54 protein-coding genes (2 of these 54 only partly in view) are annotated in these 56,035 nt (G+C 70.5%); 27 read left to right on the forward strand and 27 right to left on the reverse strand.

All coding sequences use genetic code 11. The features are described from left to right. Together pyk and tesB are read left to right on the forward strand one after the other, a co-directional pair. Positions 1-194: the 3' end of a pyruvate kinase gene (gene pyk / locus MZC64_RS36175; RefSeq protein WP_247760298.1), read on the forward strand. It extends 1,237 nt beyond the left edge of the window; the window shows 194 of its 1,431 coding nt (coding positions 1,238-1,431); its start codon lies off the left edge, out of view; the stop codon is at positions 192-194. A 56-nt stretch (positions 195-250) separates the two neighbouring features. Continuing rightward, the gene (gene tesB, locus MZC64_RS36180; RefSeq protein WP_247760297.1) at positions 251-1,210 is read left to right on the forward strand and encodes an acyl-CoA thioesterase II; all 960 of its coding nucleotides are present in this window, start codon (positions 251-253) and stop codon (positions 1,208-1,210) included. Between the two features lie 71 nt (positions 1,211-1,281). On the opposite strand, the gene MZC64_RS36185 is transcribed toward tesB, so the two are convergent. Continuing rightward, positions 1,282-1,581: a DUF2218 domain-containing protein gene (locus MZC64_RS36185; RefSeq protein WP_247760296.1), complete on the reverse strand. Its 300-nt coding sequence runs from the start codon at positions 1,579-1,581 to the stop codon at positions 1,282-1,284. 108 nt (positions 1,582-1,689) lie between these two features. Here MZC64_RS36185 and MZC64_RS36190 point away from each other — a divergent pair, with 108 nt between their 5' ends. After that, entirely contained in the window at positions 1,690-1,992 is a 303-nt protein-coding gene (locus MZC64_RS36190) for a hypothetical protein (protein ID WP_247760295.1), read from the forward strand. 11 nt (positions 1,993-2,003) lie between these two features. Next, positions 2,004-2,255: a hypothetical protein gene (locus MZC64_RS36195; protein ID WP_247760294.1), complete on the forward strand. Its 252-nt coding sequence runs from the start codon at positions 2,004-2,006 to the stop codon at positions 2,253-2,255. Between the two features lie 168 nt (positions 2,256-2,423). On the opposite strand, the gene MZC64_RS36200 is transcribed toward MZC64_RS36195, so the two are convergent. Then, positions 2,424-3,770 carry an MFS transporter gene (locus MZC64_RS36200; protein WP_282106431.1) on the reverse strand — a complete coding sequence of 449 codons (1,347 nt, stop codon included), beginning with the start codon at positions 3,768-3,770 and terminating at the stop codon, positions 2,424-2,426. 3 nt (positions 3,771-3,773) lie between these two features. Further along, entirely contained in the window at positions 3,774-4,517 is a 744-nt protein-coding gene (locus MZC64_RS36205; RefSeq protein ID WP_247760856.1) for a zf-HC2 domain-containing protein, read from the reverse strand. Positions 4,518-4,587: 70 nt separating this feature from the next. Between MZC64_RS36205 and MZC64_RS36210 the strand changes: the two genes are divergently transcribed. The 3 genes from MZC64_RS36210 to MZC64_RS36220 all read left to right on the forward strand — a co-directional run bounded on the left by MZC64_RS36210 (position 4,588) and on the right by MZC64_RS36220 (position 8,169). Continuing rightward, positions 4,588-5,148: a sigma-70 family RNA polymerase sigma factor gene (locus MZC64_RS36210; RefSeq protein ID WP_247760292.1), complete on the forward strand. Its 561-nt coding sequence runs from the start codon at positions 4,588-4,590 to the stop codon at positions 5,146-5,148. Positions 5,149-5,827: 679 nt separating this feature from the next. After that, entirely contained in the window at positions 5,828-7,075 is a 1,248-nt protein-coding gene (locus MZC64_RS36215) for a cytochrome P450 (protein ID WP_247760291.1), read from the forward strand. A 122-nt stretch (positions 7,076-7,197) separates the two neighbouring features. Next, positions 7,198-8,169 (forward strand): L-tyrosine/L-tryptophan isonitrile synthase family protein, encoded by a 972-nt coding sequence (locus tag MZC64_RS36220; protein ID WP_247760290.1) that lies wholly within the window; start codon positions 7,198-7,200, stop codon positions 8,167-8,169. Here the strand turns inward: MZC64_RS36220 and MZC64_RS36225 are convergent. Genes MZC64_RS36225 through MZC64_RS36235 form a run of 3 tightly spaced genes read right to left on the reverse strand, consistent with a single transcriptional unit; the run spans position 8,129 to position 11,483 of the window. Next, positions 8,129-9,172: an ABC transporter ATP-binding protein gene (locus tag MZC64_RS36225; RefSeq protein ID WP_247760289.1), complete on the reverse strand. Its 1,044-nt coding sequence runs from the start codon at positions 9,170-9,172 to the stop codon at positions 8,129-8,131. The two genes, MZC64_RS36220 and MZC64_RS36225, sit on opposite strands and share 41 nt — an antisense overlap. Next, positions 9,172-10,284, reverse strand: coding sequence for an iron ABC transporter permease (locus MZC64_RS36230; protein ID WP_247760288.1), 1,113 nt, complete (start codon positions 10,282-10,284; stop codon positions 9,172-9,174). Before MZC64_RS36230 ends, MZC64_RS36225 begins: the two co-directional genes overlap by 1 nt. Continuing rightward, entirely contained in the window at positions 10,284-11,483 is a 1,200-nt protein-coding gene (locus MZC64_RS36235; RefSeq protein WP_247760287.1) for an ABC transporter substrate-binding protein, read from the reverse strand. Before MZC64_RS36235 ends, MZC64_RS36230 begins: the two co-directional genes overlap by 1 nt. 188 nt (positions 11,484-11,671) lie before the next feature. On the opposite strand from MZC64_RS36235, the gene hisC reads away from it, so the two are divergent. The 14 genes from hisC (at position 11,672) to MZC64_RS36315 (ending at position 25,660) form a co-directional block, all read left to right on the forward strand. Further along, the gene (gene hisC / locus MZC64_RS36240; protein ID WP_247760286.1) at positions 11,672-12,724 is read left to right on the forward strand and encodes a histidinol-phosphate transaminase; all 1,053 of its coding nucleotides are present in this window, start codon (positions 11,672-11,674) and stop codon (positions 12,722-12,724) included. Positions 12,725-12,729: 5 nt separating this feature from the next. Further along, positions 12,730-13,764 (forward strand): HAD-IIA family hydrolase, encoded by a 1,035-nt coding sequence (locus MZC64_RS36245; protein WP_247760285.1) that lies wholly within the window; start codon positions 12,730-12,732, stop codon positions 13,762-13,764. Between the two features lie 113 nt (positions 13,765-13,877). After that, on the forward strand, positions 13,878-14,441 hold the full coding sequence (locus MZC64_RS36250; RefSeq protein WP_247760284.1) for a YbaB/EbfC family nucleoid-associated protein: 564 nt from the start codon (positions 13,878-13,880) through the stop codon (positions 14,439-14,441). Then, positions 14,441-14,767 carry a hypothetical protein gene (locus MZC64_RS36255; RefSeq protein WP_247760283.1) on the forward strand — a complete coding sequence of 109 codons (327 nt, stop codon included), beginning with the start codon at positions 14,441-14,443 and terminating at the stop codon, positions 14,765-14,767. Before MZC64_RS36250 ends, MZC64_RS36255 begins: the two co-directional genes overlap by 1 nt. Next, on the forward strand, positions 14,764-15,969 hold the full coding sequence (locus tag MZC64_RS36260) for a WXG100 family type VII secretion target (protein WP_247760282.1): 1,206 nt from the start codon (positions 14,764-14,766) through the stop codon (positions 15,967-15,969). The genes MZC64_RS36255 and MZC64_RS36260 overlap by 4 nt, the downstream gene beginning before the upstream one ends. Beyond that, positions 15,969-16,544, forward strand: coding sequence for a hypothetical protein (locus MZC64_RS36265; protein WP_247760281.1), 576 nt, complete (start codon positions 15,969-15,971; stop codon positions 16,542-16,544). Before MZC64_RS36260 ends, MZC64_RS36265 begins: the two co-directional genes overlap by 1 nt. A 198-nt stretch (positions 16,545-16,742) precedes the next feature. After that, on the forward strand, positions 16,743-17,102 hold the full coding sequence (locus MZC64_RS36270; protein WP_247760280.1) for a hypothetical protein: 360 nt from the start codon (positions 16,743-16,745) through the stop codon (positions 17,100-17,102). Positions 17,103-17,127: 25 nt separating this feature from the next. Then, the gene (locus MZC64_RS36275; RefSeq protein ID WP_247760854.1) at positions 17,128-17,715 is read left to right on the forward strand and encodes a DUF3558 domain-containing protein; all 588 of its coding nucleotides are present in this window, start codon (positions 17,128-17,130) and stop codon (positions 17,713-17,715) included. Further along, a complete protein-coding gene (locus MZC64_RS48280) occupies positions 17,708-18,946 on the forward strand; it encodes a hypothetical protein (protein ID WP_282106433.1) in 1,239 nt (412 codons plus the stop codon). Before MZC64_RS36275 ends, MZC64_RS48280 begins: the two co-directional genes overlap by 8 nt. 27 nt (positions 18,947-18,973) lie before the next feature. After that, positions 18,974-19,762 (forward strand): ESX secretion-associated protein EspG, encoded by a 789-nt coding sequence (locus MZC64_RS36295; protein WP_247760278.1) that lies wholly within the window; start codon positions 18,974-18,976, stop codon positions 19,760-19,762. 264 nt (positions 19,763-20,026) lie between these two features. After that, positions 20,027-22,354 carry a chitinase C-terminal domain-containing protein gene (locus MZC64_RS36300; RefSeq protein ID WP_247760853.1) on the forward strand — a complete coding sequence of 776 codons (2,328 nt, stop codon included), beginning with the start codon at positions 20,027-20,029 and terminating at the stop codon, positions 22,352-22,354. A gap of 76 nt (positions 22,355-22,430) precedes the next feature. Further along, complete coding sequence (locus tag MZC64_RS36305) at positions 22,431-23,300, forward strand: DUF4429 domain-containing protein (RefSeq protein WP_247760277.1); 870 nt, start codon at positions 22,431-22,433, stop codon at positions 23,298-23,300. Between the two features lie 76 nt (positions 23,301-23,376). Continuing rightward, the gene (gene dacB, locus MZC64_RS36310) at positions 23,377-24,957 is read left to right on the forward strand and encodes a D-alanyl-D-alanine carboxypeptidase/D-alanyl-D-alanine-endopeptidase (RefSeq protein ID WP_247760276.1); all 1,581 of its coding nucleotides are present in this window, start codon (positions 23,377-23,379) and stop codon (positions 24,955-24,957) included. Positions 24,958-24,985: 28 nt separating this feature from the next. After that, positions 24,986-25,660, forward strand: a complete 675-nt coding sequence (locus MZC64_RS36315) for a class I SAM-dependent methyltransferase (RefSeq protein ID WP_247760275.1) — start codon at positions 24,986-24,988, stop codon at positions 25,658-25,660. Here MZC64_RS36315 and MZC64_RS36320 read toward each other — a convergent pair. After that, on the reverse strand, positions 25,657-26,463 hold the full coding sequence (locus MZC64_RS36320) for a SigB/SigF/SigG family RNA polymerase sigma factor (protein ID WP_308301107.1): 807 nt from the start codon (positions 26,461-26,463) through the stop codon (positions 25,657-25,659). The genes MZC64_RS36315 and MZC64_RS36320 overlap by 4 nt on opposite strands. Next, positions 26,460-26,891 carry an ATP-binding protein gene (locus MZC64_RS36325; protein WP_247760274.1) on the reverse strand — a complete coding sequence of 144 codons (432 nt, stop codon included), beginning with the start codon at positions 26,889-26,891 and terminating at the stop codon, positions 26,460-26,462. The genes MZC64_RS36320 and MZC64_RS36325 overlap by 4 nt, the downstream gene beginning before the upstream one ends. Before the next feature lie 188 nt (positions 26,892-27,079). Here MZC64_RS36325 and MZC64_RS36330 point away from each other — a divergent pair, with 188 nt between their 5' ends. Continuing rightward, positions 27,080-28,129 (forward strand): glycosyltransferase, encoded by a 1,050-nt coding sequence (locus MZC64_RS36330; protein ID WP_247760273.1) that lies wholly within the window; start codon positions 27,080-27,082, stop codon positions 28,127-28,129. A gap of 6 nt (positions 28,130-28,135) precedes the next feature. On the opposite strand, the gene MZC64_RS36335 is transcribed toward MZC64_RS36330, so the two are convergent. Together MZC64_RS36335 and MZC64_RS36340 are read right to left on the reverse strand one after the other, a co-directional pair. Beyond that, positions 28,136-28,519: an STAS domain-containing protein gene (locus MZC64_RS36335; protein WP_247760272.1), complete on the reverse strand. Its 384-nt coding sequence runs from the start codon at positions 28,517-28,519 to the stop codon at positions 28,136-28,138. A 271-nt stretch (positions 28,520-28,790) separates the two neighbouring features. After that, a complete protein-coding gene (locus MZC64_RS36340; protein WP_247760271.1) occupies positions 28,791-31,106 on the reverse strand; it encodes a SulP family inorganic anion transporter in 2,316 nt (771 codons plus the stop codon). Between the two features lie 478 nt (positions 31,107-31,584). On the opposite strand from MZC64_RS36340, the gene MZC64_RS36345 reads away from it, so the two are divergent. Further along, positions 31,585-32,241 (forward strand): DedA family protein, encoded by a 657-nt coding sequence (locus tag MZC64_RS36345; protein ID WP_247760270.1) that lies wholly within the window; start codon positions 31,585-31,587, stop codon positions 32,239-32,241. 1 nt (position 32,242) lies between these two features. Here the strand turns inward: MZC64_RS36345 and MZC64_RS36350 are convergent, their stop codons facing one another. From MZC64_RS36350 to MZC64_RS36360, 3 genes are all read right to left on the reverse strand, one after another. Next, on the reverse strand, positions 32,243-35,356 hold the full coding sequence (locus tag MZC64_RS36350) for a BTAD domain-containing putative transcriptional regulator (protein ID WP_247760269.1): 3,114 nt from the start codon (positions 35,354-35,356) through the stop codon (positions 32,243-32,245). Positions 35,357-35,411: 55 nt separating this feature from the next. After that, positions 35,412-36,614: a nitric oxide synthase oxygenase gene (locus MZC64_RS36355; RefSeq protein WP_247760268.1), complete on the reverse strand. Its 1,203-nt coding sequence runs from the start codon at positions 36,612-36,614 to the stop codon at positions 35,412-35,414. A 348-nt stretch (positions 36,615-36,962) separates the two neighbouring features. Then, entirely contained in the window at positions 36,963-37,271 is a 309-nt protein-coding gene (locus tag MZC64_RS36360) for a hypothetical protein (protein ID WP_247760267.1), read from the reverse strand. A gap of 27 nt (positions 37,272-37,298) precedes the next feature. On the opposite strand from MZC64_RS36360, the gene MZC64_RS36365 reads away from it, so the two are divergent. Together MZC64_RS36365 and MZC64_RS36370 are read left to right on the forward strand one after the other, a co-directional pair. Beyond that, positions 37,299-38,627, forward strand: coding sequence for a helix-turn-helix transcriptional regulator (locus MZC64_RS36365; RefSeq protein WP_282106434.1), 1,329 nt, complete (start codon positions 37,299-37,301; stop codon positions 38,625-38,627). 486 nt (positions 38,628-39,113) lie between these two features. Then, positions 39,114-39,905: a response regulator transcription factor gene (locus MZC64_RS36370; RefSeq protein WP_247760257.1), complete on the forward strand. Its 792-nt coding sequence runs from the start codon at positions 39,114-39,116 to the stop codon at positions 39,903-39,905. A 22-nt stretch (positions 39,906-39,927) separates the two neighbouring features. Here MZC64_RS36370 and MZC64_RS36375 read toward each other — a convergent pair whose 3' ends face one another. Beyond that, entirely contained in the window at positions 39,928-40,413 is a 486-nt protein-coding gene (locus MZC64_RS36375) for a GNAT family N-acetyltransferase (RefSeq protein WP_247760251.1), read from the reverse strand. A 151-nt stretch (positions 40,414-40,564) separates the two neighbouring features. Here MZC64_RS36375 and MZC64_RS36380 point away from each other — a divergent pair, with 151 nt between their 5' ends. Next, complete coding sequence (locus tag MZC64_RS36380; protein ID WP_185008359.1) at positions 40,565-41,185, forward strand: alpha/beta hydrolase; 621 nt, start codon at positions 40,565-40,567, stop codon at positions 41,183-41,185. On the opposite strand, the gene MZC64_RS36385 is transcribed toward MZC64_RS36380, so the two are convergent. Then, positions 41,182-41,565, reverse strand: a complete 384-nt coding sequence (locus MZC64_RS36385; RefSeq protein ID WP_247760248.1) for a hypothetical protein — start codon at positions 41,563-41,565, stop codon at positions 41,182-41,184. The two genes, MZC64_RS36380 and MZC64_RS36385, sit on opposite strands and share 4 nt — an antisense overlap. A 161-nt stretch (positions 41,566-41,726) precedes the next feature. On the opposite strand from MZC64_RS36385, the gene MZC64_RS36390 reads away from it, so the two are divergent. Next, a complete protein-coding gene (locus tag MZC64_RS36390) occupies positions 41,727-42,395 on the forward strand; it encodes an HNH endonuclease family protein (RefSeq protein ID WP_247760243.1) in 669 nt (222 codons plus the stop codon). An 81-nt stretch (positions 42,396-42,476) separates the two neighbouring features. Here the strand turns inward: MZC64_RS36390 and MZC64_RS36395 are convergent, their stop codons facing one another. The 12 genes from MZC64_RS36395 to pucL form a co-directional block, all read right to left on the reverse strand. Then, entirely contained in the window at positions 42,477-43,736 is a 1,260-nt protein-coding gene (locus tag MZC64_RS36395; RefSeq protein ID WP_247760241.1) for an MFS transporter, read from the reverse strand. Between the two features lie 12 nt (positions 43,737-43,748). Then, positions 43,749-45,746 (reverse strand): PEP/pyruvate-binding domain-containing protein, encoded by a 1,998-nt coding sequence (locus tag MZC64_RS36400; RefSeq protein ID WP_247760239.1) that lies wholly within the window; start codon positions 45,744-45,746, stop codon positions 43,749-43,751. Between the two features lie 304 nt (positions 45,747-46,050). Further along, the gene (locus MZC64_RS36405) at positions 46,051-46,614 is read right to left on the reverse strand and encodes a nucleotidyltransferase family protein (protein ID WP_247760237.1); all 564 of its coding nucleotides are present in this window, start codon (positions 46,612-46,614) and stop codon (positions 46,051-46,053) included. After that, positions 46,611-47,039, reverse strand: a complete 429-nt coding sequence (locus MZC64_RS36410; RefSeq protein ID WP_246492695.1) for a DUF3592 domain-containing protein — start codon at positions 47,037-47,039, stop codon at positions 46,611-46,613. Before MZC64_RS36410 ends, MZC64_RS36405 begins: the two co-directional genes overlap by 4 nt. Before the next feature lie 85 nt (positions 47,040-47,124). Continuing rightward, positions 47,125-48,255: an allantoicase gene (gene alc / locus MZC64_RS36415; protein ID WP_247760235.1), complete on the reverse strand. Its 1,131-nt coding sequence runs from the start codon at positions 48,253-48,255 to the stop codon at positions 47,125-47,127. Between the two features lie 3 nt (positions 48,256-48,258). Then, the gene (gene allB, locus MZC64_RS36420) at positions 48,259-49,584 is read right to left on the reverse strand and encodes an allantoinase AllB (RefSeq protein ID WP_247760233.1); all 1,326 of its coding nucleotides are present in this window, start codon (positions 49,582-49,584) and stop codon (positions 48,259-48,261) included. Between the two features lie 7 nt (positions 49,585-49,591). Next, positions 49,592-51,823, reverse strand: a complete 2,232-nt coding sequence (locus tag MZC64_RS36425) for a molybdopterin cofactor-binding domain-containing protein (protein WP_247760231.1) — start codon at positions 51,821-51,823, stop codon at positions 49,592-49,594. After that, complete coding sequence (locus tag MZC64_RS36430; protein WP_247760184.1) at positions 51,820-53,187, reverse strand: 8-oxoguanine deaminase; 1,368 nt, start codon at positions 53,185-53,187, stop codon at positions 51,820-51,822. Before MZC64_RS36430 ends, MZC64_RS36425 begins: the two co-directional genes overlap by 4 nt. Next, on the reverse strand, positions 53,184-53,657 hold the full coding sequence (locus MZC64_RS36435; protein ID WP_247760183.1) for a (2Fe-2S)-binding protein: 474 nt from the start codon (positions 53,655-53,657) through the stop codon (positions 53,184-53,186). The genes MZC64_RS36430 and MZC64_RS36435 overlap by 4 nt, the downstream gene beginning before the upstream one ends. After that, on the reverse strand, positions 53,648-54,520 hold the full coding sequence (locus MZC64_RS36440; protein WP_247760170.1) for a xanthine dehydrogenase family protein subunit M: 873 nt from the start codon (positions 54,518-54,520) through the stop codon (positions 53,648-53,650). Before MZC64_RS36440 ends, MZC64_RS36435 begins: the two co-directional genes overlap by 10 nt. After that, complete coding sequence (locus tag MZC64_RS36445; protein ID WP_247760164.1) at positions 54,498-55,865, reverse strand: nucleobase:cation symporter-2 family protein; 1,368 nt, start codon at positions 55,863-55,865, stop codon at positions 54,498-54,500. The genes MZC64_RS36440 and MZC64_RS36445 overlap by 23 nt, the downstream gene beginning before the upstream one ends. A gap of 3 nt (positions 55,866-55,868) precedes the next feature. Continuing rightward, on the reverse strand, positions 55,869-56,035 hold the 3' end of the coding sequence (gene pucL, locus MZC64_RS36450) for a factor-independent urate hydroxylase (RefSeq protein WP_247760162.1). The gene runs 706 nt beyond the window's last position; 167 of the gene's 873 nt are visible here — the last part of the coding sequence; its start codon lies beyond the right edge, outside the window — the gene reads right to left on this strand; the stop codon is at positions 55,869-55,871.

The raw sequence follows: 56,035 nt of genomic DNA on the forward strand, positions 1-56,035 counted from the left end.
GCGTGGAGACCTTCCTGGTGCCCGAGGTGGACTCCACCGACGCCATGGTCCGGCAGTGCGATCACGCGATGCTGTCCATCGGCCGGTACTCCCCCGGCGACCTTGTGGTCATCGTCGCAGGTTCCCCGCCCGGGACCGTGGGCTCGACTAACCTCATCCGCGTACACCGCCTGGGTGAAGAGGACCATGCCTAATTCGTCGGCCTGACGCCCTCCACCTGGGCCTAGCGCCCATTGGGGAGTGTCCTGACGTGACTGAGGCAGCCCGCGCCGCAGCCGCTGACCCGTCCGGGGTCCAGGGAGCGCATCCCGCGCCCCTGGCCCTGGACGGTGTCCCGCACGGCCAGCCGATCCTCGACCGCCTGGTCGCGCTGCTCGACCTGGAGAAGATCGAGGAGAACATCTTCCGCGGGGTCAGTCCCGCGGTCTCGCCGACCAGGGTGTTCGGCGGCCAGGTCGCCGGTCAGGCGCTGGTCGCGGCCGGCCGCACGGTGCCGCCGGAGCGCAAGGTGCACTCGCTGCACGCCTACTTCATCCGCGGCGGCGACCCGAGGGTCCCGATCGTGTACGAGGTGGACCGGATCCGGGACGGCCGTTCCTTCACCACCCGCCGCGTGGTGGCCATCCAGCACGGCAAGGCGATCTTCTCGCTGTCCGCCTCCTTCCAGGTGGTCGAGGAGGGGCTTGAACACGCCAACGAGATGCCGAAGGTGGCCGCGCCGGAGACCCTGCCAACGTATGCGGAGCGCACCGCGCCCTACCGCGAGCAGCTCAAGGCGTGGGCGACCATGCCGCGGCCGATCGACGTCCGCTACGTGACCGACCCGCCCTGGGTGTCCAAGGACTCCGGCCCGCGCCCCGAGGCCAACAACCAGGTCTGGATGCGCGCCGACGGCAAACTGCCCGACGACGACCTGCTGCACGTGTGCCTGCTGGCCTACTGCTCGGACATGACCCTGCTGGACGGGGTCCTGGCCAGGCACGGCCTGAACTGGGGTTCCGACGGCGTGATCGGCGCCAGCCTGGACCACGCGATGTGGTTCCACCGGCCGTTCCGCGCGGACGAGTGGCTGCTCTACGACTGCGTGTCGCCGAGCGCCTCAGGCGGCCGCGGACTCGCCACCGGCCGCTTCTTCTCCGCCGACGGCCAGCTGGTCGCCACGGTCGTGCAGGAGGGCCTGATGCGGCTCGCGACGGAATCCCCGCTCTAAACCGCCGAGTTGGCCAAACTCGTACGCCAAGTTGGCCGAAGTGGGCGTACGAGTTGGCCCAAGTGGGTGGGTCAGCGTCGGGTCCAGGTGACGACGAGCTCGTCGCGCTGGCCGAAGCGGACCAGGTGGCTGGCCACCACGTGCTCCATGCGGTCCAGGTTCTCCGTGGAGTCGGCGTGCACGCGCAGGCGCAGCACGCCGTCTTCCGCGGTCAGCTCGCAGCTGCCCGCGGCGAACTTCAGGTCGCCGCGTTCCTCGGTGAACTCGGCGGACTCGATCTTGTGCGCGAAGTGCTTGCAGAGCTGGGTGAGGTAGCGCCCCGGGCGGTCGGTGGTGACCGCGGCCTCGGCGCTGATCAGGTTGGTCGTCATGTCCTGAGCATAGCTAACGGCTTGTTAGGTTCGCCTTAGTTGAACCGCGCCCCGGTGTGCCCCGTGACCAAGGTGACGGCGACCGCACCACGATCGGGGTGAGCCTCCTTGACACAGTTCGACGGTTTCCTGCCCGCCGGTCCGCGCCTGTCCCGCCGCCTGCTGCTGCGTTCGACCGCGGTCGCGGCCGGTGCGCTGACCCTGGCCGGCACGGCGCCCGCGCCGCGGTCGAGCTGGCCCGAGGGTGACGGCGTGCGGATCGCCTTCCTCGGGTTCACCGGCATGACCGTGCTGGACCTGGTCGGCCCATGGCAGGTGCTGCGCATCGCCGACAGCAAGGCGCGGCTGCACGTGCTGGCCACCACGCACTGGGCGTTCCGGAGGAGCTGGCCGCCCGCGGCGCGCAGCTGAGCACGGAGCGGGTGGTCAAGCACGGCAACGTGATCACCGCCGCCGGGGTGTCCGCCGGGATGGACATGGCACTGCACCTGGCCGCCGCGCTGTGGGGGCGGGAGGCGGCGCAGCGGGCCCAGGCACTGATCGAGTACGCGCCCGAACCGCCGTTCACCGCGGGCAACCCGGACCAGCTGCCGCCCGCACTGGGCGCCGCGCTGCGCGAGTCAATGAAAACCCATGTGTCCCAAGCGAAACACGGCCGGCCGCACGCACTCTAACCAGCACCCACCCCCACTGTGTTGGCCGTTGTGGGCGGCGAGTTGGCCAAACTGGTACGCCAGTTTGGCCCAAGTGGGCGTACCAGTTGGGCCAAGTGGTACGAGTTCGGCCAAGACTGGGTACGACAACGGCCAACACGCCGGTGCGGTAGGGGTGGGACTGGTTGTTTAGGCGGTGGCCAGAGACCGGGGGCGGGAGAGCGCCAGCGCGGGCAGCGCCGCCGCGGCGGCCAGCGCGGCCAGGCCGAGGGCCAGGCGCATGCCGGGCAGCGTGTACCCGCTCATCGCCCACAGGGTGGTGGCCAGTGCTGGGCCCAGGGCGAAGCCGATGCTGCGGGCCAGTTGGACGGTCGCGGCCGTGGTGGCGATCTGGCCGCGCGGCGCGGCGCCCATGGCCAGGGACTGCACCGGGCCGCCGTAGAGCCCCATGCCCAGCCCGGCCGCGAACAGCCGCCACCCCAGGTCGAACGGCTGCCAGGACTCGGCCAGCGGCAGCACCAGCAGCAGTCCGGCAGCCACCACCGCCACGCCGAGCAGGCCGGTGCGGCGGGCGCCCCAGCGGTCGCCGAGCAGGCCGCCGAGCGGTCCGGCCAGGGCCATGCCCACCGGGAAGGCCAGGATGGTCAGGCCGGTGGTGGACGGATCGGCGTGCAGCACGCGTTGCAGGTAGAACGGCAGGATCAGGTTCATCGCGGCGAAAGCCAGGCCCACGGCCAGCAACGTCAGGTGCGGACCGGCCATTCCAGGGCGGCGCACCAACTCCAGCACCGCGACGCTGGTGGAACGCCTGTGCCACACCAGGAACAGCGGCACCGCGAGCAGGGACAGGGCGAGCCAGGGCAGGCCATCGCGGGCGGCGAAGGTGACCCCGAGTAGCACCGCGGACACCGCGCCGGCCACCAGCGCGGCCTCGGCCAGCCAGCTCCGGTCCGGCCACCGCAGCGGGCGGTCCGCCGGGATGGCGCGCAGCCCGATGCCCAGTACCAGCAGGCAGATCGGCGTGTTCAGCAGGAACACCGCGGGCCAGCCGGAGACCTCCAGCAGCAGCCCGCCCAGCGCCGGACCGGTGAGCGCGCCCAGCGGGGCGAGCGTGGCCAGCACGCTCATCGCCCGCGCCCTGGCCTCCGGCCGCACCGCCCTGGTGGCCAGCGCCGGGGTCAGCGCGAGCATCAGCGCGCCGAAACAGCCCTGCGCGATCCGCACCGCCAGCAGCAGGGCGAAGTCACCGCTGGCCGCCCCGGCCAGACTCGTCAGCGCGAAGCCGCCGACCGCCAGCGCCAGCGCGGGCCGGGCGCCGACCCGGTCCAGCCAGCGGCCGCTGGGCAGCACCAGCGCGATCAACGGCAGCTGGTAGGCCAGCACAATCCATTGAGCCGCGCCCGGGTCGACACCGAATTCGTGTTGCATCGTCGGTAACGCGATGTTCACACTGTTCATCGTCAACAAGGATGTGAACGCGACCATTCCGGCGGCGAACACCAGCGACCATTGATTGCGCTGGTTAATTTCCGGCATCAATCAGGCCACATGCTGCCGGTCGCGCGCGCTAGCCGCGCCCGGCCGGCCGGGATTGAGCCGGGGAATATCGGACACCGGGAACAACGGTCCGTGCGGATTGTCGTACTCCTCGTAGTCGGCCCGGTCCGCGGGAGCGGGCCGGTGCCGGGAGTCGCCGAAGCGGGCCAGCAGCACGATCAGCACCAGCCCGGCCAGCGCCACCAGGTGCGCGGCCACCCTGGTCGGCGCGACCCCGCCGCGCACCAGGTCGAGCAGGCTCACCCCGAACAGCACCACCACGAACGTGCCCAGCACTGGCACCAGGCCGGCCACCTGCCGGGTGCGCAGCGCGGCCCAGCCGAAGGCCACCCCGAGCGCCAGGTTCCAGGCCGCGCTCTCGTGCGAGAGGTGGGTGGCGCCCGCGGCCAGCAGCCCGCCGCCGTGGTGGTCGCCGCCGCCGGGACTGAGGAAGACCGACATGGCCAGGGTGACCTGGGCGATGCCGAGCAGGCCCAGTGCCCAGCGCAACACGGCGAGCAGGCTCACCCCGCGCCGCGGCGGCAGCTCGGCCAGCACGGCCGCGACCAGGTCCGGCCCGGCCTCGGCCACCCCGGTCCGAGCCAGCCGAGTGATCCGCGCTGCCCGGTCGTACCAGGCAGAACAGTCCGCGCAGGCGTCCAGGTGCGCGTCCAGCCGGGCGGCATCGGGCGGCTCCTCGCCGTCCAGCCGAGCGGAGAGCAGCTCCTGGTAGTTCGAGCAGTCCACGTGTCTCAAGGTCGGACTGAACCCTCGTCCAGTTCCCTCCGTTCCCACTTTCGTGGTTAAAGTTCCGGCCATGGCCGATGACACCCAGATCACCGAGTGGGCGCTGGCCGCCGGCCGGGGCGACCAGGTCGCGGCCGCCGCCTTCATCCGGGCCACCCAGCGCGAGGTCTGGCGCTTCCTGGTGCACCTGGCCGGCCGGGACGAGGCCGAGGACCTCACCCAGGAGACCTTCGTCCGGGCGCTGCGCAGCGTGCACCGCTTCGCCGGCCGCAGCCACGCCCGCACCTGGCTGCTCTCCATCGCCCGCCGGGTCGCGGTGGACCAGGTCCGCTCGGCGATGGCCCGGCCGCGGATCTCCGGCGGGGTCGACTGGCAGGACACCGCCGAGCGCGCCACCCCGCTCACCCCGGGCGTGGACGAGGCCGTCGCGCTCCAGCTGGCCGTGCGCGAACTGGGCGAGGACCAGCGCGCCGCGTTCGTGTTGACGCAGGTCATCGGCCTGGGCTACGCCGAGGCCGCCGAGGTCTGCGGCTGCCCCGTGGGCACCATCCGGTCCCGGGTGGCCCGCGCCCGGCAGGAGCTGGTGCTGGCCCTGGGCGAGGGGACCCGGCGCTCCGCCGCCAGCGAGTGACCACTCAGCCTGTCGACCGGCTGTCCGGTCCGGCGTCCGGGATGCTCCGATTGCCCTATCGGGTCCGTTTCCCGATGTCGACTTTCCAAAGGCGAGAGCGCTCTCGTGTTCAGTTGGTTGACAGCTCCTGACCGCGGTCGCTCCCGGCGCTCGGTCGTATCCGGCTGACTGACCTGCCGGGATGTCCGAAGGTATGGCGTCCCAACGGCTCAGTGTGCATCGTTTGTCGGGACATCCAACCTTTGTCGTAGACGTTTTCAAGGAGCGTTCCAAGAATCTGAACCAGCGGCCCGGCAGTTCTGGCCGCTGCTAAGTTCCCTCCTCGGATTCACTTACCGGGTTTTCGTGCTACCAAAGAGCAAAGCCGGTCGTTCAGCAAGTACGTGGTATGCGTCCTCCTCCTCCAAGGACGCCTGCCGCCGAACGGCGCAGGCAGGACCGTGAGTACCGGCACAACAACGCCGGGGAACTCGCCATGGGCTTTTACCGACCCATGGTTGTGGACTAAAGGAGGAGCCTTGCTGCATTCGGATCACTCGCTGTGCCCCGTTCGCCCGCCAACGTGCGAGCCGCCAGTGGTCAGCTCACCCACACCCCGAATCGGGTCGCGCCCTCCGCACGTCGCGCCCTGCGCCGGGTTCAGCCGCCGATGACCCACGGACACCGAGGACGGACCAAGATGGAACCGGTCTTCTTACACACGAGAGAGTTCAAACGCGACCCGTACCCGACCTACGCGCGGCTACGGGAGCAGGGCCCGGTGCACCGGGTCGCCTTCCCCAGCGGGGTGGTGGGCTGGCTGGTCACCGGCTACGACGCCGCTGTGTCCACACTGGCCGATCCGCGCCTGTCCAAGGACCACCGCCACGGCGGTGAGCAGTGGCGACGGCTTTCCGCGAGCATGCCGGAGCCCTACCACGGCAGGCTGCAGGCGCATCTGCTGCACCAGGATCCGCCCACGCACACCCGGATGCGCAAGCACGTCACCGATTCCTTCTCCCCGCGCCGGATGGCCGCGCTGCGGGCCGAGGTGGAGCGGATCGCCGAGTCCCTGCTCGACGATGTGGTGGCCGAGGTCGCCAGGGGTGGCAGCGCGGACCTGGTCGAGCACTTCGCCGCGGAGTTCCCGTTCCTGGCGCTGAGCGAGGTGCTGGGCATCAACGCCGACTTCCGGGCCCGGTTCCAGCCGGAGTGGCGCAAGGTGGTGGCCCCGGTGGGGCCCACCGAGCCGGGCAGGCCCGCGTACCTGGCACTGCTGGAGGGGTGCCAGGACTACATCGCGGAACTGGTGGCGCACAAGCGGGAACACCCCGCCGACGACCTGCTCTCCGCACTGGTGCGGGCCAACGACGCGGGCGATCTGGCCGATCACGAACTGAGTTCGATGATCTTCCAGCTCTTCGCCGCCGGGCAGGAGCCGGTGACCAACCAGATCACCACCATGACCGTGGCGCTGCTGGCGCACCCGGCCGAGTTCGCCGAGCTGGCCGCGCGGCCGGAACTGCTGCCCGGCGCGGTGGAGGAGCTGTACCGCTACGACGGCTCGTTCGAGATCACCACCTGGCGCTTCTTCCGTGAGGACAGCGAGTTGCACGGGGTGCGGATCCCGGCGGGCGAGTCGGTCATCGTCTCCCTGGGCGCGGCCAACCGGGACGGGCGGCGGTTCGCCGATCCCGACCGGCTGGACTTCACCCGCTCCCCGAACCCGCATGTCGCCTTCGGGCACGGCATCCACTTCTGTCCCGGCGCCGCGCTGGCCCGGATCCAGGCCCAGACCGCGGTGTCCGCGCTGATCCGCCGCCTGCCGGGGCTGCGGCTGGCGGTGGCCGCCGAGGACCTGGAGTGGATCCAGGCCGTGCTGGGCCGAGGGGTGGCCCGGCTGCCGGTGACCTTCGAACCGGCGCTGGCCCAGCCCGCGTTCGCCTGAAACCGACGATCTTCACCGGGCCGTGACGCCCGGTGGCCTTGTCCGACAACCACATTCCCCCGTCTCGCCGGGCGCGCACCCGGTGCGATGGGCGCTGTACGCAGCCTGCCTGGAGGCACGCCATGAGTCCCACCACGACCATTTCCGCCGCCGCCGACCACATCGTGGACGTCGCCGGCACCTGCGAGTCGATCCTGCGGATCCTGTTGCCGTACCGGCGCGCGGAGTCCGAGGACACCTATACCGACAGCGAGGTCGGCACCGCCTTCGCCGAGCAGCTCTCCCAGCTCCGCGAGTTCGTCGCCGCCGGGGAGCCGATCGTGTTCACGCTGCCGGCCTTCCCGTGCAAATCACCCAACACCGACAAGGTGTTCGGCCACCTGCCCGACCTCGGCGAGCTGCTCTCGCTGCGCTTCCTGCACGGGCTGACCGAGCGGGTCCGGGAGGTCTACCCGCCCGGCGCGCGGATGCTGATCTGCTCCGACGGGCACGTCTTCGGCGACCTGATCAAGGTGCCGGACCAGCACATCGACGAGTACGCCGAGACCCTGCGCCAGATGATCACCTGGGGCGGCTTCGACTCGATTGACACCTTCAGCCTGGAGAACGTCTACGGGGACGCGGGATTCGAGGAGAAGCGGCGCATCCTCACCGCGGAGTTCGCCGAGTCGGAGGAGTCGCTGCGGGAGGAGGTCCGCGCGGGCGGCAAGGCGTTGCGGCTCTACCGCGGCATCACCCGGTTCCTGGTCGAGGACGCCGGTGACTTCGACGGCACCAAGTCGGCGTTGCAGCGGGAATGCCGCCAGCGCGCCTACGGGGTGATCCAGCGCAGCCGGGCCTGGGGCGACCTGATCGCCAAGTACCACGCCAAGCAGGTCCGACTCTCCATCCACCCGCAGCCGGTGGGCGGGCCCAAGTTCGGCATCATGCTGCTCGGTTCGCCGGACTGCTGGCTGACCCCGTGGCACTCGGTGGCCGTGCAGCAGCGCGGGGAGCGCAACTACACCCTGATGAAGCGGATCGACGCGGCCAAGGTGGGCGAGCCGGTGCACCTCAACGGCCGTCCGTCGCACTACGTGGCGGTGTCCGCCTGACCGTGTCCACGACCCCGGCGAGGCAGTCGTGCTCGCTGTTCCCGGCGGTCGTGGACACCTTCCAGCGGTGGCCGTCGGCGGTGCGGTGCCAGCCCACCTCCACCTCGGCCACCGCGGCCGTGTCGTCGATCCGGTAGCCGCAGCGTTGCAGCGCCCGCCGGGTCCACACCTCGGTCAGCTCGTCGCCCGCGCCGGTGACCCGTGCCGTGCCGTGGGTGTGCGTGCGCACCTGAAATCCACCGGCGAGGGGGTCGAAGGTGTGGTCGCGGCCGCCGAAGGCCCGTTCCAGGACACCGTCCAGGACCAGGTCCTCCGGCGCGCCCGCGACCACCCGCCCGCCGGGCAGCACCAGCCACACCACGTCGGCGTTGCGCAGCGCCAGTTCCACGTCGTGGGTGGACAACAGGACCGCCAGCCGGGTGGCCGTACCCAGGCCGCGCAGCATCGCGGTCAGCTCGGCTCGCCGTGGCGCGTCGAGGAACGCGGTGGGCTCGTCCAGCAGCAGCACGTCCGGCTGCTGGGCGAGCGCCCGCGCGACCATCAGCCGCTGCCGTTCGCCGTCGCTCAGCTCATCCAGCATCCGCTCGGCCAGCGACTCGGCCCCGGCCAGCGCAAGTGCTTCCCGCACAATGACTTTGTCCGCCGCGCCGAGCGTGCCGGACCAGCCGGTGTAGGGCGCGCGGCCGAGTTCGACCAGGTCGATCCCGCGCAGGTTGCCGACCTGGATCCGGGTGGTGAGCACCACGGCCAGCCGCCGCGCTCGCTCCACTCTGGACAGTCCGGTCAGTGGAACCCCGGTGAGGTCGACGGATCCGGCCAGCGGCGGCTGCATCCCGGCCAGGGTGCGCATCAGGGTGGACTTGCCGGTGCCGTTCACCCCGAGCAGGCAGACGAGTTGTCCGGCGCGCAGGCCGAGGTCCACTTCGGACAGTACGGTCCTGTTCCGGCGGCGGACCCGGTAGCCGACGCTGAGTCCGTTGGCACGCAACACTTCTGGCTGCATCACACCTCCAGTCCGCGGCCGCCGCGGCCCAGTCGCACCAGCACCCAGGTGACCACCGGTGCGCCCAGCAGGGCGAGGGTGGTGTTCAGCGGCAGCACCGCCTCGCTGCCCGGCAGCTGGCTGAGGATGCTGGCGGCCACCGCGATGGTGGCGCCCAGCACGGCCGCGCCGGGGATCAGGTAGCGGTGGTCGGCGGTGCGCAGCAGGCCGCGGGCCAGGTGCGGGGCGGCGATGCCGAGGAAGGCGATCGGCCCGGCGTGCGCGGTGACCGCCCCGGCCAGCAGCGCGGCCCCGGCCATCAGCGTCCAGCGGAAGGCCCGCACGGACACCCCGAGCGATTCGGCGTAGCCCTCGCCGAGCAGGAACAGGTTGAGCCGTTTGACCGAGAGCACCGCGAGCACCAGTCCGGCCAGCACCATGCCGGCCAGCACCGGCAGGGCCTGCCAGGTGACGCTCTGGAAACTGCCGGCGCTCCAGTCGGTGAAGGTCTTCACCGCCTCGGGCTGGGCGTAGTAGACCAGCATGTCGACCATGGCCAGCACGAAGGCGTTGACCATCACGCCGATCACGATGACGATCACGGTGCTCCGGATCAGCGCGGCCACCAGCAGCATCACCGCCATCACCGCGGCGGCGCCGAGCGCGGCCGCGGTGACCGTGCCCAGTCCCTCCATTGTGGACAGTGCGACGCCGCCGGTGAGCGCACTGCCCCCGCCGAGCAGCACCAGGCTGACACCGAAACTGGCCCCCGCGTTGACGCCCAGCAGGTGCGGGTCGGCCAGGGGGTTGCGGAACAGGGTCTGCATCTTCAGCCCGGCCACGCCCAGCGCGGCGCCGGCGAGCAGTCCGGTGAGCGCGCGCGGGATGCGGATCTCGGTGACGATGAACGCCCAGGACGCGGTTTCCGTTGGCTCGCCGAGGATCGCGCGCACCACGTCGGGCACCGGGATGCGCACCGAGCCGAGGCTGACCGCGAGCACGGCGAGCAGGACGGCGACGCCGCCGAGCCCGACCAGCAGCGCGACCCGCCACCCAGCCCGAACGGGAACCCGGGCTGGCTGGGGGGTGGCTGTGGGTGGGATCTCGGTGCCCGGCAGCGTCGCCTGGCTCATCAGCCGGCCTCGATCCGGCGGAGGAAGGCCAGTTGGTGACCGGGCTGGACCTCCGGGTGCAGCACGCTGACCAGGTCGGCCAGCAGCTTGTCCGGGTTGACCAGCCCGGCGGCCGCGTACACCCGCGGGTCGGCCCGGTCGATGCCCTTGCCGCTGGTCAGCGCGGTGATCCGGCTCAGCCGCGGTTCGGCTTCGAGGATTTTCTTGACGGTCATGCCCTTGCCGACGAAGTCCGGCCGGAACCAGAACTCCGCGCTCGCGCCCTGCTCGATCATGGTTTCCATCGGCAGCCGCTGCAAGGCCTTGCCGGGCAGGTCGAACACGGTGCGCCCGCCGGCGTCGCGCACCAGGGTCGGCTCCAGGTAGTCGTGCTGCGGGGTCAGGAAGTCCCGGCCGTGCCCGTTGATGCCCACCAGCACCGAGGGTTTCCCTTGCGCGGCGGTGGCTTTCGCGCTCAGCTCGCGGTAGCGGGTGTGCACCCCGGTGTAGTGCGCGTTCGCCTTGGCCTCGGAGTTGGTGAACAGCGACAGGAACTTCACCGCTTCCGCACTGCCCAGCGGTGGCTCGTTGAACGGGTCGTAGAAGACCACGCCGACCCCGCCCTGGCCGAGTTTGTCGAAGCGCGCCTTGTCCCCGCTGGCGGCGAACATGACCTCGGGCCCGAGGTTGAGCACCCGCTCGGTGTCCAGCTTGTCGCCGTGCCCGACCCCGATCGCGGTCTTGTCCACGATCCGCTTGCTGACCCGCGGCAGGTGGATCGGCGCGGTGTCGGTGCCGGGGAATTCGCCGTACCCGGCCAGCACCTCCGGCGCGAGCACCTCGAACGCGCCGAGCAGGGTGGCCGGATTGTCGATGGCCTTGCGCACCGGCACCCGGATCGCGGTGGCCCCGGCGAGGTCCCCGGTCAGCTCGGGTTTCGGGGTGCCGCACTGGTAGAGCACGTAGTTGCGGGGCGCGGTGTCGTTCTGCTCCAGGCTGGTCTTCGGCCCGGCGTTGACCTTGAGCAGCTTGTAGTGCTGCCGGTACTCCACCTGCCACTGCGTCGAGACCTGCGCACTCACCTTGTCCGGGAAGTAGTCCCGCCCGGCCTCGTAGTTCCGCGCACACCCCGCGTCCCCTGGTTCGGCCGCCGGAGCGCCCGCGCAGGCGCCCAGGAGCAACAGGCTGGTGGCGGCCAGCGCGAGGGACAAGCGGGGCATGCGTGACTCCTGGAGGTGCGGCATCGGCTCTCGATGGTGATAGTCGGACCGGGACCGGATTCAGTTCCCCGGAGTTCACCGCGAAGTGTTCGTTTATCGACGCACTGTGACGCGGAACGCAGCCGGCACTGCTTCGGGCGACCTACGCGCTATTCCTTCTGCCTGGTCAGCGATGTAAGGATGCGGATATGCCCGTGCGAGTCAGAGCCGACCTTGCCGCCATGCCCGACTACGTACCCGGCCGGAAGATCGCCGGGGCGATCAACCTGGCCAGCAACGAGGTCTCCTATCCGCCGCCGGCCGCGATCGTGAACGCGGTCGCCGAAGCCGCCGCCTCGGTGCACCGGTACCCGGCGATGGGCAGTGACGACCTGGCGCAGCGGGTGGCCGCGATCCACGGCGTCGACCCCTCGCAGGTCGCGATCGGCTGCGGTTCGGTGGCGCTGTGCCAGCAGCTGGTGCAGGCGCTGTGCACCGCCGAGGACGAGGTGCTCTTCGCCTGGCGCTCCTTCGAGGCGTACCCGATCGTCACCCAGGTGGTCGGCGCGGTCCGGCACACCGTGCCGCTGGCCGCCGGGCACCGGCACGACCTGGCCGCCAGCCTGGCCGCGATCAACGAGCGGACCAGGCTGATCTTCGTGAGCAACCCGCTCAACCCGACCGGCACCGCGCTGCGCCGGGCCGAGCTGGTGGACTTCCTGGACCGGGTGCCCGAGGACGTGCTGGTGGTGCTGGACGAGGCCTACCGCGAGTTCGTCACCGACCCCGACGTGCCGGACGGCCTGGAACTGGCCCGCGGCAGGCAGAACGTGGCCGTGCTGCGCACCTTCTCCAAGGCCTACGGGCTGGCCGGGTCCCGGGTCGGGTTCTGTGTGGCCTCGCCGGAGGTCGCCGGTGGCGTGCGCAAGGTGGCCATTCCCTTCTCCGTCAACCGGTTCGCGCACGCCGCCGCACTCGCCTCGCTGGATGTGGAGGACGAGCTGATGGCGCGCTGCCGCCTCATCTCGGCCGAACGCGACCGGGTCCGGGACGAGCTGATCAAGAGCGGTTTCGAGGTGCCGGAGTCGCAGGCCAACTTCGTCTGGCTGCCGCTGGGCGAGCGCGCGGCCGCGTTCAACGAGCACTGCATCGAGCAGAAGGTGGTGCTGCGCTGCTTCGCCGGGGACGGCGTGCGGGTCACCATCGGCACGCCCGAGGAGAACGAGGCGATGCTCGCCGCGGCCCGCACCTTCCCGGGCTGACGTCGATGCGGGTCCTGCGAGGCAGCGCGACGCCCCTGGCCGAGCGCTACCGCACCGCACTGCTGGACCTGGACGGCGTGGTCTACCGCGGCTCGGTCGCGGTCGACCACGCCGCGCAGGCCCTCACCGAGGCGCGCCGCCACGCCCTGCGGACCCTGTTCGTCACCAACAACGCCTCCCGCACCCCGGCCGAGGTGGCCACCCTGATCAGCGGTTTCGGCCTGCCGGTCGAACCGGACGAGGTGGTCACCTCCGCCCAGGCCGCCGCCAGGCTGGCCGCCGGCCAGGTCCCACCCGGCTCGGCGGTGCTGATCGTGGGCGGCCCCTCGCTGGAGCTGGCGGTCACCGAGGTGGGCCTGCGTCCGGTCCGCTCGGCCACCGACAACCCGGCCGCGGTGGTCCAGGGCTTCGCCCCGGACGTGGACTGGCGCCAGCTCGCCGAAGCCTCCTACGCGGTGGCCACCGGCATCCCGTGGATCGTGTCCAACATGGACCTCGCGGTGCCCAGGGAGGGCGGCATCGCCCCCGGCAACGGCGCCCTGGCCACCGCGGTCCGGCTGGCCACCGGCAAGGATCCGCTGGTCGCGGGCAAACCGCAGCAGGCCATCTTCGCCGAGTCCATCCGCCGCAGCGCGGGCCCGCACCTGGTCGTCGGCGACGGCCTGATCACCGACATCGAGGGCGCCAACGCCAGCGGCCTGGACAGCCTGCTGGTCCTCACCGGCGTCACCACCGTCCGCGCCCTGGCCACCGCCCCGTCGCAACATCGCCCCACCTACCTCGCCGCCGACCTCCGCGGCCTGCTGCACCCCCACGCGGAACTGCTCACCGACGGCACCACCGTCCACTGTGGAACCTGGACCGCCCGGGCTGACCACGGCGAACTCCACCTCACCACCACCGACCCCGCCAACCTGGTCGACGGCGCCAGAGCCCTGTGCGCCACCGCTTGGCTGACCGCGGACTCCGAAGTGGACTGTGCCATCGAGACCGCCCTCGACTACTGGACCGACCTGGGCGACAACCCCCGCGCGGCCTGACCCGGCTGAGGTACAACAGCACGATTCCCACCACGACCGCCGAGCACTCCTGCTACGTTCCGAACAGCGCTGGGGGGCGACTGCACACACGGGCGAGCGCAGGGGGAACACACATGTCGACCGAATTCGACGACCTGGTGGCCGAGTTCGAACGGTTCCAGGAACACGGCCGCAAAGCCGAACAACGACTGGCCGCCTACGACGGCATGCGCGAGGAAATAGCCGCCGTCGAAGCCACCGCCACCTCCCCCGACCGCTCGGTCACGGTCACCGCGGGTCCAGGTGGGGCCATCAAGAACCTCCAGTTCACCGATGAAGCCCTCCGCCGAGGCCCCCAGGCCCTGGCCGCCACGGTGATGGCCACCATCCAGACCGCGGTGGCCGAAGGCGCCCGCCGCCAAGCGGAAACCGTCCAACGCTACGTAGGCGACGACCTGAATGTGCTGGATCAGGTACTGGAGACGCAGGCCGAGATGCTGGGCGTTCCGGTCGAGCAGCTGCGCGCGACCACGTCCGGGCCCCCGGTTGCCCGGCGTGCCGCCGAGGAGGAGGACTTCGCGGATCGGGAGTTCCTCAGCGACAAGCCCGGCTCGCCCCGCGCGCAGGCCCCGCCACCGCCGCCGGTGAGTCAGGGGGAGGAGTTTCTCCGGAAGCTTTATGACGGGGAGGACCACTGATGACCAGCAAGCTGAAGACGAATCTGGCCGCCATCGACAACTGCGCGGGCAAGGTCAAGGGGCTGGCAGGCAAGGCGGACGGCATGAGGGGCAAGTTGTCCGCCGCAGAGGTGCCCGACGATGCCTGGGGGCTGATCGGACAGCTGGTCGTCGGCGAGTACCGGTCGCTGTTGGCGGACTTTCGGGACTTCCTGAACCGGATGGCTGAGGGCACCGGGCACGCGGGCGACCGGCTCGGCGAGTCCGCCGTGGCGTATCGCGAGGCCGACGAGTCGTCCCAGCAGGCGGCCAGGCAACTCAAGTCGAGGCTGGGAGGGTCGAAATGAGCACCCCCGGCTACTGGGAGGGCACTGTCGCCCCGAACCTGCCCGCGGGCCTGGGCAGCGCTGTCAAGCTCGCGGACAAGGTCAACAAGCTCGACTTCAACAAGGACGCCGTCACGGTAGGTATCGAGGTCTCCGCGGTCGCGGCAGACGCCACGAGCCTGGTCAACTCCTGCGTCGGCACCGCGGTGAGCGCGGCCGCTGATCCACTCGGCTGGTTGATCAACCAGGGCTTGGGCTTCCTGATGAACATCTGCACGCCGCTGAAACAGGCCATCCAGCTCGTCTCCGGCAATTCGGAGGCGCTAGCGAAATCCGCGCAGGGCTTCGGCGACCTGGGCAAGGAGATCGTGGCCTTCGGCAAGGAGTTGAGCGCCACCCTGAAGGAGGACCTCAAGGACTGGCAGGGCGCCGCCGCTGACGCCGCGCGGACCCGGATGTCCAGGTTCCTTGAGGGGGTGGCGGGTGCCGCTGACAAGGCGGGTGACATCGGCGGTCTGCTCCAGATCTCCAGCATGCTCATGAAGGTGGTGGAGGAGTTCATCCGAGGGCTGCTGGCCGAGCTGATCGAGTGGCTGATCATCACCTGGCTCGCCGCACTGGCCACCGCACCGATCACCCTCGGCGGTTCCACGGCCGTGGCCAGCGGGGTGACCGCCTACAAGGTCGCCAGCACCACGGTGAAAACCACCCAGAAGGTGACCAGGCTCAGCAAACTGATCAACAAGATCAAGGAGTTGATCACCAAGCTCCAGGGCTGGCTGAAGAACTCCAGGATCGGCCAGGAGTTCATGAGCACCTCCGGCAAGGGCGGCAAGGGGCTGGAGAAGATTCAGGACTCGGCGCTGGCCAAGGCCACGGACAAGGTCAACAAGAAGCTGCCGGAAAGCGCCAAACGGGAACTCACCCGGGAGGAGTTCCGCAAGACGCTGGAGCAGAGCAGCACCTCGACCTTGGGCGCGGTGCGGGCCGGTCTCGGTCAGAAGGTCGGCGAGTCGCTCAAGGAACAGACCAAGAAGATCGTCGGGATGGACGAGGTCAAGACGGGGTTTGACTCGGAGGGCAATCCGGTGGGCAAGGTCGATCCGAGCAAGATCGCCGGTAAGGCGGCGGGCTACGCCAAGGACGGTAAGAAGGCCCTTGACCACTCCAGTCAGGGGACGGATCAGGATGAGGACAAGACTCGACGGGACCTTGATCTCTGATGGATCCGTGGTTTCTGCAGATCCTGCTGGTCGGCATTATCCCGGTGTTCGGCCCACCGGCCTGGATGTTCGTGCACACGATGCGGGCGGAGGCGTTCCGCCGGTTTCACCTGCGCTGGCTGGCGAAGAAGCACGGCTGGAAGTACAAGGTCACGCAGTTCGTTTCCGCGGAGCGGGAGACCGTCCGGTTCTCCGGCGTATATCGGGGCCAGCGCTTCCGGTGTCGCGAAGTGCGCAATACCGACGGTGGCTCCGGGGAGTCCTTCAAGGTCTCGATGGAGTTTCCCGGGTTTGGCCATCTTCCGGACTGCGAGATCCGCTATCACCGGATCCGGTGCCGGGTTGAGGTGTGGCGCGGGGATGCCCGGATCCTCACCGAAACGGATCTGCGCTGGTGGATGCTGCGCCGGCCGGTCACCTCGTGTCATGTGGAGGTGACTGACGGGGTGTTGCGCGCGAAGTGGGGATACCAGTTCCACGGCGGTGTGTTCCGTCGCAAGTTCGCCTTCCTGCTGGGGGTGGCCAAGCGGCTGGAACAGGTGGCTGGCACTTCCTCGCCGGGGTCGGGGACATGACTGGAGAGGCAGGCCCCTGACAAATCGCATTGGTGCATTGCCCGGAGTTGGTGCGATGTGCCGTTCGGGTGGGAGTGTGGCCACAACCGTGGCTCGCAAGTCTGATTTTTGCCACTGCGTACCGCTTTTCTTGCTACCGTCTGCACTGCGCTGGGGGGCGACGGTGGGTGAGCAGGCGAGCGCAGGGGGTGTTCTACGATGGCTGGCCGACAGGTCGACATCGATTTCGGGGGCGGCGGCCGGTTCCGCGTTGAGGTCGCGGACCTGCTGAAGATGATCAATCGGTTCGAGGGGGTGCTGCTCATGGCGAAGGAGGCGAACAACCTGGCCAGGCAGACCGCGGTTGATCGGACGCCACCTGGCGAGGATCCCTTCAGCTCTCAGGCGATCAATACGATCTGCGAGAAGGCGTCGGACGCTGATGGTTGTCACGGCAGGGCGAACCAGGCGTATCAGAACGAGATTCAGAAGACGATCGACATGCTTCAGTCGACATACGACCAGTACGCGACCGGTGAGGAGCGCAGCCGCGCCACCCTGGACAAGTCGAAGGGCTGACTCCGTGCTTTCTCGTTCGACCAAGATGGTGCTGGCTGGAGTCGTGGGGGTGGTCCTGCTCGTAGGCTGCGGCCCGTCGAATCCGACGCCTACCGGTACGGTTCAGCCGACCTCAAGCCAGGCGGGCAGTGGTGCGCCTGTGCTCACCCAGCCGGAGCTGGACTCCGGCAAGTTCATGGGCAATCCGTGTGGGTTGCTGACCACTGGTCAGATTGCGCAGGTCGCCAGCGGCGTTGTCGGCAAGGTGTGGCCGGAGAGCATTCTGGGGCCGTCCTGCCAGTGGAACGCCAACGCTGAGCCAGCGAAGATCTACTTCTCGGTGACGATCAACACCAAGTCGGGCGGACTGGCTGGAATCTACGAGTTGCGGTCAGGGGCCAGGGTGTTCGAGCCGACGCAGGTAGGGGCCTATCCAGCGGTCGTGACCATGCCCGAGGATCTTCGTGACGGTGGGCAGTGCGTGCTGGAAACCGCGGTCGCGAAAGCGGTCACGATCAGGGTGGATATGACACTGCGCGGTGGGGTGAACAAGCCCGCCGACTACGCGACCCCCTGTCCGCGGGCGGTCAAGATTTCCGAGTTGGTGTTGGAGACGCTCAAGGGCGGTGGCTGAGATGGGCTTCCTCGACAAGGTCGGCGAGGTGGCCAGTGGTGCCTGGCAGGGCGTCAAGGACGGCTACAACTGGGCGATGGGCAATGTGCGCCCCGCCGGTCACGGTGGCGACCAGATTTACCAGTGGTTCCACCAGGGCAAGGGCACCGAGCCCACGGTGAGTCCCAAGCAGAAGCTGTGGGGCGATGTGGCGCGCAAATACGACGATATGCAGCGTGAGGTCGAGGCGATCCTGCGGGACTTCGGCTCCTGGCAGGGAAAGGCCGCGGATACCGCGCGGGAATCCGTGCTGCCACTGGCGAAGTACGCGGAAGCGGCCAAACAGGTGGCCGAGCAGACCGGGGGAAAGGTCGGCAACCAGGGCAACGACTGGCATGGGGCCAAGCACAAGCTCCGGCCGGTGTCCGGCGATATGCCGCAGAACAACATAATCAACCGGCTCACTCCTGGTGAGACCGATCTGGATCGCGACATTCAGAAGTTCAAGTCCGACACCAGCCACAACCAGGTGGTGCTCGCGGGGTACGGCGTTGCCACCAACGGCAACCTGACCACCATGCCGGCCTGGGCGCCGCCTGCCACCGCGACAGGTGACACCTCGCTGGTCCAGGCCCCGCCGGGTGGTGGCGGGGGATTCGACCGGGGACGGGATCCGGGGCGCGGTGGCATCCGGCCTGGCGGCACTGGTTCCTGGCCCGGTGGTCAGGGTCGTACCGGAGTGGACCAGCCACCCCGTGGCGGCGACCTGCCACCCGGTGGTCGCGGTGATCAGCCACCGCCAGGAGGCGGGGGCGACCTGCCACCCGGGGGTGGCCCGGTTCAGCGGCCAGGACCGATCGATGAGACCCCAGTGCAGTTCGCTGAGGACCCGGTCCAGCGGCCCGGTGGCGGCGGCCAGTACGGCGGCGGTGGACTTGGCGGCGGTGGCGCAGGCGGCGCTGGTTACGGTGGCGGGTTCGCGGGCGCTGGGTTTGGACCTGGCGGCGGCGGTTCAGCCGGTTCTGGTGGACGGGTCGGGGTTGGCGGGGGCGCGGGTTTCGGGCCGGCCGGTGCGGCGGCCACGGCTGGGCGCGCCGGTGCCGCTGGCATGGGCGCCGGGCCGATGGGTGGCGGCGCAGGGGCTCGGGGTGAAGAGGACAAGGAACATCAGCGGCCAGACTGGCTGGTGGAGTCCGAGGAGTTCTGGGGCATTGACGGTTACGTCGCACCGCCGGTCATCGGCGAGTCCTGAGTAACACGAAGCCACAGGGGGCGAATTATGCTGCGCGCTCGCGTGGTGATCTCGGCACTGGCCTACGACGTCGTCTGGGAGGCCGAGCGACTCGGGGACCAGCACAACGCGTTGATCACCGATTCGCCGGGGAGCACCTGGGACGAGCGGATCGAGGTCGCCAAGCGGGTGCTCGGGGAGTTGACCGCGGCCGGACTGGCTGATGGCACGGACGTGCGCCCGGATCTGGTGGCCGCGCTTCGACTGCTCGCCCGGCCACAGCGGGAGGTTTACGGCTGGTTCTCCCCGGATGCCCAGGCGTCGCCGGTGGGGGTGCTCGCCGCGGCGAGCGGAACCGACGCGGTGCTGGCGATTCTGCATGACGGCTGGCTGACCCTCGAACCGGTGGACCCCGACCGGCTGCCGGAGGTGGTGGCCCGGCTGCTGCCGGACTGCTCGCCGCTGCGCACCCCGGTACTCAGCTTCCCGCAAGACGAACCGGCGGGTCCGTCTACCGCCGAAGGTTCTGTGCTGCGTCCGGCTGGTGGCCCGCGAGGACATGCGGCGACCGCGGAGCGGGCGCGGCGGCTGTTCGCGCAACCGAAGCTGGGTGCGGGCCAGTTCCGGGTAGCCAGCCGGACTCCGCATGGTTCTCGCCAGGTCGCGGAGTTCCCCCTGGACTACGTCGACACCGCGGCCGGCCGGTATCTCGCCGGTCGGCAGCGCGGTCCGGATGGGGCGACCTGGGGCCTGGTCCTGCCCGGCAGCCCGCGGGAACTCGCTGACCGTTTGCGTGCGCAGTTCGCCGGTGCGCTGGTTCGCCTGCTTCCCGCCTGACCAGGGTTTGAGAGCGCGACCACCACGCAACCGGCCGCATCCCGTGCCGCCAACCGGGTCAGCCCGTCTCCCCGGCGAACCTCCAGTGGTCCAGACCTATTGACGGCCATGGTCTAAACCTCTTACCTTTCGGGCACCCTGCACCACTGTGTGACCCCGCACACCCGCGCACACAGCCGCCTCCGCCGCCGCTTTCCCTGGAGGTGAATCGTGATCAGGAAGGTGCCGATTTTCGCTGCCCTGGTTGCCTTGCTGGCCAGTTTGATGTTCGTCGTGGGGCAGAGCCCGGAGTCGCGGGCCGAGGTGCCGGACACCGCGGCCAACGAGGACTGCCGTCCCGACGGGCTCTACCGCACGCCGAATGTGAACGTGCCCTACTGCCTGGCCTATGACGCCGAGGGCCGGGAGAAGATGGGGGCCGATCACCCGCGCCGGATCATCGGCTACTTCACCAGCTGGCGTACCGGCAAGAACGGGCAGCCCGCGTACCTGGCCAAGGACATTCCCTGGACCAAGGTCACCCACCTCAACTACGCCTTCGCGCACATCGGCGCGGACAACAAGGCATCGGTCGGGGCCGCCGGGGCCAACAACCCCTCGATCGGGATGGAATGGCCTGGCGTGGCCGGGGCGGAGATGGATCCGTCCTTGCCCTACAAGGGGCATTTCAACCTGCTCAACAAGTACAAGAAGCAGTACCCGGACGTGAAGTCGCTGATCTCCATCGGTGGCTGGGCGGAGACCGGTGGGTTCATCGACGACAACGGCAACCGGGTCGCCAGCGGTGGTTTCTACACCATGACCGACAGCCAGGCGACCATCAACACCTTCGCCGACTCGGTGGTGGACCTGGTGCGCCGCTACGGTTTCAACGGCGCGGACATCGACTACGAGTACGCGACCTCGATGCCGAACTCGGGCAATCCGCTGGACTTCTCCTTCTCCAACCCGCGCCGAGCCAAGCTGATGGCCGGGTACAACGCGCTGATGAAGACCCTGCGGGAGAAGCTGGACGCGGCCAGTGCCGCCGATGGCAAGTACTACCTGCTGACCGTGGCCGCGCCCTCCTCCGGGTACATGCTGCGCGGCATGGAGACCTACCAGGTCCTGCAGTACCTGGACTACGTCAACGTGATGTCCTATGACCTGCACGGCGCGTGGAACCACTTCGTCGGGCCCAACGCCGCGCTCTTCGACGACGGCAAGGACGCCGAACTGGCCGCGGCCAACGTCTACAGCACGCCGCAGTACGGCGGGATCGGTTACCTCAACGGCGATTGGTCCTACCACTACTTCCGCGGCGCCATGCAGGCCGGGCGGATCAACCTCGGCGTGCCCTACTACACCCGCGGCTGGCGTGGCGTGAGCGGTGGCACCAACGGGTTGTGGGGCAAGGCCGCGTTGCCGGACCAGACCAAGTGCCCAGCAGGCACCGGGGGTTCGGTCGGGTCGACCACGCCGTGTGGCAACGGCGCGGTGGGCGCGGACAACCTCTGGCACGACCTGGACACCGCGAACAAGGAGGTCCCGGCGGGCTCGAACCCGTTGTGGCACGCCAAGAACCTCCAGGACGGCAAGCTCGGCAGCTATGCCGCGCAGTACGGGCTGACCCCGGCGACCGACCCGGATGACGCGATCACCGGGACCTACGTCCGCAACTACGACAACGGACTCATCGCGCCCTGGCTGTGGAACGAGCAGAAGAAGGTGTTCCTGTCCACAGAGGACGAACAGTCCATCGCGGCCAAGGCGCAGTACGTGCTCGACCGCGGGCTGGGCGGCATCATGATCTGGGAGCTGGCCGGCGACTACGCCAAGGACACCGCCAAGAACGAGTACTTCATGGGGTCGACCCTGACCACCACGATGTACGACAAGTTCCGCACCGGCGCGGCCTACGGCAACCGCAAGGCCAAGCACACCACGCCGGCGGAAACCCTTGACGTGTCAGTGGATCTGGGGCAGTTCCCGGTCGGCGACGCGAACTACCCGATCAGTCCCAAGGCGAAGATCACCAACAACTCCGCGGTGACCATCCCGGGCGGGGCCGATCTCCAGTTCGACTACGGCACCTCGGCGCCGGCGAACATCCAGCAGCAGTCCGGCTGGACCCTGGCGGTGACCCGGACCGACCACAGTGGACCGAACATCGGCGGCCTCAAGGGCGATCTGCACCGGATCTCGTTGAAGCTGCCCAGCTGGCAGAGCCTGGCGCCGGGTGCGAGCGCGGAGGTGGCGATCGTCTACTACCTGCCGATCACCAACCCGTCCAACCTCACGCTGACCTTCGGCGGCAAGACCTACGGGCTCAAGCAGGACCACGCGCGTGGCGCGGGCGGCACCCCGACCACCACCAGCACGACCACGAGCACCACGACCAGCACCACCGGCCCGACGACCACCAGCACCACGACCACGACCACGCCGCCGCCCGCCTGTTCGGTGGCGGCCTGGGCCAGCGGCTCGACCTACACCCAGGGCAACGAGGTCTCGCACAAGGGCAAGAAGTGGCGGGCCAAGTGGTGGACCAAGGGCGAGGAGCCCGGCAGCACCGGCGAATGGGGGGTGTGGCAGGACCTCGGCGCCTGCTGAGGCACCGGCTGAGCTGAGTGTGCGGGGCGGTCCGGGTGTGCCACCGGGCCGCCCCGCCGCACGCTAGATTCCGGTGGTGACTTACGGGTTGGAGCTGGCGGGGGACAACGCCACCTGGTTCTTCGAGACCGGGCACCTTCGGATCGTCTACCGCGGCGGACTGCGGGCCAGCGGACTGCTCAAGAAGCTCGGCGAGCGGACCGTGCCGGATCTCGCCATCGCCGACGTCGCGGTCACCGCCGACCGCAAGACCACCACCTTGCAGCTGCGGCTACGCCCCGGCGCCTGCCCGTACCTGGAGGCCGCGGGCGGCCAGTTGCCCGACCGCGGCGACCCGTACCGGCTGGTCGTGCCCGCGTCCAACCGCGACCTGGCCGAGCACTACGGCGAGGACATCCGCACCCGCGTCTCGCTCAACCCCGACGCCGGCCTGCCCGCGCCGCGGTTCCTGCTCGCCGGGCCCGCTGTGCCCTGCCGCATCCGCGGCTACGACAGCAACGTCAGCTTCGACGGCCGGGTGGTGCTGTTCGAGCCGATCGCAGGCGAGGCCCATCCGCAGAAGCAGGCCGCCGGACCGCGCAGCGTGCCGATCGGTTCGGTGCTCGGCCTGGACTGGGCCACCCCCGCCGGTGGCGGCGGGCACCTGCGGCTGCGCACCATCGACGCGCCGGACTACCGCCTCGGCCCTGAGGTCGACCCGTACGCGGTGACCTTCGGCCTCGGCGCGGGCATGACCGCCGAATCCCTGCCCTTCGCCGCCGCCGTGCTGGCCGCGATCCCCGAGCAGGCCGAACTGCCCGTGGGCGCACCGGCCGTCGCGAGCCTGGCCGCCACCGCCGACGAGGTGGTCGGCGCGATCCGCAAGCTCGGCGAACTGCGTGACCTCGGCCTGCTCACCGAGGAGGAGTTCAGCGCCAAGAAGGCCGAGTTGCTCGGCCGGTTGTAGCAGGCGGGAGCGCCGTTCGGGGGAAAAGCGGGCCGGACGCATTGCCTCGCCGCGGGATCGGGGCCAGGTTCACCGCATGCCACGACCACGCCTGCTCGCCATCCTGTGCGCCACCGCGCTGCTCGGTGGGCTCGTCACCGGCAGTGCCGCCGCGGGCGACGATCCGAGCATCCAGTCGCTGACCACCGACCTGGACCAGATCCTGGCCGACCCCCGGCTGGCCGGGGCGGGCGCCGGAGTCGTGGTGCGTTCGGTGCCGATGCTCGACCCTGCAAGCAGGTCTTCGGTGGAGGACGGCCAAGTGCTCTACCGGCGCGGCGGCGCGGACCGGCTGCAACCGGCCTCCAACGCCAAACTGCTGACCTCCGCGGCCGCCCTGGAAGTCCTCGGCCCCGACCACCGCTTCACCACCAGCGTCCTGGCCGACAGCTCGCTGCGCGGCAGCGTCCTGCACGGCGACCTCTACCTGCGCGGCTCCGGCGACCCCACCACCCTGGCCGCCGACTACGAGGCGCTCGCCCAGCGCGTCGCCGACACCGGGATCAAGGTGGTCACCGGCAAAGTCGTGGCCGACGACTCCGCCTTCGACCCGGTCCGCCTCGGCGTCAGCTGGGCCTGGGACGACGAGCCGTTCTACTACTCCGCCCAGGTCGGCGCGCTCACCGTGGCCCCGGACACCGACTACGACGCGGGCACCGTGATCGTCCGGGTCCGCCCGGCCGCGGCTGGCCAGAAACCGGCCATCGAACTGTCCCCGCCGACCTCGATCGTCACCATCGACAACCGGGCCACCACCGGCGCACCCGGCTCGGCGAGCAGCATCGTGGTGGAACGCCAGCACGGCACCAACACCGTCGTGATCACCGGATCCGCACCGGCCAACGGGAACCCGAGCGCGCATTTCTCCACTGTGGACGATCCGGCCCGCTACGCCGCCGACGTCTTCCGCGCCGCGCTGACCCGCCGCGGCGTCCAGGTCCTGGACCCGAAGCTGGGCACCGGCGTCACCCCGGCGCACTTCACCGAACTCGCCGCGCACCGCTCCATGCCCCTGTCCCAGCTGCTGGTGCCGTTCATGAAGCTCAGCAACAACGGCCACGCCGAGATCCTGGTCAAGGCCATGGGCAAAGCCGTGCACGGCAAGGGCACCTGGGCCGACGGCATCCGCGCGATGACCCCGAAACTCGCCGCGCTGGGCCTGTCCGCCAACGCCTACCGGCTGGTCGACGGCTCCGGACTGTCCAGAATGGACATGGTCAGCGCGGACCAGCTCACCGCCCTGCTCGCCGCCGCCCGCAGCCGCCCCTGGTACCCGGTCTGGCACCACTCGCTGCCGGTGGCCGGACATCCGGACCGGATGGTCGGCGGCACCCTGCGCACCCGGCTGCGCGGCACCCCCGCCGAGGGCAGGATCCGGGCCAAGACCGGGTCGCTGACCGCGGTGAGCGCGCTGTCCGGGTATGTCACCGGCGCCGACGGCAAGGACCTGGCCTTCGCCGTGGTCACCAACAACGTGCTCAGCGGCACCAAGGACCTGGAGGACCGGATCGCGCTGCGGCTGGCCATGCACCCGGCCGGCCCGGCCGCCCGCTCCATCCCCCTGGAACCCCCGGCCGGGGACCCGTGGCTGGAATGCTCCTGGCGCAAAGCCTGCTGACCGGCCCGGGTAGGTCCACACTCGGGGTATGGGCATTCCGCGCGACTACGACGACAACCCGGATCGCTACCGGCGGGGGATGACCGCCTCGCCGGGCGCGCCGGACCTGTACGCGCTGCTCGCCGCCGAACTACCCGCCGGCGCCGTGGTGCTGGATCTGGGCTGCGCCGAAGGCGTGCTCAGCCACGCGGTCACCGCCCGCGGCGACGGCCCGCGCCTGGTCGTGGGCCTGGACCGGTCGGCGACCATGCTGCGCGCGCACCCCGGCCCGGCGGTGCGCGGCTGCGTCACCGCGCTGCCCTTCGGCGACGGCAGCGTCGATGTGGTGGTGGCCGCCAACAGCCTCTGCCACCTGGGTGATCCGCGTCCGGCCCTGCGCGAGGCCCGCCGGGTGCTGGTCCAGGGCGGGCTGTTCCTGGCCGCGACCATCGCGCACACCGACTCGCCCGAACTGGCCGCGGTGTGGCGGCCCGGCCGCACCGCCTTCGACGCCGAACAGGCGCCCGAGCTGGTTCGCACGGTCTTCCCCGACGTCGAGATCCGGCCCTGGGACGAGCCCATGGTCCACCTGCCGGACACCCGCGCGGTGCGCGACTACCTGGTGGCCCGGCTGATGCCGCCGACCGAGGCCGAGATCAGCGCGCGCTGGGTGGAGGTCCCGTTGACCGTCACCAAGCGGGGCGCGCTGATCCTGGCTCGCTAGCCCGACTCCTCGTCCATCAACTTCTCCCGCAGCGTGGCCAGGGTGCGGCCGAGCAGCCGGGAGACGTGCATCTGCGAGATGCCCACCCGGTCGGCGATCTGGGTCTGCGTCATGTTGCCGAAGAACCGCAGCACCACGATGGTCCGTTCCCGCTCCGGCAACTGGGCCAGCAGCGGCTGCAGCGACTCCCGGTACTCGACCTCGGCCAGACCCTCGTCCTCCTCGCCGAGCGCGTCACCCAGGGACACCGAATCGTCGTCGGCGATGAGCAGGTCGTCCAGGGAGGCGCTGCGATAGGCGTTGGTGGCCTCCAGACCCTCGTAGACCTCCTCGCGGGTCAGTCCGAGGTGCCCGGCGATCTCACTGGGCGTCGGCGCGCGACCGAGCCGCTGGGACAGCTCGCTGGTGGCCGCGCTGATCGACAGGTGCAGCTCCTTGAGCCGCCGGGGCACCCGCACCGCCCAGCTGGCGTCCCGGAAGTGCCTGCGCACCTCGCCCATCACGGTGGGCACCGCGAAGGACAGGAAGTCCACCCCGCGTTCGGCGTCGAACCGGTCCACCGCGTTGATCAGGCCCAGGGTGGCGACCTGGGTCAGGTCTTCCTGGGGTTCGCCGCGCTGGCTGAACCGGCGCGCGATGTGCTTGGCCACCGGCAGGTACCCGGTGACCAGCCGGTCGCGCAGCAGCTGCCGGCCCGGATCCTCCGCTGGCAGCGCGGCCAGCTCGCTGAACAACGGCTTGAGGTGGTCGTATCGGCCGGAGTCGCCGGAACCCGGCTCGGCCGCGCTGTCGGCCTGGGTCACCCGCCCACCACCGAGTTGCTCCTCTTCGCCAGCTCGATCCGGACCAGGTGGAATCCGTCCTGGGCCGGTTCGACGCCGGCCTGCACCGAGTCGGCGAGCGTGGTCAGCACCTGCCAGCCGAAGGAGTCCTTGCGCGGCAACGCATCCGAGGCCGACAGCACTCCGGCGCGCACCGTGATCTCCCCGGCGCCCGGCCGGAACTCGCAGCTCAGCACCACGCCGGGCGCGGCGAGGCGGACCAGAGTCGAGCACACCTCGTCCACCGCCAGCTTGAGGTCGGCGATCGCGTCCAGGTCGAAGTCCTCCCGCATGGCGAGGTCGGCGGCGACCGCGCGCACCGCGGAGATCTGCACCGCGGTGGCGGCGATGCGCACCTCCACCGGGGGAATGGCCGGTTCGGAAGTCGAATCGGGCTGCGACACGGTCACCTCGACATCTCGGAAAAGCGGTGGTGGGACGCGATCACGCTACGACACCTGGACATTCATCACCTCGGCTGGCTCGACAAGCATGGACATACCCCGGCCTGGAACCGGCCAACCCTGGGCGATTCGCCGCGATGCCACCCGGTTTAGCGACCGGGCGGTTCGAGAACCCCGGGGGTGGAGGTGCTCCGATGAGGATCGCGATGGTGTCCGACCCGACCGTCTCCGACCAGGACCCCCAGGTGACCCGGCTCGCCGCCGGACTGACCGGGGCCGGTCACCGGGTCACCGTGTACACCAGGTCGGACCGGGAAACGCTGCCGATGGGGGAGTTCACCGAGTTCCTTGCCCGCCGCTTCCGGCAGCGGCCGCCGGACCTGGTGCACGCGCACTGCTGGACCGCCGGACTGGCCGCGCTGACCGCCGCCGGCGGCACCGGCGCGCCGCTGGTGCAGACCTACCACGGCCTCGGCGAGGCGGGCGGCGACCGCAACACGATCGAGCGGTTACTGGGCCGCCGGGCCAGTCTGGTGCTGGCCGGGGCCGACGAGGAACGGGACCGGCTGGTGCGGATGGGCGTGCCCAGGGGCCGGATCTCGGTGGTGCCCAATGGAATCGACCTGCGACGCTTCCACCCCGAGGGCGAGGTGGCCGCGCGCGGCGCCCGGCACCGGCTGCTCGGCCTCGGCCGGTTGCGCGCGGCCGACGGCTTCGACCGGATCATCGAGGTGCTGCCCGCGGTGCCGGACACCGAACTCGTGCTGGCCACCCCGTCCGGTCGGTCCACTGTGGACGAAGACGGGCTGCGGGAGCTGGCCAGGGCCCGTGGCGTGGCCGACCGGGTGCACCTGCTCGGCCCGGTCACCGCCCGCGCGCTGCCCGCCCTGCTGCGCTCGGCGGACGCGCTGATGTGCTTGCCCCGCAACGGTTCCTGTGGTTCCCAGGCACTGGCCGCGATGGCCTGTGGCACCGCGGTGATCACCACCGAGGGCGGTGCGGCGGCCGACACCGTGGTGCACGGCGTGACCGGGTTGCACGTGCGGCCGGAGGATCCGCGCGGGCTGGCCAAGGCGTTGCGCGCCTTCCTGGCCGATCCGGCCATGGTCGAGGCGTGCGGCGCGGCCGGCCGGGACCGGGTCAGCGCCCGCTATTCCTGGGACCGGGTGGTCGCCGACACCGACCGGAGCTACGAGCGGATCGTGGCCGCCACGGCCATCCCGCAGCAGCGGCGCGGCCGGTGAGGGCGGTCAGGCCAGGGCGCCGTCGAGGGTCTGGTGGATGTCGAAGACCTCGCCGAGCCCGGTGGCGTGCAATGGCCGGGTCACCGCGTGCGTGGCGCAGACCAGGCGCAGTTCGGCGTCCTGGCTGTGCACCACCTGGCGGGCCTCCACCAGCGCGGCCAGGCCGCTGGAGCCGAGGAAGCTGACCCCGGACAGGTCCAGCACCAGGCGGCGGCAGTTCGCGTCCACCTCGGCGCCGAGCAGTTCCTGGAAGGCCGGGGTGGAGGACATGTCCAGCTCGCCGACCACGGTGATCACCACGATGCCGCCAGGGCGGCGCGCGGCGGTGGCATCGGCCACCTCGGACCCGGGCAGGTCCACCGGAAGTACGTCCTGGATGTGCTCGGTCACGGCGCCTCCTCCTGCCCCACTCGCGTGAATCGCTGCGTCGAGCCGCATCGGCAAGGCGGGTAGTGCGGTATCCGGCGACTGGGCTGAGCCCACGCGCCGACACGGCCATTTGGCCGTAGCCCCACCCACCGTAGAGACGCCGTGCACGAGTGACAACCGCCCCTCGTAGGTGACCGTGCGTATCCGGACCGCGGTCCCACCGCTGACCTGCGGAGGGTGCCGATCCCGCGAATTTCGCCGAACTCGTCACCCTCCGCCGTCAGTGTCGGTGCTAAGTGGTCGCGCCGGAGGTGATCGGAGTGAGCCGCCCGGACTGCTGATCAACCAGGTACATCCGCGGGCCCGCGATGTCGAAGAACATGCCGACCAGGGTCAGCCGCCCGTCCTGCACGGCCTCCCGCACCAGCGGGAAGGTGAGCAGGTTGTCCAGCTGTTGCACCACGTTGGCCACGCTGAGCCGGTCGTGCACGGCGAGTTCGGCGTCCTCGTCCACGGCGTGGAAGCGGATCAGGCTGGGCTGGATGTGCCGCAGCCACTCGGCCAGCCGGGAGCCGGAGCGGACTCCGCCGGACAGGCCGGCTTTCATCGCGCCGCAGTCGGAATGCCCGCACACCACGATGCTGGCCACGTTGAGCACGTCCACCGCGTACTCCACGGCCGCGCCCACCGAGGCGTCCTCGGGTCCCTCGTCGTGCCGGGGCACCAGGTTGCCGATGTTGCGCAGGGTGAACAGGTCACCCGGTCCGCTGGTGGTGATCAGGTTGGGCACCACCCGGGAGTCCGCGCAGGTGACGAAGAGCTGCCGGGGGCTCTGTCCGTTGGCGGCCAGTTCGGCGAAGAAGGGCCGGGCCAGTGGCGCGCAGCTGCGCTCGAACTCGTGCATGCCCAGCAGCAGCGAGTCGTCCAGGGCCATGGATTCGTTGCGCGGCAACGGGATCGCCGAGACCGCGGGGTCCTCGCCGTCCCGGTGCTGCCACACCGACCAGGGCGCGAACCAGCGCAGCAGCGGGCCGGGCAGTGAGCGGCGCTGTTCCGGACGGCTGTCCTGGGCGCGGTGGTACCAGGTGTCCCGGTCCTCGTTCACCGTGACCGTGCCGCCCAGGCGTTCGTGCGTGCGGCACCAGCCGTGGATGGCTTCGTAGGCGGCGTGGTCCAGGTAGTCCACGTGCAGGGTGAGCAGCACCTCGGCCCGTTCCGGCACCCGGCGTAGTTCGCTGGTCAGCCGGGCCACGCCGAGGAAGACCAGCGAGCCGCGCACGGTGACCGACCACCGGTTGTCGTCCTCGGCCGGTTCGCTCACCCGGATCGTGGCGTGCGTCAGCCGGTAGAGGGCGAGGGCGAGCGCGAGCAGGATGCCCAGCGTGACGCCCTGCACCAGGTCCAGGAAGACCACGCCGCCGAAGGTGATCGCGTACACCGGGAACTCGCGGTGCCGCCACAGTTCGCGCATGTGCGTGAGCCGGACCAGCTGCACGCCGGAGACCACCAGCACCGCGGCCAGCGCAGCGAGCGGGATCTGCTCCAGCAGGCCGGCCAGCACGAGCACGAAGGCGGCCACCCACAGTCCGTGCAGGATGGTCGAGGCCCGGCTGCGCGCGCCGGCGGCGACGTTGGCAGAGGAGCGCACGATGCCGCCGGCGATGGGCAGCCCGCCGAGCGCGCCGGAGGCCATGTTGGCCACGCCCTGGGCGACCAGCTCGCGGTCCAGGTCGGCGCGCGGGCCGGTGTGCAACCGGTCCACCGCGACCGCCGACAGCAGTGATTCGACACTGGCCACCGCGGCGACCAGCAGCACCGACAGCACGATCCCGCTCGGCGTGCCAGCGGGCAGCGCGGGCAGGGTGAAGGCGGCCAGGGGCGCGTCCGGCAGGTTCACCCTGGGCAGGTTCAGCTCGAAGATCGAGGCCACCGCGGTCGCCGCGGCCACCGCGACCAGTGCGGCGGGCACCAGGCGCACCTTGGGCAGGCGGGGCCACAGCAGCAGCACGGCGATGGCGACCAGGCCGACGGCGAAGGCGGCGTCGTGGTGCGCGCCGATCTGGGCTGGCAGATCGCGCAGGTTGGCCAGCACCGAGGTCTGCGGCTGACCGCCGAGCACCACGTGCAGCTGGCTGATCGCGATGACCACGCCGATCCCGGCGAGCAACCCGTGCACGACGGCCGGGGAGAGGGACAGGGCGGCCCGGCCGACCTTGGACAGGCCCAGCAGCAGTTGCAACAACCCCGCGGCGATGGTGATCCCGGCGGTGGCGGCGAATCCGTACTGGTGGACGAGCCCGGCGACGATGACGGTCAGACCGGTGGCGGCCCCGCTGATCTGGAGCGGGGACCCGCTGAGCGAGCCGGCGACCACTCCGCCGACGACGGCGGCGATCAGGCCTGCCATCAGCGGGGCGCCGGAGGCGGCGGCGATGCCGAGGGAGAGCGGAACGGCGGTGAGCAGGACGACGAGTGAGGCGGGCAGATCGTGGCGGAGCAGGCTGACCAGGCGGTTCTTCCCGGATAGGCCGGGCGGTGAGTGGACCGGCGGCCGGCTCGAGGTGGTGTGCTCGCTGCTGCGGTGCCGGGGACGGGGTGCGCTGATCATGGCGCGGTGAACCTCCGATGGATGTGCGGTATCGCGTGGCGCCGCGGAGCGCGGACCACGCGCGTCAGCCCCGGGCACACAGACCCGGTGCGGTGGGGGGAGACGGAATTACGGCCGGCGCGTCAACACCGACGCGCGAGCGGACATCAGCAGCAGGTTCGCCAAGCCCAAGCGGGCGCGGGTAACGGCTCGGCGCACCGAGTCCTTGCCATGCGCGACCTCCGACTGATGATCAACACGGGGAAGTTATCGAGTTTTCCGCCGCTGTGTCCATCGTCACATGCCTGGTGATCTTCTTGTAGACCCGTCAACCAGTCGGGAGCGGAAGTTCACACCCCTCGGGGACAACCCCTGACCCGCTGGTCACCACCCTTAGACGAAAGTCAGGGGCCGGATAACCGGAAGTCCGGGACGCCGGTGTGTCCGGTTCTGAAAGACTTGCCCCGCATCCACACCACACGAGGGGGACAAGAACGCCATGGGGTTCATCACCGAGGCGCTGGAGTCGATCGCCGGCCTGCCCAAGCCCGCCGTCCTGATCGCCACCGGCCTGCTCACCTTCGGCGAGTGCGCCATCGGCCTGGGCTTCATCGTCCCCGGCGACACCGGCCTGCTGGTCGCCGCCACCACGGTCAAGACGGTGCCGTTCTTCCTGACCATGTGGGTGGTCATGACCATCTGCGCCGCGGCGGGCGACTCGGTCGGCTACCTGCTGGGCCGCAAGTTCGGCGTCAAACTCAGAAACACCAAGCTGGTGGCCAAGATGGGCGCCGACAACTGGGACAAGGCAACGGACCTGATCCGCCGCCGAGGTGCCTGGGCGGTCTTCTTCGCCCGCTTCCTCCCGGTGGTCCGCACCCTGACCCCGGCCGCCGCGGGCACCTCCGGCCTGGCCTACCGCAAGTTCCTGCCCGCCTCGATCATCGGTGCCACCCTGTGGTCCCTGCTGCACATCGGCATCGGCGCGGGCCTGGGCGAAGCCGCCAAGCGCGTCGAGGGCATCCTCGGCACGGCGAGCTGGGTCCTGCTGGCGGTGATCGCGATCGTGGTCGTGACCCTGGTGCTGCGCAAGCGCGCCAAGAACAAGGCCGAGGCCGCCGCGACTCCGGAACCGCAGCTGGAAGCCGCGAACTGACCTAGCTTTCCCGCTCCGCCTCGGCGATCCGAGCCAGCACCTCCAGGGTGCGCTCCTCGCCGGGGCGGTGCCCGGTTTCCCGGTGACTGGCAAGGGCTTTGGCCGCCTGTGACCTGGCTTCGGCCAGGTCGCCGAGGTCGAGGGTGATCCGGGCCAGCGAGGTGTGCGCCTGCCCGATCCGGACCCCGTAACCGACCTGGGCGGCCAGCGCGAGCGCTGCTTGGGCGTGCGCCAGCGCGGTTTCCGGCTCACCCATGGCCTGGTGGGTGTCGGCCAGTCCGAGCAACGCCTCGACCTCGAATACCGTGAGACCGATGGTGCGGCTCAGTTCCAGCGCCCGATGATGATGCGGCACCGCCTGCCGGGCACGTCCACGTTGACGCAGCACGACACCGAGCACGTTGTAGCCCAGGGCGAGTTCCTTGCGGTCCACCGCGGTCTCGTCCTTGGCCACCGCGCAGGTCGCCAGCTCTTCCGCCTGGGCCAGGTCACCCAGCTCGGCGTGCACGGCGGCGAGTCCGATGAGGGTGTTGGTCTCGCCGTACCGCCCGCCCATCCGGTCGATCGTGGCCAGCGAGCGGGTCAGGAAGTCCAGTGCCGTGGGCAGATCGCCCAGTTCGCGGTGCAGGTAACCGAGGTTGTTCAACACGGTGGGCTCGCTGGCGACCAACCCGACCTTCAGTACCAGCCGGTGCGACTCGGTGTAGTGGGCCAGTGCCTCGCGCAGCCTGCCCATCCGGCGCAGCGTGATGCCCAGGTTGCCCAGCACCGGCACCAGCCGCAGCTCATCACCCAGCCCCCGCAGGATCTGCTCCGCCTGGCCGTAGAGATCGACCGCGGTGCCGAGTTCGCTGCGGTCCATGTGATTCATGCCCAGGTTGGACAGCACGTTGGCCAGCCGCCCGTGGTCCGCCTCGCCCCGAAGGCCCGCCCTGGCGTGCGTCAGGTGCTCGATGGCGATGTCCGGCTGGCCGAGGAACCAGTGCAGGACACCGAACGCGTGGTGCAGGCAGGCCACCGCTACCTCGTCCTGGATCCGGCGCGCGCAGGCCAGTCCCGCGGTGGCCACGGTCAGCCAGTCGTTGAGGATCCGGCAGTGCTGGAAGTACCCGCGCAGGGTGTCGGCCAGCTGCCAGGACAGTGTGTCCAGGTGGTGCTCAACCGCGTGCAGCACGGCCGCGACCAGGTTCGCCCGCTCCGCGTCCAGCCACTGCTTTGCCTTGAGCAGGCTGGGGAAATCGGTGGTCGGACGATCGGCGGGCGGGAGCGCGACCCGGTGCACCTCGGGGTACAGCAGCCCGGCGGCCCGGTCCGCGTGCTGGTGGTAGTAGCCCAGCCAGCGACGCAGCGCCCTGGCTCTGGCGTCGACGGAATCCTCGGCGCGGCAACGGAAATCCGCGTACAGCCGGATCAGGTCGTGCAGCTGGTAGCGGCCTTCCTCTTGGCGGAGCACGAGATTCGCGTCGGCCAGCTCGATCAGCATCCGCGCGGCCTGCCACTCGGGCACGTCGATCAGCTCGCCGACCGAGGCCGGGGTCAGGTCCGGTCCCGGGATCAGGCTCAGGTGCCGGAACAGGCGCCGGTGGCCGGTGGCGAGCATGCGGTAGGAGCGGTCGAAGGCGTTCTGCACCGCGGCGTCGTGGTCGCCCTCGACCGCCAGCGCGGCCAGCCGGTTGCCCTCGCGGATCTGCCGGACCTGGTGCGCCAGCCCGAACTGCCCGGCCAGGTTCGCCGCGGCGATCCGCAGGGCCAGCGGCAGGTGGGCGCACAGCTCGGCCAGCTCGTCCAACGCCTCCGGCTCCGCCATGCCCAGAGTGCGGGCCAGCAGGTCGCGCGCGTCCTCGTGCCGCAGCACGTCCAGGGTCACTGTGAAGCCCAGGCCGGACAACTGGTTCCGGCTGGTCACCAGTGCCGCGCACCCCGGTTCGGCAGGCAGCAGCGGCAGCACCTGCTCCGCAGCCGAGGCGTTGTCCAGCAACACCAGCACCCGGCGCCCCCGCAGCACCGCCCGGAACAACTCCGCCTGCTGCTCCTGCTCCAGCGGGATCTGCGCCGGTGGCACGCCCAGCCCGCGCAGGAACCGGGCCAGCACGTCGGTCGGCCGCAGGGCCGCCTCGGTGGCGTAGCCGTGCAGGTTGACATGCAGTTGCCCGTCCGGGAAATCCGCGCGCAGCCGATGGCCGATCCGGACCGCGAGCGCGGTCTTGCCCACTCCCGGCGGACCGGAGACCAGCACCGGGCCGCCGCGGCGCAGTTCCTCGGCGATGCGCAGGCCCAGGCGGTCGCGGCCGACGAAGTCACCGATGTCCGGCGGGAGTTGACAGACCGGCTGCCAGGCCGGGAGCGCGGTTGTCAGCACGGTGGGAGCGGCCAGTTCCGGGTCGTTGGTCAGCACCGACTGGCGGAGGTCGCGCAGCCGCGGGCTGGGCTCGACGCCGAGTTCCTGGCGCAGCACGTCCGCGGCGCGCTGGTAGGTCTCCAGTGCCTCGGCCTGGCGCTGGGTGCGGTAGAGGGCGAGCATCAGCTGCCGCCAGAACTCCTCGCGCAGCGGGTGTTCGGCTGTCGCCTTCCACAGGTCCGGGACCAGTGGCTCGTGCCTGCCCAGGGCCAGTTCGGCGTCGAAGCGCAGCGCGAGGGCGTCCAGGCGTTCGGTGTCGAGCGGGTCGGCGTAGTCCCGGCGCAGCGCGGGCGAGGCGATGTCGGCCAGCGCCGGACCCCGCCACAGCGCCAGCGCGGACTGCACGATGGTGGTGCGTTCGGCCAGGTCGGCGGTCTGCCGGGCGGTGGCCAGCAGCTGCCGGAAGCGGTGCGCGTCCGCGGTCTCCGGCGCGACCTCCAGGCGGTAGCCGCCGGCCACGGTGCTGATCAGCTCCGCGCCCAGCAACCGGCGCAGCCTGCGCACATAGGTTTGCAGGGCGCCACGCGGATGTGCGGGACGATCTTCGTCATCCCACAGGTAGCCGACCAGCTCCGTGGCCTCGACCCGTTGCCCGGCCCGCAACACCAGGCACGCCAGGAGTGTTCGATGTTTTGCCGCCTCCACCGGCGCGGACCGTCCGGACAGGACGATCTCCACCGGGCCGAGCAGGCGGAATTCCACGCCGCGACCAGCCATTTCTTGCCCCCCTTTGTAGTCCTTTCGGACCACACCCGGGAGAAAGGCTAGCTGGTCAGCCGCTCAGGCGTCGCCGAAAAGCGGCAAACAGCCCACGCCGGGCCGCGGCCGCCACATCGGGCGCGGCCGGGAACCGGTGCGGGGCGCCGTGCTGACCGCGCTGGGCCGCGTCCGGGTCCAGCACGAACTCCGGGCGCAGGTGCTGGGTCTCGTAGTAGCGATGGAACACCGGGGTCAGCGAGCCGGACATCGGCGGCACGATCCAGCTCCAGTCCGCGGGGCACTGCCGCCCCGCCTTCTCCTCCTTCTGGATGTGGGTGAGGAAGCGCTCGGACTCGGTGTGGTGGTCGGTGATGGTCACCCCGGCCGAGGCGTAGGAGTGCAGCACCGCCCGGTTGATCTCCACCAGCGCGCGGTCCCGCCACAGCGTGGCCTCCGAGCTGGTGTCCAGGCCCAGACGCTCGCCGATCTCGGGGAGCATGTCGTAGCGGTCGGCGTCGGCGAGGTTGCGCGCGCCGATCTCGGTGCCCATGTACCAGCCGTTGAACGGGGCGGCAGGGTAGGAGACGCCACCGATGGACAGCCGCATGTTGCTGATCGCGGGCACCGCGTGCCAGCGCAGGCTGAGGTCGGTGAACCAGGGCAGGTCGGGGTGTTCGAGCGGGATCTCCATGACCACGTCCCTGGGCACCGGGAACAGCCGGATGCCCTCGTGCGCGGTCTCCACGGCCATCGGCAGCAGGTCGAACGGGCTGCGCTGGGTCGGCGGCCGCCAGCCGAGTTCGGTCACGGAGTCGGTGAACCCGGCGTAGCGCGGGTCGCCGACCACGTTGCCGAAGGCGTCCCGGTAGCCGGCGTAGCGGACGAGTTGCTCGTTCCAGATGCACGGGCCGGGCTGCTCGGGGGCGTCCGGCGCGAACACGGTCATGACGGGCCGGACCCGGCCCGCGTTGGTGGCCAGGCGCAGGTGCTCCACGCACTCGGCGGCGATGTCCGCGGCGTCCCGGACGTGCCGCAGGTCGCGCACGGTCAGGCTGCGCCAGTACAGGCGGCCGATGCACCGGGCGCTGTTGCGCCAGGCCACCCGCGCGCCGAAGCTGAGTTCGTCGGGAGTGTGCAGGTAGGTGCCGCGCAGGGCGATCTCGGCACGGACGGCGGACAACCGGGGCTCCACCGGCCCGGCCTGCGGGTTCTCCTCGTGGAAGAGCCGGAGAAACTCCTCCGCCTCCTCGACGTCGACACCCGCACCCCCGCCCACCCGAGCCCCCGTACCCTGGGGCGCCCCGTGGGAGACGGGGCAGACCAGAGGGGCCATCGGTCGCTCGCTGAGGGTAGTCACGGCGCGGAAACTTAACCCGGCAAACATGTCACCGGTGACCGCCAGATGGGCCACGAGCTGCGGTTTGGCGTAGCACACTATCGAGGAATCTAGTTACGGAGAGTGTGTTACTTGACCGGTGCGGGGCGGGGCTTGAGGGACTGTCAGGGTGGTGCGGGGTGGGTCTGGACACGAGAAACGGGTTGTCTCGCCGCCGCCGAGACAACCCGTTCGTCGCATGTCAGGCCCGGCAACCAGAGGCTGGGTGGGTTCGTGCTGCCCCTCGACCTAGGGGTTGGTGATGTCGGCCTCTGTCTTGGTCGGGTTGGTGATGTCGTCACCCTTGGGTGCCGGGTTGGTGATGTCGGCGTCCCGGTGTGGTGAGGGCCGCGGCTTGTTGGGGTTGGTGATGTCATCCTTGCCCGGCGCGGGGTTGGTGATGTCGCTGTCCCCGAGCGGGTTCGTGATGTCGTTGATGACCGACACCTGGGCCGCCACGACCTGCGTCGGCGACGAATAGGTATCGGTTGATTGAGCGGGGCTGTCCGCTAGTGGAACAATTCCCGCGTAAAGTGTCATCAGAAAGGCAACCAACATGCCTGCCTCCTTGGGTAGCTACCTGTCATGACATCTGCCGAACGTGTCAATGCCGAACGTGACCTCCCGGGCACGTTCGGTGAGCGGCTTCGTACTCTGCGGACCGCTCGTGGACTCACCCAACGTGATCTTGCGGGTGAGGGGCTTTCGAGCAGCTATCTCTCTCGTCTGGAGTCCGGCCAGCGCACCCCGACCCCCAAGGTCGTGGAACAGCTGGCGACCCGGCTTGGTGTCTCGGCCGACTCCTTCGCAGGTCTGGGCAGTGGCGCGCGGGCCACTGGCGGTTCGTTCCTGGCCGGATGCGCCAGGGTGGTGGACCACCTGCTCGCCGGCCGCATCGAGTCCGCCCTCGAAGTGCTGGACGGCATGCGCGGTGAGCTGCGTGATCCGGAGGCCAAGTGGCTGTGCGAGTACGCCGCGGCCGCCTGCTCCGGACGACTGGGCCGCACCAAGGACGTCTTCGAGCGGTTGAGCGAGGCGGAGAACCTGTTCCGGGTCGTGCCCACCTCGGCTCGTGCCGTCGCGCTGACCCTGCAGACCGCGGCTGCCCGCGAACTCGGCCGGACCCGTGAGGCCATCGACCTGGGCCTGCACGCGGTCGCCGAGGCTGACGCGCTGGGCTCGGCCACTGACTTCCCCGGCGAGCACGCCGTGCTCCTGCGGGTACGCGCCCGCACGACGCTGGCCGCCGCCTACAACGCGGTCGGCCGGTTCGCGGACGCACTGGAGGCCAGCCAGCAAGCCACCGCGCTGACCGCCGAGTGGGTCGTGCAGCGTCCGGGCAAGGATCCGGTCGCCGACGAGCTGACCGTGGTCAGTCATTGGATGCTCGCGGTCACGCTGGCCAGGCAGGGCAAGCTGGAAGCTGCGGGCGGTGAGCTGGGCACCGCCCTGGTGCCACCGATCGAGTCGATCGGGACCGAGCTGTGGTGCCGGGTCCGCCTGGCCGTGGTCTCGCTGTTCCTGGAGTTCGGCGTGCCGAGTAGCGAGGCGCCTGATTTGCTGCTCAACGAGGTGTCCGAGGTGCGCTACGCAGCCAAGGGGCAGCTCGAAGCGCAGGTGTTCACCCTGCGGGCCGAGCTGGCGCTGCGGGCCGGGAACATCAAGGCGGCGCTGGACAGTGCCGAGGCGGCGCTGCAATCCGGGGTGCTGGGCACCGTGGACCGGATCCGCACTCTGATGACCGTGGTCAAGGTGAGTACCGACCTCGGGCTGGAGGAGAGGCGACTTTCTGCCCTTGACGAGCTGCTCGCGCACCTCGACACCGCGGATCCGGAGGAAGTCCGCCCCGCGTTGCTCAAGGAAGTCGCTGCGCTGTCCGTGCGGACCTTGCGCAACCACCACGGGCGGTCCTGACGTCCTGGACGTGACTGGCACGGCTGTCACCGCCGCGCGGACGTTTGCGCGCGCGGCGGTTCGGCACTTTCCACGCACAGTCATGTCTAACCCAAATGGGTGTCGACGCGGATCTGCATGCTGTGCCTCTGGTGAGTGTCGTAGCGGCCGTGGTGTTCACCCACGGTGGTTATGAGGCGAGGGTAAGAGTCCCATTCGTGCTGCGTCAACGTGACAGGCCGGGGTTCGCGGGGGTGTCAACTGGTTGGCAACCCTTCGATCGGGGGGTTTGGTGACTGTGGGTGGTGGGCGGGGCGGCCTGGTGGCTCCCGACGAATGTCGGTTGTGACATCAACGGGTGATCTGAACGGGGCTGGTGGCGGTGGGTTGTTGACTAGTTAATTGACCATCAGTCAGGCGGTCGGTACCATGCTGTTGTCATCGTTTGTCAACTCGATGATCAGCATTTGCCAGTCATGACTGGGGCCGTCTGAGCAGGGGTGTGTCATGTCGCTGAGCCAGCGTCCAGGCGCGGTGCGACCGGGGAGCTTCGGCCAGTCCTCGCGTGATGGGGAACCGCGCGCGCAGGCAATCAAGGTGCTGGTCGTCGACCGGCACCCGATCGTCGCGGACGGGCTGCGCGCCTGCTTCGCCCAACACTCCGACATCGAGTTCGCCGGCGCGCTCCAGGACGCCGCGCACATCGTGGACGAGGTGACCGCCCGGCGTCCCGACGTCGTGCTGGTCGATCTCGACCTGGGGGAGGTGGACGGACTGGAGGTGGTCAAGGCGGTGCTGCGCACTCGGCTGCCGATCGTCGCCGTCGTCTTCTCCGACCAGCGTTCCCGGGTCGGCGCGGCCCTGCAGGCCGGCGCCATGGGCTTCGTGCTCAAGTGCGCCACCGGCGAGGAGATCGTCTCCGCGATCCGCCAGGCCCGCAGCGGTGTCACGTCGATGTCACCGCAGTTGTCACCGCTGACAGTCACGCCGCTGCCGCGGGCCCAGATACGGTCCGTGTTGTCCGGTCGGGAACTGGACGTGCTGCGACTCGTGGCCGAAGGTCACACCAACGCCGAGATCGGCAGGCGGCTCTTCGTCGCCGAGACCACGGTCAAGACCCACCTGCAGCGGATCTTCGCCAAGCTGCACGTCAGTGACCGGGCCGCGGCCGTGGCCACCGCGCTGGCCACCGGCCTGCTGGTCGCCGGGCCGGACGGCTTCGGCGGGCAGGTCTACTCCTTCCGCCCGCACAACGTCGCGGTCATGCCGCTGCGGCAGCAGGCCGTCGGCGGTTCCTGACCAGCGAGGTCGCGGGCCCGGCTCAGAACAGGGCGGGCACCGGGATGTGCAGCACCCCGGTCTCCGCGCCGTCCAGCACGGCCAGACCGGCTCGCCGCGCGGCCCGGTGCAGGCCGGCGCGCTCGGGCAGGCACCACGCGCTGAGCAGGGTCAGTCCGCGCTCGCCCGCGGCGGCCACCAGGCCGCGCAGCAACGCCGAACCGACACCGCGGTGCTGCCACGCGTCCTCGACCAGCAGCGCGATCTCCGCGGTGCCGGGGGTCGGCATGAAGATCAGCTGACCCATGCCGACCACATGGTCTCCGCGCGGATCGGGCCGCACCGCCAGCAACGCGGCGCCCCGGCGCGGCACCAGCAGCCGGGCCACCCAGCGCGGCGGGATGTGCGGGCCGTCGGCGTGGTAGCGGGAACGCAGGCTCGCGGGTGAACAGCGGGCGTGCATGGCCAGGGTCTCCGGCAGATCCGCGAAGGTCGCGGACCGGAGGCGCAACTCGCCGGGCATCTGCATGCACCCAGCCTGGTCCCGCCGTGTTGCCGGTCCGGTTCACCGCTGTTGCGCCCAGGTGAGTCCTCTCCAGGGCAGTCGTTTGGCCGGAACTTCGGGCACACTGGTGTCGTTGAAGCAAACAGAACAGTTCTGTTTGAGGTGGGGGCGCCGAATGCGGTACCAGGTCGCTGTCGAGGGCGGGGCGATCGAGGTGGTGGTACACCGGCCGGTCTGGCTGGGGCCGCTGCCCTGTTACCTGCACCTGCCCAGCGGATATGACAGCCAGGGCGAACTGTCCGATCTCGCCACCGAGGCGGGCTGCGCGATTGTCTCCGTCGAGCACCGGCTCGGCCGCGGGCTGCCCTTCCCGGTCGCCCTTGAGGACTGCTACTCGGCGCTGATGTGGTTGCTGGACAACGCCGCGCTGCTGGAACTGGACGCCACCCGGCTCGCCGTCGGCGGCGCGCGCGAGGGCGCGGACCTGGCCGCGGCACTGCCTTTACTGATCAAGGAACGCGGTGGCCCGGCAATCGGCCTGCAGATCCTGGAGCTGCCCACGCTGACCCCGGACCCGGCCGCCGACCTGGCCGGACTGCCGCCCGCGCTGATCGCGGTCGGTGAGGCCGACGCCGGCCGGGTGGCCGCGGAACGTTATGCCCGGCGGCTCACCAAGGCCGGGGTGCCCAGCACCTTGCACCGGCTCGGCCCGGACTCCTTCGCGGCGCTGCCCTGGCGGATCGAACTGGCCCGCACCCTGCGGGCCGCGCACGTGGCGACCCGGCTGCCCGCCTAGCGAACCCGGCGGTCCCTGGCGCAGGTCCACAGGCACAGGAACTGCATGCTGATGCCGACCGCGAGCACGATCGCCATATCGAATGCCTCGGCGCTGGCCGCCAGCATCGCGAACGCGGCGATCAGCACCATGATCAGCGAGAGGGCCTGCGGCCGCAGGTTCCAGGAGCGGCGGCGGATGGGCGCGGACGGCGTGCGCACGGCGCGCTCGGGCCGGACGGCCGGGCGCGGCGGATAGGTGAACGGCATGGTCGGCACCCGCCGGGCGCGTTTCACCGGTTGCCACTGGAGTTCGACACGCACGCGCTGACGTTCCGGGCTGGGCGCGAGCAGGGCGGTACCTTCGTCGGGACCGCCGGGGCGGGGTGGCGCTGCGTTCACCGGACCGTCGTTTCCTCAATCACCCTGTGGTTGCGTCAACAAACGTTGTCGCATTGTTGCTTTTTCGGGTTGACTTTAGTGCCTTTGGCCTAGTTGTCGACCCCGAATGTTGGTACTTGACTCTCGAAAGTGCGCTAGGTCACGTTCGGATGGGGTGCGGAATGCGGCGTTGGTTCCTGGTCGCGCTGGCGGCAGGACTGGCATTCACAGCAGGTTGTACGGCCAAATCTCCGACCGGGGCGCCACCATCGGCGACCTCCTCGGCGCAGACCCAGCCCGGCGCGGCGCCGGCCGACGTGGCGCGGGCCCGCACCGAGCTGGGCACGCTCAAGGTGATCGCCTGGGCGCCGATGAAGGGCTACACCCGGGAGCGCTTCAAGCACTGGACGTCCCAGGGCGAGTCCTGTGACACCCGGGAGTTCGTGCTGCGCCGTGAGGGCGAGGACGTCAAGACGGACAAGGCGTGCAAGGTCATCTCCGGCCGCTGGCGCAGTGTCTACGACGACAAGGTGGTCACCGGCCCCGGCGAACTCGACATCGACCACACCGTGCCGCTGGCCAACGCCTGGCGCACCGGTGCGGCCGACTGGACCGACGAACGCCGCTCCGAGTTCGCCAACGACACCCGCAACCCGCAGCTGATCGCGGTGACGGCGGCGACCAACCGATCCAAGGGCGACCAGGACCCGTCCCAGTGGAAGCCCCCGGCCACGGGGGTGTGGTGTACCTACGCGGTGCACTGGATCCGGGTGAAGGCGGTCTATGCCCTGGGCGTCACCGAGGCGGAACGCGGCGCCCTGAAGGACATGCTGGGCCACTGTCCTAAGTAGACAACAGTGCTGGATACAGGAAAGCCGCGTTCGTCGCCCCTGCGCGACGAACGCGGCTTCCCCTGGCGCGAGCCCGGTCAGCTAGCTGCTGCCCGTTCCCGCGTTCAGGCGGCGGCGGGCCACCGGCACCAGCACGGCCAGTGCGGCCATGAGTGCCAGTGATCCCGCCGCGGAGTACAGGAGGAACTCGCCGAGCGCGCCCCGGTTGAGGAAGCCGCCGAGGATCAGGGCGACCACGGCGCAGACGGCGCGGTCGATGATGGACTCGATGGACAGCAGGGTGGCGCGGTAGGGCGTTTCCGGGATGGCGTCGTTGATGAGCTGGCGCTGGATCGGGAAGGAGAACCCGCCGGCCAGGGCGAAGACGCAGAGCAGGGCGATGGTGCCGGGGATGCCGGCGAAGACGGTGCCCGCCAGGGTCAGCGCCATCACGATGGTGATCAGGAAGACGGCCTTGGTGTCGCTGAGGAAGCGGCGCAGGAAGCCGGGGCGCATGGAGCCCAGGGCCTCGAAGGCGGTCATCGCGGCGAGCACGGCGCCGTGCGAGATCACCGGGAGTTGTTTGTCCAGCAGGATGGGCTGGAACAGGTTGACCTGGCAGATGCGGACCAGGGTGAAGATGGCCACGCCCTGCACGATCAGCAGCTGGAGCACGGGGGCGTTGCGCAGCACGGTGAGCGCGCGGCCCATGGTGGCCCAGGGGGACAGTTTCGCCGGATCTTCGGCGTCCACTGTGGACGGTGCGGGTGGCAGGGCGGGCAGGCGCAACGCGATGAGCACGGCGATCGCGGAGCTGATCGCGGTGAGCCAGTACGGCGAGGGCGTGTTCCAGGCCATCAGCAGGCCGACCACCGGCCAGGCGGCGATCCGGCCGATGAGGCTGTAGAACCGGGCGCTGCCCTCGGACTGCTTGTACGCCGCGCTGTCGCCGGTGCGCTGTAGGTAGGTGTAGAGGTAGGCGCTGGTGGCCACGATGGTCAGCGAGCGGGCCACCGCGATCAGCAGGAAGTGCGCCAGGAAGCCCCAGTAGGTGGGGGCGGCGACCACCAGCAGGTTGGCGGCGGAGAGGATGGCCGCGCCGGCCAGCATCGAGTTCCGGTAACCGAGCCGGTCGGAGATCATCCCGGTGGGCACGGCCAGCAGGCAGAACGCCACGTAGTAGATGCTCTGGATGCCCAGGATCTCCGCCGCGGACAGGCCGAACTGCTGTTGGTAGGCATAGAAGATCGGCGTCCACAGCAGCAGCGTGAAGAAGAACTGGAAGCCGATGGACAGCCGGATGACCCGCTTGGCGGCGGGGGACACCGGCTTTTTGGGCGCGCGCGAAAGCAGCACTGGCATGGGTTCGCGCGCTCAGACCGAGTAGGGGCGGAGCTGGAGGATGTGCACGCGGTCGGCGCCGGCGACCCATTCGATGTCCACCGGTGCGGCGAAGGTGTAGTCCGGGGAGAAGTGCGACTGGAGCAGCCGGCCGGCCAGCGCGAGTTTCTGCAGCATGGCCTGGATGCCGGTGGACAGGTCTTGTTTGGCATCGCCGAGGGACAGCGTGCGGCCGCCGCCCTCCACCGTGCTGTACAGGTACTGCATCGGCAGGATCGTGCCGGAGACGACGTCGGTCACCTCCGGCGAGACGTTGACGTAGACGTTGCGGAAGTCGTTGCGCGCCATCGGGTTGGTCGTGACCAGCACGCCGCCGACCGGGGCGTCGACCTGCTCCTGCACGATCACGCCCATGTAGCAGTCGTCCAGGGAGATCCCGGCCTGCTGGCGCAGGCGCACACTGCGCGGGGAGACCAGCGAGGCCCAGACCAGCTTGATGCTGTCGAAGATGGCCTCGGCGGTGCTGACGTGGTTGACCGACTCGTAGATGCCCGCGGCGGAGAAGCCGTCCAGGTCCTCGGCGTTGGAGGAGCTGCGGACCACGAAGGTGCGCACCCCGCCGAGCTGTTCGACGATGGCGGAGTCGATCTCCTGCCGGATGTCCTCGGGCATGCGCGCGGTGCGGATCAGCTTCTGCAGCGCAAGGCTGAGCGGTTCGGCCTCGGGCACGTCCAGTTCCAGGGCCATCTTCAGCTTGCCGATGGTCTGCTGGATGCGCGGGGAGGACTGCAGGAACCGCTGCTGCACGGCGAAGGGGATGGCGATGCCGCGCGGGATCCGCACGGTGTCCCGCAGGAACTGCCAGGCCGCGCCGGCCAGTTCCTCGTTCTCCGGCACGTCCAGGTTGCGGGCCAGGTAGCTGAGCAGGTTCGGCCGGGGCGGGCGCGGCACCTGGTAGAAGCCGAGCAGCCGGTCCGAGCCGTGGTCCAGGATGTGCCGCAGTTCGCCGAGGTTGGCCGCCTTGGTGCCGTAGCGGTGCCGGTCGGCGGCGCGCAGCTTGTGCATGTCCAGGATCGGCGTGCGCTCGGTTTCCGGCTCCTCCAGGGTGATCTGCTGCGCGCGCCAGGCCGGCGGCGCGACCAGATCGGCCGGGGCCTCGGTGGGAGACAACGAGATCTGGGTGCCGCCGGACTCGACGCGGTACTCCACCCACTGCCCGTCCAGCTGGTCCGCGGCGATGGTCTCCAGCACGCCGAGCTGGATGGCGTTGGGGATCTTCCAGCCGGAGGCGAGCACGTTGGTGTGCGACAACGGCGTGGTGTGCTGCGCGTTGATGATGCCGGCCAGGCGCGGGATGTCGTCGGGCACCCGGTCCATCACGATGATGTCGAACCACTCCAGGGTGTTCGCCGCGGCGGCGTAGTCCTTGTCCGTGGCGAAGGCGCGCAGGCGGCCGGTGGCGGTGCCCGGGTTCAGCGGCACGAACCGGGTGGAGGCGAACAGCTCGTGCGCGGTGACCCTGGGCAGTTCGGCGGGCGGGATGCTGTCCAGGAAGCGTTCCTGGAGGTGGGTGGCCGGTTTGAACACCAGCGGCACCGAGGGGTCGACCCATTCCCGGACGAAGCCGTAGAAGAAGCGGATCATGTCCGCGGACATGGTGTCGACCTCGACGGTCTCCAGGGAGATGAACCGGCGCTCGGCGCCGCCGTCGTGCCCGGTTCGCTTGTGCAGGGCCAGGATGCCGAGGTAGAAGCGGCGGTCCGGGTCGTGGTAGACGCTGTCGTTGAACGAGTTGACGTTGGCGGCCAGCTCGTCGAAGTCCATGCCCAGGATGTCCAGGCCGACGTACTGGACGTGGAACTCGCGGTGGGCGTTGTTGATGAAGTGGATGACGCCCAGTTCCCGGTCGACCACGAGCTTCACGAACGGCTGGCCGGCGAGCATCCCGGAGAGCTGGTCGAAAGCGGCTAGGGACAGCTTCTCGCCGATGATGGCGTGAACCAGGTCCGTCTCGGTCGGGGCCGCGTGCACGGGTCCTCGTCTTTCCGGTGGCGTCAGGGCATGCCGGGATCCGGCAGCGGAAACTGGGTGAACAGCGGGTGAAGCTAGCAGGTTCTGACAAACCGGTCAGGTCGGCCGAATGGCCGCGCGATCCGTCGATCGGGGACCCGTGGATTCGTCACGGATTCCCGGCATGCGGGAAAGGGCAAGTGCTTTCCAGGGCGGCAACGGGGTCTGCCCGATTCGCGCTCCCAGGGGCTGGGAGACCGATCATGGCCGGGGTTCGTTCGGGTCGCTGAGTGCCGTTGGCCACAGTGTGGCAGGCAACACCCGTTCAGCCCAACGGGTTCGGAGTGTCCACATCAGACCCTTCGGCCACGTCCTCGCATGCTACGGGGAGCGGCGGATGGGTACTGAGGTACTCGCGGGCGCCGGTGTCGCGGATGGCCGCGGCGGCCGCGCCCGCCCAGTGCGCGCGGCCGAACAGCACCGGGTGCCCGCGGCGGCCGTGGAAGGTGGCGGCGGCCAGCGCGGTGGGCGAGGCGTGCGCGCGGACCCGGCGGACGGCTTCGGCGGTGAGGCCGGGCATGTCGACGGGGAGCACGATCACCGCGTCGACGTCGGCGGGCAGGGCGGCGAGTCCGGCGCGCAGCGAGGAGCCCATGCCGGTGGGCCAGTCCGGGTTGTGGACTGGGGTGACGTCGAGGAGGTTGGCGGTGGCCAGTACCTCGTCGGCGGCCGCGCCGAGCACGGCGTAGACGGGGGTGCAGCCGCCGTCGAGCAGCACGGTGGTGGCCAGGTCGAGGAAGAGCACCCCGTCCTGCCGCGCGAGGGCTTTGGGGCCGCCGTAGCGGCGGCCGGCCCCGGCGGCGAGCACGAGTCCCGCGACCCGGCTCACGTGGTGCGTTCGGCCAGGTAGAGCATGAAGGCCAGCCAGGCCAGCAGCACGGTGGCGCCGACCAGCAGCGCGCCCACCGAGACCGAGCGGGCCGAGACGGCGCGCTCGGGGCTCTCCGGCAGGTAGAGCACCTGGACCGATTCGCCGACGCTGTGGTCGCCGCGGATCTCGGTGACATGCTGCTCGCCGCGGCTGTCCTGGTAGGCGACCGTGGCGTAGTGCTCGACCCGTGTCACCCATTCGGGGCCTACGCCGGGGTTGCGGTCCTCGTACAGCTGGGTGCGGCTGCTCAGCACGGTGGCGGCGGTGTTCACGCCCTGGGTCCGCCAGTGCAGGGTGCGCAGCAGCAGCACCGCCAGCACGATGCTGACCAGCAGGATCAGGGCGCCAGGCAGCCACTCCCAGTGCAGTTCGCCCGGTGTCATGCGTGGCAGCATCGTCGCGGTCGCGGCGCTGGTCAACGGCGTGTGATGACTCCGTGACGGGTTGCATGCCGAGGCGGAATATTTGTCACTCCGGCGCCGGGAAGGTGTCCCGGCCCAGTTCGCGCAGGACAGCGGGCAGTTGGGTGGCCGGTCGGACGTGCAGCAGCGCGATGGAGTCGGCCTCAGCCAGGCCGTGTGCCTGCAGGACCGCCTTGGCTTCGCTGCCGGAGAGCGCGTTGAACCAGCGCAGCGCCAGGTCGTGCCGGCCGGCGGTGGTGAGCGGGCCGTAGACGCGCAGTCGGCCGATGCCGCCGTCGGGGTGGATGTCCAGGCGGATCTCGGTGACCGGGCGGGGCTCGGGCACGGGGAAGCGGTGGCCGGTGTCGGGCAGCAGCGGGGTGTTCGGCAGCAGCGGGGACCAGTCGGTGTCGGGGGTGCGGCCCCAGACGGTGGCGCTGGCCGGTGAGTTTCCCTTGTAGTGCAGGGTGCTCACCTCGATCACCCGGGGGATGGCCTCGGCGGTCAGCCGGAGCACCGCCCAATCGTTGCCGTCGCCGCGGCGGCGGGCGGTTTCCCAGCCGTCGCTCATGTACTGGGACTCACCGGGCTGGAGCATGTTGTCCGGCGGGGAGAAGAAGCCGTCGCTGGCCTGCACGGCCCGGCCGCCGTTGGCGGTGGCGGCCAGGTCCAGGGGCACGCCGACCAGGTCGCGCGGGTCGGGCAGGGGTTCGCCGTGCACGCGCAGCCGGGCCACGCCGCCGTCGGGGTGGATGGTCAGCCGGATGTGCGTGATCCGTAAGGAGGTCGCGACGTCGAACTCGTTCTGGGTGTGGCCCTGCAACGGGCTGCGCGGCACGAGTTCCACCCAGTCGGCGGCGTCGAGGTCGGCTTCGGTGGGGTAGCCCGCCAGCGCCGCGCCGTGCACGGTGGCCTGTTCCGGGTAGTTGCCCTTGAAGAAGCTGGTGTCCACCACGATTGCGCGCGGGATGCCGGGCACGCCGAGCCGGACGATCACCCAGTCCTGGCCGGGCACGCCGCGGCGGCGGCGGGTTTCCCAGCCGTCGTACTCCTGGCCCTTGGGGGTGAAGGTGTGCGGGCGGAACACCGGCGGCCCCGGCTTGATCAGGTTCTCCTTCTCGGCGAAGAACTCGTCGTTGGCGGCCAGCACCGAGCCGCCCAGGTTGCGGGCGGCCAGATCGGGCAGAGCGGTGTCCATGGTTCAGCCTCCGTCGCGCCGCAGCAGTGCTCCGTGTGGCCGCGCGCCGATGATGTTGCCGCGCAACCAGGTCTGGCGGACCACCCCGGTCAGCTCCCGGCCCGCGTACGGGGTGATCGGGTGCCGGTGGTGTAGTTCGCCCGGACTCACAGTGAACCGTTCGTCGGCGGCGAAGGCGAGGAGATCGGCGTCACAGCCGACCGCGATCCGGCCCTTGCGGGTCAGTCCGGCCAGTGCGGCGGGGCGGGCGGACATCCAGTCGACCACCTGGGACAGTGGCACGCCGCGGGCGCGGGCGGCACTCCACAGCACCGGCAGGCCGAGCTGGAGGGAGGACACGCCGCCCCAGGCGATGCCGAAGTCGCCGTCCCCCTTGAACTTCTCCGCCGGGGTGCTGGGCGAGTGGTCGGACACCACGCAGTCCAGGGTGCCGTCGGCGAGCCCCTGCCAGAGCAGGTCCTGGTTGGCGGCCTCGCGGATGGGCGGGCAGCACTTGAACTCGGTGGCGCCCTCGGGCACGGTTTCGGCGGTGAGGGTGAGGTAGTGCGGGCAGGTCTCGGCGGTCAGCCGGACCCCCGCCGCCTTGGCTTCGGCCACAATGGACAGTGCCTCGGCCGAGGACAGGTGCAGCACATGGGCTCTGGCGTTCGCGCCGGCAGCGAGGGCGGCCAGGTGGGCGACGGCGGTGTTCTCCACGCTGCTGGGCCGGGAGGCCAGGAAGTCCGCGTACCGCCTGCCCGCGGCGGTGGGTGCGGCGGCGAGTTCTTCGCTGTCCTCGGCGTGCACGATGAGCAGTGCGTCCAGTTCGGCCAACTGGCGCAGGGCCTGGTCGATTTCCGGCCAGGACAGCGGCGGGAACTCGGGCACGCCGGAGTCGACGGTGAAGCATTTGAAGCCGAAGACGCCCTCGGCGTGCAGGGCGGGCAGTTCGTGCAGCTTGCCCGGGATCGCGCCGCCCCAGAAGCCGACGTCGACGAAGCACCGGCCTTGGGCGGCTTGGCGTTTGAGGTTGAGGGCTGCCACGTCGACGGTGGGCGGCAGGGAGTTGAGCGGCATGTCGATGATGGTGGTGACGCCCCCGGCGGCCGCCGCGGCGGTCGCGGTGGCGAAGCCCTCCCATTCGGTGCGGCCGGGTTCGTTGACATGCACGTGCGTGTCGACCAGGCCGGGCAGTAGGGCCACCGCGCCGAGGTCGGTGTCAGTGCGCGCGGGCAGCTCGGTGTCGTAGGCGGCGACCGCGGCGATCTGTCCATTGTGGACGGCCACGGCGGCGGGTTGTTCGCCGGTGGGCAGGAATACCCGCTCGGAGCGCAGGACGAGGTCGTACATCGGTCTCCTACGTGCCGGTCAGGTGTTCGGGGCGGACCGGGACGCGGTTCAGGTCGAGCCCGCTGGCGGCGCGGATGGCGGCGGCGATGGCCGGGGTGACCGAGATGGTCGGCGGTTCGCCGACGCCGCGCAGGCCGTAGGGCGCGTTCGGGTCGGCGAGTTCGAGCACGTCGATCACCATCGGCGGCATGTCCAGGATGGTGGGGATGAGGTAGTCGGTGAAGGAGGGGTTGCGGATCAGGCCGTCGCGGAGCTGGATCTCCTCCATCACGGCCAGGCCGAGGCCCTGTGCGCTGCCGCCCTGGATCTGGCCGAGCACCGCCTCCGGGTTCAGCGCCTTGCCCACGTCCTGGGCGCAGGCCAGTTCGACCACCTTGACCAGGCCCAGCTCCAGGTCCACATCCACCACCGCCCGGTGTGCGGCGAAGGCGTACTGCACGTGCGCGTTTCCCTGCCCGCTCAACGGATCCAGGGTCTCGGTCGGCCGGTGCCGCCACTCCACGGTCTCCTCGATCACCGTGTCCCCGAGCACCGAGACCAGTTCATCGGGGCTCAGTGGCCAGCGATTTCCGCTGAGGGCAAGGAGTTTGGCGCGGACGGCCTCGCAGGCGGCCTTGGTCGCGCCGCCGGTGACATAACTCTGCCGGGAGGCCGAGGTGGAGCCGGCCGAGCCGATGGAGGTGTCCGCGGGGGCGATGGTGACCTGCTGCACGCCGAGTTCGGTGCGGGCGATCTGGCCGAGCAGGGTGACCAGGCCCTGGCCGACCTCGGCTGCCGCGGTGTGCACCAGCGCCACCGGGTCACCGCCGATCACCGCGAGCCGGACCTTGGCGGTGGAGTAGTCGTCGAAACCCTCGGAGAAGCAGACGTTCTTGACCCCGATGCCGTAGCCGACGCCGCGCCGCACGCCTTCGCCGTGGGTGGTGTTGGCCGCGCCGCCGGGCAGTTCCAGGATATCCCGCGCACCGTCCACTGTGGGCAGTGGTTTGTCCTTGACCAGGCGGAGCAGTTCGGCGACCGGGGCGGCGGAGTCGATGACCTGGCCGGTGGGCATCACACTGCCCTCGGCGACCGCGTTGCGGATACGCAACTCCACCGGGTCCATGTCGAGTGCGGCGGCGAGTTTGTCCATTTGGGACTCGTAGCCGAAACACGCCTGCACCGCGCCGAATCCGCGCATCGCGCCGCAGGGCGGATTGTTGGTGTAGACACCGTAGCCGTCCAGCACCACGTTGGGCACCTCGTACGGGCCGACACCGAGGGTGGTGGCGTTGGCCACCACGGCGGCGGTGGTGGAGGCGTAGGCGCCGCCGTCCAGGTACAGCCTGGCCTTGACGTAGACCAGCTTCCCGTCCCTGGTCGCCCCGTGCTCGTAGTGCATCCGGGCCGGATGCCGGTGCACGTGCCCGAAGAAGCTCTCCTCCCTGCTGTACACCATTTTCACCGGGCGGCCGGTGTGCAGGGCGAGCAGGCAGGCGTGCACCTGCATGGACAGGTCCTCGCGGGCGCCGAACGCGCCGCCCACCCCGGCCAGGGTGATCCGCACCTGATCCGTCGGCAGGCCAAGGGCCAACGCGACCTGGCCCTGGTCCACGTGCAGCCACTGGGTGGCCACGTACAGCTCGACCCCGCCGTCCTCGGCGGGCACCGCGAGGCCGGATTCGGGGCCGAGGAACGCCTGGTCCTGCATGCCGACGTGGTACACGCCGGACACCACGACCTCGGCGGTCGCGTCCGGATCACCGCGCCGGATGGGCACGTGCCGGACCAGGTTCCCGTTGTCGTGCAACGGGTTGCGCTGAGGTTCGTGCGCGGCCAGCTCGCTGTCGATGACCGGTTCGAGGACCTCGTAGCCGACCTCGATCCGTTCCATGGCGCGGCGGGCGGTCTCCGGATGGTCGGCGGCCACAATGGCGATCGCCTCGCCCTGGTAACGGATCCGGTCCACCGCGAGCACCGGCTGGTCCACGTGTTCCAGCCCAAAAGCGTTGCGGCCGGGCACATCGGTGTGGGTGAGCACCGCGTGCACCCCGGGCACGGCGAGTGCGGCGGCGATGTCCAGGCTGGTGATCCGGGCGTGCGCGTGCGGACTGCGCAGGGTGGCGCCCCAGAGCATGTCCGCGGCCCACAGGTCCGAGGAGTAGGCGAACTCGCCCTTGACCTTCAGGTTGCCGTCGGGCCGCAGCGGGCTCTGGCCGATGCCGCCGGTGACCGTGCTCCGGACCTCGCTGGTGGTCACTGGGTCACCTCCACTCTGGCCTGCAAGCGGCGGCTGGCCGAGCGCAGATCCCCGGCCAGCTCGTCCTCGCCCGCGGTGCGCAGTTCGCCGTCGACCACCACACTGCGGCCGCCCACGAGCAGCCGGGCCAGCGGCGGCACCGAGGCGAACACCAGTGCCGCAACGGGATCGGCGATGCCGGCGTGGCCGAGCCCGTCGATCCGCCACACCGCCAGGTCGGCCAGCTTGCCCACCTCGATCGAGCCGATCTCGTTCTCCCGGCCGAGGCAGCGCGCCCCGCCCATGGTGCCCAGGTACAGCGATTGGCGGGCGGTCAGCGCGTCCGGGCCGCCGCGCAGCCGGGCCAGGTAGAGCGCCTGGCGCAGTTCGTCGCCCAGGCCGCCGCCCTCGTTGGAGGCCGCGCCGTCCGCGCCAAGGCCGACCGGCACCCCCGCGCCGACCAGGTCGGTGACCCGGCAGGTGCCCGCGCCGACCCTGGCGTTGGAGCTGGGGCAGTGCGCGACCCCGGTGCCGGTGGCGGCGAGCCGGGCGATGGCCTTGTCGGAGAAGTGGATGCCGTGCGCGAACCACACGTCCGCACCGAGCCAGCCGAGCGAGTCGGCGTACTCCAGGGGCGTGCACCCCAGCTCCGCCAGGCACTTCTCTTCTTCCTCGACGGTCTCGGCGAGGTGGGTGTGCAGCCGGACGCCCTTGTCCCTGGCCAGTTCCGCGGCCTCGCGCATCAGCCGCTCGCTCACCGAGAACGGCGAGCAGGGGCCGACCGCGATCCGGATCTGGGCGTCGAAGGAGGTGTCGTGGTGGGTGTCGATGGCGGCCTCGGTGGCCGCCAGGGCGGCGTCGGTGTCCTCCACGATGTGGTCCGGCGGCAGCCCACCCGCGGACTCGCCGCGGTCCATCGAGCCGCGCACCGCGTGCAGCCGCACCCCGATCCGGCGGGCCGCGGAGATCACCGCGTCCAGCTGGTCGCCGCCGGTGCGCGGGTAGACGTAGTGGTGGTCGGCGGCGGTGGTGCAGCCGGTGCGGGCCAGCCAGGCCAGTCCGGCGCTGGCCGCGGCGTGCGTGACCGAGGCGTCCAGGCGGGCCCAGATCGGGTACAGCTCGACCAGCCAGCCGAACAGGTTCTCCTCCTGGGCGATGCCCCGGGTGGCCCACTGGTAGAGGTGGTGGTGGGTGTTGACCAGGCCGGGGGTGACCAGGCAGCCGTGCGCGTCGATGTGCTCGGCGGGCTTGTCAGACAACGGCGCCGGGCCGGGGCCGACCGCCGTGATGATCCCGTGCTCTACCACCACGTGCCCGGTGGCGTACTCGGTACCCGCATTGTCCACAGTGGACACGGCGGCGTTCTCGATCACGATACGGCTCATCGGGCTTCCTCCCGCCGGGCCGCGGCCAGCCGCACCGCGTCCAGGATCTTCTCGTAGCCGGTGCAGCGGCACAGGTTCCCGGCCAGTGCCTCGCGGATCTCCGGATCGGTCGGTTTTCTGTTGCGCCGCACCAGGTCGTGCGTGGCCACGATCAGCCCGGGGGTGCAGAACCCGCACTGCACCGCACCCGCCTCCACGAACGCCTGTTGCACCGGATCCAGGTTCTCGCCGGTGGCCAGGCCCTCCACGGTGCGCACCGCGCGGCCCTCGGCCTGCCCGGCCGCGACCAGGCAGGCGCACACCGGGGTGTCGTCCAGGTACACCGTGCAGGAGCCGCATTCGCCTTGTTCACAGGCGTTCTTCGAGCCGGGCAGGCCGAGGCGCTCGCGCAGCACGTAGAGCAGGCTCTCGCCCGGCCACACGTCGTCGGCCTGCCGCGGCTCCCCGTTGACGGTGAGGTTCACGCGCATCGTGACCACCTTCCGGAGCGATAGTCCTGCCAGGTCCAGGCCAGCGTGCGGCGGGCGAGCACGGCCAGGGCGTGCCGCCGGTAGGCCGCGCTGCCGCGGACATCGTCGATGGGGGCGGCCGCGGCCGCGACCAGTTCGCCGAAGCGGATGAGCAGGCTCTCCGGCAACGGTTGTGGGCTCTCCCAGTCCAGTTCGCCTGCCAGCAGCGCCTCGGCCTCGGGGGCGCGCCGCGGGGTGGGCGCGGCCGAGCCGATGCCGGTGCCGACCGTGCCCCGCGCCGGATGCAGGGCCAGCGCGAAGGAGCAGACCGCGATCACCATCGCGTTGCGCGTGCCGACCTTGGAGAACTGTTGCGGCCCACCGGCCACCGGCAGCCGGACCGCGCGGATCAGCTCGTCGGGGGCCAGCGCGCTGCGTTTGACACCGAGGAAGAACTCGGCGATCGGGATGGTCCGGGCGCCACGCACCGAGGCCACCTCGACCACCGCGTCCGCGGCCAGCAGCGGCGGATGCGCGTCCCCGGCGGGCGAGGCCGAGCCGAGGTTGCCGCCGACCGTGCCCCGGTTGCGGATCTGCGGTGAGCCCACTGTGCGCGAGGCCATCGCCAGTCCGGGCAGCCGCTCGCCGAGTTCGGTGATGATCCGCTGGTACGGCACTGCCGCGCCCAGCCAGATCGAACCGTCCACTTCGGACCACTCGGTCAGCTCGGTGATCCGGCCCAAGTCGAGCAGCACTGGCGGGCGGCGGCGATCGAAGTTCAGCTCGACCATCAGGTCGGTGCCGCCCGCGATCGGCGCCGCCGCCGGGTGTGCTGCCTTGAGCGACAAGGCTTCCGGCCAGCTAGCCGGTCGGCGGAACTCCATCCACCGCCTCCTCCCGCGCCGGTTCGCGCCGGACGCCGTGGTTGAACAACAGGTTGAGCAGGACCGCCGCCAGGCAACCGGCGCTGATGCCGGACTGCATGACGGTCTTGAACCAGACCGGGAACGCCTCGTAGATCCCGGGCACGCCAACGGGGATGAGCCCGATGCCCAGGGACACCGCGACCACGGTGAGATTGTTGTTGCCGCTGAAGGAGACCCGGGACAGCGTGCGCACCCCGCCGGCGGCCACCGTGCCGAACATGGCCACCCCGGCGCCGCCCAGCACCGGCAGCGGGATCGCGGCCACCACCGCGCCGAGCGCGGGCACCAGGCCGAGCAGCACCAGGATGCCGCCCGCGGTGGCCACCACCCACCGGCTGCGCACCCCGGTCAGCGCGACCAGACCGATGTTCTGCCCGAAAGCGGTGTAGGGGAAGGTGTTCAGCACGCCACCGAGCACAGTGGACGCTCCGTCGGCCCGCAGCCCGTCGGCCAGGGTGCGCCGGTCCACTGGCTTGTCCACCAGCTCGCCGATGGCCACGATGCTGCCGCTGGTCTCGATCATGGTCACCGCCATCACGATCAGCATCGCGGTGATCGCGGGCAGCTCGAAGGTGGGCAGTCCGAAGTGGAACGGGGTGCTGATGCCCAGCAGCGGCGCCCGGGTGACGCCGGAGAAGTCGGTGTAGCCCAACGGGATCGCCACCAGGGTGCCGGCCACGATGCCGAGCAGCACGGCGATCCGGGACCACAGGCCGGGCAGGAACCGTTGCGCGGCCAGGATCACCAGCAGCACGCCGAGCGCGAGCGCCAGGTTGCGCGGCGCCGCGAAGTCCGGCGAGCCCACGCCACCGGCGGCCCAGTTGACCGCGACCGGCAGCAGGGACAGCCCGATCACCAGGATCACCGTGCCGGTGACCACCGGCGGGAAGAACCGCAGCAACCGGCTGAACCAGGGCGCGGCCAGGGTCATGGCCAGCCCGGCCACGATCACCGCGCCGTAGATCGCGGGCAGGCCGCCGCCCTGGGTGCCGATCAGCACCATCGGGCTGACCGCGGCGAAGGTGCAGCCCTGCATCAGCGGCAGCCGCACCCCGAACCGCCACACCCCGACGCACTGGATCAGGGTGGCGATCCCGCAGACCAGCAGGTCGGCGTTGATCAGGTAGGCGATGTCGGCGGCGGGCAGCTTCATCGCCCCGCCCACGATCAGCGGGACGGCGACCGCGCCCGCGTACATCGCCAGCACGTGTTGCAGCCCGAAGGCGAGCAGTCGCCCGGCGGGCAGGACCTCATCGACGGGGTGCGCCGGGCTCCCCGCGGTGCTTCTGGTGCGGAATGGCATGGCTCACCATGCCTCACCCGGTGGCGGCGCGTCCTCCCGCAGCGCCGAACCCTCGATCAGCCCGTAGGGCCGGTCCGCGGCGAAGAACACCTCACCGGGGTTGTCCAGCCCGAAGGGCGACAGATCGACCAGGAAATGGTGCTTGTTCGGGAGGGCCAGCCGGATCTCCA

Source organism: Crossiella sp. S99.2 (assembly GCF_023094165.1).
Taxonomy (GTDB): Bacteria; Actinomycetota; Actinomycetes; order Mycobacteriales; family Pseudonocardiaceae; genus Crossiella.

Bases quoted from the DNA above. Each gene is read 5' to 3' on its own strand.
- allB (WP_247760233.1), bottom strand. From the start codon at position 49,584: ATGTACGACCTCGTCCTGCGCTCCGAGCGGGTATTCCTGCCCACCGGC.
- MZC64_RS36270 (WP_247760280.1), top strand. From the start codon at position 16,743: ATGGCTGGCCGACAGGTCGACATCGATTTCGGGGGCGGCGGCCGGTTC.
- MZC64_RS36395 (WP_247760241.1), bottom strand. From the start codon at position 43,736: ATGCCAGTGCTGCTTTCGCGCGCGCCCAAAAAGCCGGTGTCCCCCGCC.
- MZC64_RS36340 (WP_247760271.1), bottom strand. From the start codon at position 31,106: ATGATCAGCGCACCCCGTCCCCGGCACCGCAGCAGCGAGCACACCACC.
- MZC64_RS36300 (WP_247760853.1), top strand. From the start codon at position 20,027: ATGTTCGTCGTGGGGCAGAGCCCGGAGTCGCGGGCCGAGGTGCCGGAC.
- MZC64_RS36210 (WP_247760292.1), top strand. From the start codon at position 4,588: ATGGCCGATGACACCCAGATCACCGAGTGGGCGCTGGCCGCCGGCCGG.
- MZC64_RS36260 (WP_247760282.1), top strand. From the start codon at position 14,764: ATGAGCACCCCCGGCTACTGGGAGGGCACTGTCGCCCCGAACCTGCCC.
- MZC64_RS36200 (WP_282106431.1), bottom strand. From the start codon at position 3,770: ATGCCGGAAATTAACCAGCGCAATCAATGGTCGCTGGTGTTCGCCGCC.
- MZC64_RS36220 (WP_247760290.1), top strand. From the start codon at position 7,198: ATGAGTCCCACCACGACCATTTCCGCCGCCGCCGACCACATCGTGGAC.
- MZC64_RS36345 (WP_247760270.1), top strand. From the start codon at position 31,585: ATGGGGTTCATCACCGAGGCGCTGGAGTCGATCGCCGGCCTGCCCAAG.
- alc (WP_247760235.1), bottom strand. From the start codon at position 48,255: ATGGACACCGCTCTGCCCGATCTGGCCGCCCGCAACCTGGGCGGCTCG.
- MZC64_RS36370 (WP_247760257.1), top strand. From the start codon at position 39,114: ATGTCGCTGAGCCAGCGTCCAGGCGCGGTGCGACCGGGGAGCTTCGGC.
- MZC64_RS36330 (WP_247760273.1), top strand. From the start codon at position 27,080: ATGAGGATCGCGATGGTGTCCGACCCGACCGTCTCCGACCAGGACCCC.
- MZC64_RS36435 (WP_247760183.1), bottom strand. From the start codon at position 53,657: ATGCGCGTGAACCTCACCGTCAACGGGGAGCCGCGGCAGGCCGACGAC.
- MZC64_RS36350 (WP_247760269.1), bottom strand. From the start codon at position 35,356: ATGGCTGGTCGCGGCGTGGAATTCCGCCTGCTCGGCCCGGTGGAGATC.
- MZC64_RS36265 (WP_247760281.1), top strand. From the start codon at position 15,969: ATGGATCCGTGGTTTCTGCAGATCCTGCTGGTCGGCATTATCCCGGTG.
- MZC64_RS36315 (WP_247760275.1), top strand. From the start codon at position 24,986: ATGGGCATTCCGCGCGACTACGACGACAACCCGGATCGCTACCGGCGG.
- MZC64_RS36295 (WP_247760278.1), top strand. From the start codon at position 18,974: ATGCTGCGCGCTCGCGTGGTGATCTCGGCACTGGCCTACGACGTCGTC.
- MZC64_RS36440 (WP_247760170.1), bottom strand. From the start codon at position 54,520: ATGGAGTTCCGCCGACCGGCTAGCTGGCCGGAAGCCTTGTCGCTCAAG.
- dacB (WP_247760276.1), top strand. From the start codon at position 23,377: ATGCCACGACCACGCCTGCTCGCCATCCTGTGCGCCACCGCGCTGCTC.
- MZC64_RS36410 (WP_246492695.1), bottom strand. From the start codon at position 47,039: ATGACACCGGGCGAACTGCACTGGGAGTGGCTGCCTGGCGCCCTGATC.
- hisC (WP_247760286.1), top strand. From the start codon at position 11,672: ATGCCCGTGCGAGTCAGAGCCGACCTTGCCGCCATGCCCGACTACGTA.
- MZC64_RS36245 (WP_247760285.1), top strand. From the start codon at position 12,730: ATGCGGGTCCTGCGAGGCAGCGCGACGCCCCTGGCCGAGCGCTACCGC.
- MZC64_RS36365 (WP_282106434.1), top strand. From the start codon at position 37,299: ATGACATCTGCCGAACGTGTCAATGCCGAACGTGACCTCCCGGGCACG.
- MZC64_RS36375 (WP_247760251.1), bottom strand. From the start codon at position 40,413: ATGCAGATGCCCGGCGAGTTGCGCCTCCGGTCCGCGACCTTCGCGGAT.
- MZC64_RS36235 (WP_247760287.1), bottom strand. From the start codon at position 11,483: ATGCCCCGCTTGTCCCTCGCGCTGGCCGCCACCAGCCTGTTGCTCCTG.
- MZC64_RS36185 (WP_247760296.1), bottom strand. From the start codon at position 1,581: ATGACGACCAACCTGATCAGCGCCGAGGCCGCGGTCACCACCGACCGC.
- MZC64_RS36215 (WP_247760291.1), top strand. From the start codon at position 5,828: ATGGAACCGGTCTTCTTACACACGAGAGAGTTCAAACGCGACCCGTAC.
- MZC64_RS36380 (WP_185008359.1), top strand. From the start codon at position 40,565: ATGCGGTACCAGGTCGCTGTCGAGGGCGGGGCGATCGAGGTGGTGGTA.
- MZC64_RS36360 (WP_247760267.1), bottom strand. From the start codon at position 37,271: ATGTTGGTTGCCTTTCTGATGACACTTTACGCGGGAATTGTTCCACTA.
- MZC64_RS36230 (WP_247760288.1), bottom strand. From the start codon at position 10,284: ATGAGCCAGGCGACGCTGCCGGGCACCGAGATCCCACCCACAGCCACC.
- MZC64_RS36445 (WP_247760164.1), bottom strand. From the start codon at position 55,865: ATGCCATTCCGCACCAGAAGCACCGCGGGGAGCCCGGCGCACCCCGTC.
- MZC64_RS36430 (WP_247760184.1), bottom strand. From the start codon at position 53,187: ATGAGCCGTATCGTGATCGAGAACGCCGCCGTGTCCACTGTGGACAAT.
- MZC64_RS36255 (WP_247760283.1), top strand. From the start codon at position 14,441: ATGACCAGCAAGCTGAAGACGAATCTGGCCGCCATCGACAACTGCGCG.
- MZC64_RS36390 (WP_247760243.1), top strand. From the start codon at position 41,727: ATGCGGCGTTGGTTCCTGGTCGCGCTGGCGGCAGGACTGGCATTCACA.
- MZC64_RS36275 (WP_247760854.1), top strand. From the start codon at position 17,128: ATGGTGCTGGCTGGAGTCGTGGGGGTGGTCCTGCTCGTAGGCTGCGGC.
- MZC64_RS36225 (WP_247760289.1), bottom strand. From the start codon at position 9,172: ATGCAGCCAGAAGTGTTGCGTGCCAACGGACTCAGCGTCGGCTACCGG.
- MZC64_RS36250 (WP_247760284.1), top strand. From the start codon at position 13,878: ATGTCGACCGAATTCGACGACCTGGTGGCCGAGTTCGAACGGTTCCAG.